Source organism: Quadrisphaera sp. RL12-1S (assembly GCF_014270065.1).
Taxonomy (GTDB): domain Bacteria; phylum Actinomycetota; class Actinomycetes; order Actinomycetales; family Quadrisphaeraceae; genus Quadrisphaera.
In genome coordinates this window covers 57,672-115,342 of the sequence record NZ_JACNME010000004.1, presented here as the reverse complement: position 1 = coordinate 115,342, position 57,671 = coordinate 57,672, and the positions used below count along the sequence as shown (strand labels likewise).

General features: G+C 74.5%; 51 protein-coding genes and 1 pseudogene (2 of these 52 cut by a window edge). 26 read left to right on the top strand and 26 right to left on the bottom strand.

Annotated elements, in window-relative coordinates; genetic code table 11:
- The 3 genes and pseudogenes from H7K62_RS09085 to H7K62_RS09075 form a co-directional block, all read left to right on the top strand.
- On the top strand, positions 1–71 hold the 3' portion of the coding sequence (locus tag H7K62_RS09085; protein WP_186717639.1) for an alpha/beta fold hydrolase. Its footprint begins 790 nt before the window's first position; 71 of the gene's 861 nt are visible here — the last part of the coding sequence; its start codon lies off the left edge, out of view; the stop codon is at positions 69–71.
- Between the two features lie 29 nt (positions 72–100).
- Positions 101–556, top strand: coding sequence for a MarR family winged helix-turn-helix transcriptional regulator (locus H7K62_RS09080; RefSeq protein ID WP_255480005.1), 456 nt, complete (start codon positions 101–103; stop codon positions 554–556).
- A gap of 146 nt (positions 557–702) precedes the next feature.
- Positions 703–1,971: pseudogene (locus H7K62_RS09075) on the top strand (chloride channel protein); the annotation flags it as partial.
- Between the two features lie 66 nt (positions 1,972–2,037).
- Here the strand turns inward: H7K62_RS09075 and H7K62_RS09070 are convergent.
- The gene (locus H7K62_RS09070) at positions 2,038–2,955 is read right to left on the bottom strand and encodes a DMT family transporter (RefSeq protein WP_186717637.1); all 918 of its coding nucleotides are present in this window, start codon (positions 2,953–2,955) and stop codon (positions 2,038–2,040) included.
- 204 nt (positions 2,956–3,159) lie between these two features.
- Between H7K62_RS09070 and H7K62_RS09065 the strand changes: the two genes are divergently transcribed.
- From H7K62_RS09065 to H7K62_RS23745, 3 genes are read left to right on the top strand one after another with little or no spacing between them, the layout of a single operon-like run.
- Positions 3,160–3,822: a hypothetical protein gene (locus tag H7K62_RS09065; protein WP_186717636.1), complete on the top strand. Its 663-nt coding sequence runs from the start codon at positions 3,160–3,162 to the stop codon at positions 3,820–3,822.
- A complete protein-coding gene (locus H7K62_RS09060) occupies positions 3,804–4,640 on the top strand; it encodes a S24/S26 family peptidase (protein WP_186717635.1) in 837 nt (278 codons plus the stop codon). The genes H7K62_RS09065 and H7K62_RS09060 overlap by 19 nt, the downstream gene beginning before the upstream one ends.
- Positions 4,637–5,614 (top strand): LamG-like jellyroll fold domain-containing protein, encoded by a 978-nt coding sequence (locus H7K62_RS23745; protein ID WP_186717634.1) that lies wholly within the window; start codon positions 4,637–4,639, stop codon positions 5,612–5,614. The genes H7K62_RS09060 and H7K62_RS23745 overlap by 4 nt, the downstream gene beginning before the upstream one ends.
- A gap of 16 nt (positions 5,615–5,630) precedes the next feature.
- Here H7K62_RS23745 and H7K62_RS09050 read toward each other — a convergent pair whose 3' ends face one another.
- The 4 genes from H7K62_RS09050 to H7K62_RS09035 form a co-directional block, all read right to left on the bottom strand.
- The gene (locus H7K62_RS09050) at positions 5,631–6,419 is read right to left on the bottom strand and encodes a MerR family transcriptional regulator (RefSeq protein ID WP_222437319.1); all 789 of its coding nucleotides are present in this window, start codon (positions 6,417–6,419) and stop codon (positions 5,631–5,633) included.
- 411 nt (positions 6,420–6,830) lie between these two features.
- On the bottom strand, positions 6,831–7,649 hold the full coding sequence (locus H7K62_RS09045; protein WP_186717633.1) for a hypothetical protein: 819 nt from the start codon (positions 7,647–7,649) through the stop codon (positions 6,831–6,833).
- A 112-nt stretch (positions 7,650–7,761) separates the two neighbouring features.
- Positions 7,762–9,672 (bottom strand): hypothetical protein, encoded by a 1,911-nt coding sequence (locus H7K62_RS09040; protein ID WP_186717632.1) that lies wholly within the window; start codon positions 9,670–9,672, stop codon positions 7,762–7,764.
- 573 nt (positions 9,673–10,245) lie between these two features.
- Complete coding sequence (locus H7K62_RS09035; protein WP_186717631.1) at positions 10,246–15,081, bottom strand: NAD-glutamate dehydrogenase; 4,836 nt, start codon at positions 15,079–15,081, stop codon at positions 10,246–10,248.
- Positions 15,082–15,202: 121 nt separating this feature from the next.
- On the opposite strand from H7K62_RS09035, the gene H7K62_RS09030 reads away from it, so the two are divergent.
- The 4 genes from H7K62_RS09030 to H7K62_RS09015 all read left to right on the top strand — a co-directional run bounded on the left by H7K62_RS09030 (position 15,203) and on the right by H7K62_RS09015 (position 18,534).
- Entirely contained in the window at positions 15,203–16,597 is a 1,395-nt protein-coding gene (locus H7K62_RS09030; protein ID WP_222437318.1) for a TrkH family potassium uptake protein, read from the top strand.
- The gene (locus H7K62_RS09025; protein ID WP_186717630.1) at positions 16,590–17,252 is read left to right on the top strand and encodes a potassium channel family protein; all 663 of its coding nucleotides are present in this window, start codon (positions 16,590–16,592) and stop codon (positions 17,250–17,252) included. Before H7K62_RS09030 ends, H7K62_RS09025 begins: the two co-directional genes overlap by 8 nt.
- A gap of 167 nt (positions 17,253–17,419) precedes the next feature.
- On the top strand, positions 17,420–17,929 hold the full coding sequence (locus H7K62_RS09020) for a hypothetical protein (RefSeq protein ID WP_186717629.1): 510 nt from the start codon (positions 17,420–17,422) through the stop codon (positions 17,927–17,929).
- Between the two features lie 251 nt (positions 17,930–18,180).
- A complete protein-coding gene (locus tag H7K62_RS09015; protein WP_186717628.1) occupies positions 18,181–18,534 on the top strand; it encodes a nuclear transport factor 2 family protein in 354 nt (117 codons plus the stop codon).
- Positions 18,535–18,664: 130 nt separating this feature from the next.
- On the opposite strand, the gene H7K62_RS09010 is transcribed toward H7K62_RS09015, so the two are convergent.
- Complete coding sequence (locus H7K62_RS09010; protein WP_186717627.1) at positions 18,665–19,111, bottom strand: hypothetical protein; 447 nt, start codon at positions 19,109–19,111, stop codon at positions 18,665–18,667.
- Between the two features lie 187 nt (positions 19,112–19,298).
- On the opposite strand from H7K62_RS09010, the gene H7K62_RS09005 reads away from it, so the two are divergent.
- Positions 19,299–19,706, top strand: a complete 408-nt coding sequence (locus H7K62_RS09005) for a hypothetical protein (RefSeq protein ID WP_186717626.1) — start codon at positions 19,299–19,301, stop codon at positions 19,704–19,706.
- Positions 19,707–20,197: 491 nt separating this feature from the next.
- Here the strand turns inward: H7K62_RS09005 and H7K62_RS09000 are convergent, their stop codons facing one another.
- From H7K62_RS09000 to H7K62_RS08985, 4 genes are all read right to left on the bottom strand, one after another.
- Positions 20,198–20,914: a DUF4304 domain-containing protein gene (locus H7K62_RS09000; RefSeq protein ID WP_186717625.1), complete on the bottom strand. Its 717-nt coding sequence runs from the start codon at positions 20,912–20,914 to the stop codon at positions 20,198–20,200.
- A 246-nt stretch (positions 20,915–21,160) separates the two neighbouring features.
- Entirely contained in the window at positions 21,161–21,919 is a 759-nt protein-coding gene (locus tag H7K62_RS08995) for a hypothetical protein (protein WP_186717624.1), read from the bottom strand.
- 98 nt (positions 21,920–22,017) lie between these two features.
- Positions 22,018–22,905: a metallophosphoesterase family protein gene (locus tag H7K62_RS08990; protein ID WP_186717623.1), complete on the bottom strand. Its 888-nt coding sequence runs from the start codon at positions 22,903–22,905 to the stop codon at positions 22,018–22,020.
- 72 nt (positions 22,906–22,977) lie between these two features.
- Complete coding sequence (locus H7K62_RS08985; RefSeq protein WP_186717622.1) at positions 22,978–23,493, bottom strand: hypothetical protein; 516 nt, start codon at positions 23,491–23,493, stop codon at positions 22,978–22,980.
- A 76-nt stretch (positions 23,494–23,569) separates the two neighbouring features.
- On the opposite strand from H7K62_RS08985, the gene H7K62_RS08980 reads away from it, so the two are divergent.
- On the top strand, positions 23,570–24,442 hold the full coding sequence (locus H7K62_RS08980) for an alpha/beta fold hydrolase (RefSeq protein ID WP_186717621.1): 873 nt from the start codon (positions 23,570–23,572) through the stop codon (positions 24,440–24,442).
- A gap of 225 nt (positions 24,443–24,667) precedes the next feature.
- Here the strand turns inward: H7K62_RS08980 and H7K62_RS08975 are convergent, their stop codons facing one another.
- From H7K62_RS08975 to H7K62_RS08950, 6 genes are all read right to left on the bottom strand, one after another.
- Positions 24,668–25,357, bottom strand: coding sequence for a hypothetical protein (locus H7K62_RS08975; RefSeq protein WP_186717620.1), 690 nt, complete (start codon positions 25,355–25,357; stop codon positions 24,668–24,670).
- A 45-nt stretch (positions 25,358–25,402) separates the two neighbouring features.
- Entirely contained in the window at positions 25,403–26,095 is a 693-nt protein-coding gene (locus H7K62_RS08970; RefSeq protein WP_186717619.1) for a hypothetical protein, read from the bottom strand.
- Between the two features lie 285 nt (positions 26,096–26,380).
- Complete coding sequence (locus tag H7K62_RS08965) at positions 26,381–26,650, bottom strand: hypothetical protein (protein ID WP_186717618.1); 270 nt, start codon at positions 26,648–26,650, stop codon at positions 26,381–26,383.
- A 348-nt stretch (positions 26,651–26,998) separates the two neighbouring features.
- The gene (locus H7K62_RS08960; RefSeq protein WP_109775242.1) at positions 26,999–27,418 is read right to left on the bottom strand and encodes a hypothetical protein; all 420 of its coding nucleotides are present in this window, start codon (positions 27,416–27,418) and stop codon (positions 26,999–27,001) included.
- A gap of 272 nt (positions 27,419–27,690) precedes the next feature.
- Complete coding sequence (locus H7K62_RS08955) at positions 27,691–27,999, bottom strand: antibiotic biosynthesis monooxygenase family protein (RefSeq protein ID WP_186717617.1); 309 nt, start codon at positions 27,997–27,999, stop codon at positions 27,691–27,693.
- A gap of 119 nt (positions 28,000–28,118) precedes the next feature.
- On the bottom strand, positions 28,119–29,270 hold the full coding sequence (locus tag H7K62_RS08950; protein WP_186717616.1) for an FAD-dependent oxidoreductase: 1,152 nt from the start codon (positions 29,268–29,270) through the stop codon (positions 28,119–28,121).
- A gap of 110 nt (positions 29,271–29,380) precedes the next feature.
- Here H7K62_RS08950 and H7K62_RS08945 point away from each other — a divergent pair, with 110 nt between their 5' ends.
- Entirely contained in the window at positions 29,381–29,974 is a 594-nt protein-coding gene (locus H7K62_RS08945) for a TetR/AcrR family transcriptional regulator (protein WP_255479997.1), read from the top strand.
- 198 nt (positions 29,975–30,172) lie between these two features.
- On the opposite strand, the gene H7K62_RS08940 is transcribed toward H7K62_RS08945, so the two are convergent.
- Complete coding sequence (locus H7K62_RS08940) at positions 30,173–30,829, bottom strand: LysE family translocator (RefSeq protein ID WP_186717614.1); 657 nt, start codon at positions 30,827–30,829, stop codon at positions 30,173–30,175.
- Positions 30,830–30,898: 69 nt separating this feature from the next.
- Between H7K62_RS08940 and H7K62_RS23740 the strand changes: the two genes are divergently transcribed.
- The 5 genes from H7K62_RS23740 to H7K62_RS08915 all read left to right on the top strand — a co-directional run bounded on the left by H7K62_RS23740 (position 30,899) and on the right by H7K62_RS08915 (position 36,579).
- Positions 30,899–31,429, top strand: coding sequence for a CGNR zinc finger domain-containing protein (locus H7K62_RS23740; RefSeq protein ID WP_186717613.1), 531 nt, complete (start codon positions 30,899–30,901; stop codon positions 31,427–31,429).
- A gap of 359 nt (positions 31,430–31,788) precedes the next feature.
- The gene (locus H7K62_RS08930) at positions 31,789–33,012 is read left to right on the top strand and encodes a thiolase family protein (protein WP_370591686.1); all 1,224 of its coding nucleotides are present in this window, start codon (positions 31,789–31,791) and stop codon (positions 33,010–33,012) included.
- Positions 33,009–35,177 carry a 3-hydroxyacyl-CoA dehydrogenase NAD-binding domain-containing protein gene (locus H7K62_RS08925; protein ID WP_186717612.1) on the top strand — a complete coding sequence of 723 codons (2,169 nt, stop codon included), beginning with the start codon at positions 33,009–33,011 and terminating at the stop codon, positions 35,175–35,177. The genes H7K62_RS08930 and H7K62_RS08925 overlap by 4 nt, the downstream gene beginning before the upstream one ends.
- Before the next feature lie 78 nt (positions 35,178–35,255).
- Positions 35,256–35,678, top strand: a complete 423-nt coding sequence (locus tag H7K62_RS08920) for a nitroreductase/quinone reductase family protein (RefSeq protein WP_186717611.1) — start codon at positions 35,256–35,258, stop codon at positions 35,676–35,678.
- Between the two features lie 16 nt (positions 35,679–35,694).
- The gene (locus tag H7K62_RS08915; protein ID WP_186717610.1) at positions 35,695–36,579 is read left to right on the top strand and encodes a PhzF family phenazine biosynthesis protein; all 885 of its coding nucleotides are present in this window, start codon (positions 35,695–35,697) and stop codon (positions 36,577–36,579) included.
- Here H7K62_RS08915 and H7K62_RS08910 read toward each other — a convergent pair.
- On the bottom strand, positions 36,557–37,603 hold the full coding sequence (locus H7K62_RS08910; RefSeq protein WP_186717609.1) for a GGDEF domain-containing protein: 1,047 nt from the start codon (positions 37,601–37,603) through the stop codon (positions 36,557–36,559). The genes H7K62_RS08915 and H7K62_RS08910 overlap by 23 nt on opposite strands.
- A gap of 108 nt (positions 37,604–37,711) precedes the next feature.
- Between H7K62_RS08910 and H7K62_RS08905 the strand changes: the two genes are divergently transcribed.
- From H7K62_RS08905 to H7K62_RS08895, 3 genes are all read left to right on the top strand, one after another.
- A complete protein-coding gene (locus tag H7K62_RS08905) occupies positions 37,712–38,611 on the top strand; it encodes an ATP-grasp domain-containing protein (protein WP_186717608.1) in 900 nt (299 codons plus the stop codon).
- 74 nt (positions 38,612–38,685) lie between these two features.
- The gene (locus H7K62_RS23735; RefSeq protein WP_186717607.1) at positions 38,686–39,294 is read left to right on the top strand and encodes a TetR/AcrR family transcriptional regulator; all 609 of its coding nucleotides are present in this window, start codon (positions 38,686–38,688) and stop codon (positions 39,292–39,294) included.
- Positions 39,295–39,361: 67 nt separating this feature from the next.
- On the top strand, positions 39,362–40,795 hold the full coding sequence (locus H7K62_RS08895) for a CoA transferase (RefSeq protein WP_186717606.1): 1,434 nt from the start codon (positions 39,362–39,364) through the stop codon (positions 40,793–40,795).
- Positions 40,796–40,831: 36 nt separating this feature from the next.
- On the opposite strand, the gene H7K62_RS08890 is transcribed toward H7K62_RS08895, so the two are convergent.
- The 4 genes from H7K62_RS08890 to H7K62_RS08875 form a co-directional block, all read right to left on the bottom strand.
- The gene (locus H7K62_RS08890) at positions 40,832–41,974 is read right to left on the bottom strand and encodes a winged helix DNA-binding domain-containing protein (RefSeq protein ID WP_186717605.1); all 1,143 of its coding nucleotides are present in this window, start codon (positions 41,972–41,974) and stop codon (positions 40,832–40,834) included.
- On the bottom strand, positions 41,967–43,871 hold the full coding sequence (locus H7K62_RS08885; RefSeq protein ID WP_186717604.1) for an ABC transporter ATP-binding protein: 1,905 nt from the start codon (positions 43,869–43,871) through the stop codon (positions 41,967–41,969). The genes H7K62_RS08890 and H7K62_RS08885 overlap by 8 nt, the downstream gene beginning before the upstream one ends.
- Before the next feature lie 16 nt (positions 43,872–43,887).
- Positions 43,888–45,300 (bottom strand): amino acid permease, encoded by a 1,413-nt coding sequence (locus tag H7K62_RS08880; protein WP_186717603.1) that lies wholly within the window; start codon positions 45,298–45,300, stop codon positions 43,888–43,890.
- Between the two features lie 142 nt (positions 45,301–45,442).
- Positions 45,443–46,960 (bottom strand): amino acid permease, encoded by a 1,518-nt coding sequence (locus H7K62_RS08875; protein ID WP_186717602.1) that lies wholly within the window; start codon positions 46,958–46,960, stop codon positions 45,443–45,445.
- Positions 46,961–47,164: 204 nt separating this feature from the next.
- Here H7K62_RS08875 and H7K62_RS08870 point away from each other — a divergent pair, with 204 nt between their 5' ends.
- Both H7K62_RS08870 and H7K62_RS08865 read left to right on the top strand, forming a co-directional pair.
- On the top strand, positions 47,165–48,088 hold the full coding sequence (locus tag H7K62_RS08870) for a hypothetical protein (RefSeq protein WP_186717601.1): 924 nt from the start codon (positions 47,165–47,167) through the stop codon (positions 48,086–48,088).
- Positions 48,089–48,108: 20 nt separating this feature from the next.
- Positions 48,109–48,609 (top strand): SRPBCC family protein, encoded by a 501-nt coding sequence (locus H7K62_RS08865; RefSeq protein ID WP_186717600.1) that lies wholly within the window; start codon positions 48,109–48,111, stop codon positions 48,607–48,609.
- A 3-nt stretch (positions 48,610–48,612) separates the two neighbouring features.
- Here the strand turns inward: H7K62_RS08865 and H7K62_RS08860 are convergent, their stop codons facing one another.
- From H7K62_RS08860 to H7K62_RS08845, 4 genes are all read right to left on the bottom strand, one after another.
- Positions 48,613–49,689, bottom strand: a complete 1,077-nt coding sequence (locus H7K62_RS08860; RefSeq protein ID WP_186717599.1) for a hypothetical protein — start codon at positions 49,687–49,689, stop codon at positions 48,613–48,615.
- A 19-nt stretch (positions 49,690–49,708) separates the two neighbouring features.
- Complete coding sequence (dxs, locus tag H7K62_RS08855; protein WP_186717598.1) at positions 49,709–51,679, bottom strand: 1-deoxy-D-xylulose-5-phosphate synthase; 1,971 nt, start codon at positions 51,677–51,679, stop codon at positions 49,709–49,711.
- Between the two features lie 162 nt (positions 51,680–51,841).
- Entirely contained in the window at positions 51,842–52,210 is a 369-nt protein-coding gene (locus H7K62_RS08850) for a hypothetical protein (protein ID WP_186717597.1), read from the bottom strand.
- A 69-nt stretch (positions 52,211–52,279) separates the two neighbouring features.
- A complete protein-coding gene (locus H7K62_RS08845; RefSeq protein ID WP_222437315.1) occupies positions 52,280–54,460 on the bottom strand; it encodes a glycogen debranching N-terminal domain-containing protein in 2,181 nt (726 codons plus the stop codon).
- Positions 54,461–54,618: 158 nt separating this feature from the next.
- On the opposite strand from H7K62_RS08845, the gene H7K62_RS08840 reads away from it, so the two are divergent.
- The 3 genes from H7K62_RS08840 to H7K62_RS08830 all read left to right on the top strand — a co-directional run.
- Positions 54,619–55,659, top strand: coding sequence for a LacI family DNA-binding transcriptional regulator (locus H7K62_RS08840; protein WP_186717596.1), 1,041 nt, complete (start codon positions 54,619–54,621; stop codon positions 55,657–55,659).
- 74 nt (positions 55,660–55,733) lie between these two features.
- The gene (locus H7K62_RS08835) at positions 55,734–57,038 is read left to right on the top strand and encodes a sugar ABC transporter substrate-binding protein (RefSeq protein WP_186717595.1); all 1,305 of its coding nucleotides are present in this window, start codon (positions 55,734–55,736) and stop codon (positions 57,036–57,038) included.
- Positions 57,039–57,041: 3 nt separating this feature from the next.
- Positions 57,042–57,671, top strand: the 5' portion of a protein-coding gene (locus tag H7K62_RS08830; protein WP_222437314.1) for a carbohydrate ABC transporter permease. The gene runs 435 nt beyond the window's last position; only the first 630 of its 1,065 coding nucleotides appear in the window; its start codon is at positions 57,042–57,044; its stop codon lies off the right edge, out of view.

Genomic DNA, 57,671 nt, shown 5'->3' with positions numbered 1-57,671 from the left:
TCGACTGGGTGCCGTGGATGGGCGGAGACCCCGAGCGCTTCGCCCGTCAGCTGCGGGCGCTGCTCGCCTGACGGAGGGGCACGCCGATGATGGCTCCGTGATGGACGACGACGGCGTGGAGGACCTCGTGGCCGCCTCGCGCGCGCTGCTCGGTGTGGTGGCGCGCTCGCTGGCCCCGGCGCTCGAGGAGGTCACGGTCCCCCAGTTCCGGCTGCTCGTGCTGGCCAGCGAGCTGGGCCCGGTGCGCTCCAGCGACCTGGCCGAGCGGCTCGCGGTGGGCGGGTCGACGCTGACGCGCTCGGTGGACCGGCTCGTCGCCGGCGGGTGGCTGGAGCGGCGCGCCGGAGCCTCGGACCGGCGGGAGGTGCTGGTGACGGCCACCGAGGCCGGTCAGCGCCTGGTGCGCGAGGTCACCGACCGGCGACGGGCCGAGCTCGCCCGGGTGGTGGCGCGCATGGCACCCCGGGACCGCGCGCTCCTGGCTCGCGGGGCGGCCGCGTTCCGCCGCGCCGCTGACGAACCGCTGCCGGAGGAGCTGTCGCCCTACGGCGGCTGAGAGCTGTCGGGGAGCCCCCTGGACCACCTGATTGCCGAAGGCGTACATTTGCACTCGTGCAAGCATCGCCCTCGGCTCCGTCGTCGTCCCCCACCCCCTCTCGTCGGTTCGGCCTCGGGGCCGGCTTCGACGGTCAGGTGCTGCGCCTGGCCCTGCCCGCCGTGCTCATCGGCGTGGGCGCGGGGCTGGCCGCCGTCGTCTTCCGCTGGCTCATCCACGCGGCCACGTGGGTGTTCAGCGGCCACGAGGACTACTCGGCCGTCGTCGGCCACCCCGCCCACCCGTGGGTCCCGTGGCTCGGAGCGGGCTTCGTCGTCCTCGCGCCCGCCATCGGCGGCCTGCTCTACGGGCCGCTCGTGCAGCGCTTCGCCCCCGAGGCCCGCGGCCACGGCGTCCCGGAGGTCATGCGCGCCATCAGCTCGAACGGGGGCCGCATCCGCGGCAGCGTGGCGGCGGTCAAGGCCCTGGCCAGCGCCATCTGCATCGGCTCGGGCGGGTCGGTGGGCCGCGAGGGGCCGATCATCCAGATCGGCTCCGCCCTGGGCTCCGCGCTCGGGCAGCGGATGCGGCTGCCGGGCTCGCGGCTGTCCACGCTGGTCGCCTGCGGCGCCGCGGGCGGCGTCGCGGCCACCTTCAACGCCCCCCTCGGAGGCATCTTCTTCTCCCTCGAGCTGCTCCTGCAGGACTTCTCCCCCGTCTCCTTCGGCGCGGTGACGATCTCCTCGGTCATCGCCGCGCTCATCGGCCGCGCCGCCTTCGGCGACGCCCCGTTCATCGCCCTGCCGCACCTGGGCGCCATCCGCCCCGAGGACTACCTGCTCGTGCTGCTGCTCGGCGTGTTCGCCGGCGCCGTCGGCATCGGCTTCGCACGGGTGGTCTACCTCGTCGAGGACGCGTGCGACGCCCTGTGGGGCAGGACCCGCGGCCCGGAGTGGGCGCGCCCCGCGGTCGGCGGGCTCGCCCTGGGCCTGCTGCTGCTGGCCGTGCCGCAGATGTACGGCGTGGGCTACCCCGTGCTCGAGAGGTCGGTCTACGGGGGCATCGCGTTGGGCGCCCTGCTGGTGCTGCTCCTGGCCAAGGTGCTCGCCACGTCCCTGACGCTCGGCATCGGCGGGTCGGGCGGGGTGTTCGCCCCGTCGCTGTTCGTCGGGGCGATGGCGGGTGCGGCGTTCGGCGACGCGGCCGCCTGGCTCGACCCGTCCCTGGCCGGGCACACCGCGCTGTTCGCCGTGGTGGGCATGGCCGCGACCTTCGCCGGCTCCACCCGGGCCCCCATCACCGGCGCGGTGATGCTCTTCGAGCTCACCGCGGCGCCCGCGCTCCTGCTGCCGCTGGCGCTGGCCGTGGTGCCGGCCACCGCGGTCTCGCGGATGCTCTCCCACGGCACCGTCTACACGCTGAAGCTCACGCGCCGCGAGGAGCGCGCCGGGGCCGCCCCGGTCACCCCCGTGCGGCTGGAGGAGCCAGCCGGCGTCTGAGGCTCAGGTCGCGGCGACGGCCGGGTCCGCCGCGGCCCGGCGGCGCGGCGGCGCCGTCGCCAGCACCGACCCGGCCAGCACGAGCACGGCCCCCACGGCGGTCCACGCGGTGAGACGCTCTCCCAGCACGAGGGCTCCGGCGACCACCGCGACGAGCGGGTTCACGTACACCACCGTGGTGGTGCGGACCGCGCCGACGGCCGCCACCAGGGCCCCGAACAGCAGGAACGCCCCCGCCGTGCACACCACCCCGAGGACGACGACGGCGAGGACCACCGGCCCCGACGGCAGCTGCGCCGGCAGGCCGGGCCCGAGCAGCACCACCGGCAGGTACACCAGCGCGGAGACCGCCAGCGAGCACGCCATGACGCCGGCGCTGGGGACGTCGCGCAGGCGCGCGCCGAGCACCCACGCGCCGACGGCGTAGCAGACCACCACCACCGCCATCTCCAGCACCGCCACCGGGTCGGCGCCGGTCAGGGAGACGCCCACGAGCGCGGCGACCCCGAGGCTGCCGACGGCCAGGCCCAGCACGCCGCGGCCCCCGAGGGGGCGGCGCGGGGAGTCGTCGAGCCGGGCGCGGCGGGCCAGGGCGGCCACCGCCAGCCCGACCAGAGGGACCGCGGCGATGAGCAGCGCCGTGGTGGAGCTGGGCAGCGACCTCTCGGCGCGGGCCAGCAGCAGCCAGGGCACGAGCACCTCGGCGACCGTGTAGACGAGCAGCGCCGGCCAGTGGCGCAGCGCCGGGCCGACCTCGCCGCGCAGCAGCGCCAGGGGCAGCAGGAGCAGCGCGCCGAGCGCCGTGCGGGCCAGCACCAGCACCGACGGCTCCAGCTCGGTGACGGCGATGGCGATGAAGAGGTACGGCACGCCCCAGGCGATGCCGAGGCCGGCGAAGAGCAGGGCGGAGCGGCGGTTCACGTGCTCATCACAGCGCCATCCTGCGCGCCCGGGCACTCCGCTCCGCGCCGTCGAGCCCCTCCCGCGCGGGAGTCGGCAGGAACTCGACGGCGCGGTGGCGAGGACCCCGCGTCCGCCGGCGCAGCTGAGGGCGCCCTCGAAGAGCAGACATGTCGTGGACGACCAACCGCTCAGCCGCGCCGGGACACGGGCCGATCGAGGGGTGTGCCGAACCACCGCCGCAACACCCCGGACGACCGGCGCTCCAGCCGCCGCGGCACGGTGCTCGCGTGGGCGTCCGCGGCCGTGCTGACCGTCACCGCCGCGACCCTGACGGCCGGCAGCGCCGTCTCCGCCTTCACCGTCGCTGTGCGGAACGACCCCAACTCGGCCACGACGGGGACCCTGGTCCTGGTGGAGTCCTCCGACGGCACCTCCTGCGCCAGCACCGGGGCGGGGACCACCACCGACTCCGGGTCCTCCACCTGCTCGACCATCAACAAGTACGGCGGCGGCCTGCTCGTCCCGGGCGGGTCGAGCACCAAGACCGTCACCCTGACCAACCGGGGGAGCGTCGCGGCGACCGCGGCGACCCTCACCGCCGCGCCCTGCACGAGCGCTCGCGCCAGCGGCGCCACCGCCTCCGGCTCGGGTGACCTGTGCTCCGCACTGCGCGTGGACATCGCCACCACCGGTCCAGGCGGGGCGACCGTGTACACCGGTGCGCTCTCGGGCCTGTCCGGGACCACGGCGCTCGCCCCCGTGCCGGTGGCACCCGGAGCGTCGCTGACGGTCGTGGTGAGCGTGACCTTCCCCTCCACCGGTGCTGACAACACCGTCCAGGGACTGACCGCCTCACAACCCCTGACGTGGACGTTCTCCTCCTGACCGGGTCCGGGCCCCAGCGGCGCAGCGCCCCGCCCCGACACGCCCGGCACGCCCGACCGGTCCCCGGGGCGCTCTCCCGCGGGCGGCGCACCCCGGTGGCCGTGACGGTGTGCCTGCTGCTCACCGCGCTGGCCGTCGCCGCGGTGGTGGGCTCCGGAGCCCGGCTGTGGGTCATCGAGTCACCCTCGATGGGGTCAGCGGCCCCCGTCGGGTCCCTGGTGGTCACGACGCCGGCCCCGCTCGGCGGCCTGGTGCCGGGGGACCTCGTCGCGTTCGTGCCGCCGCAGGACGGCGCAGCCGTCCACGTGCACCGCGTCGCGCGCGGGGCGGACGGGCAGTGGCGCACCCGGGGGGACCTGAACACCGCCGAGGACCCCTGGCCGCTGGAGCGGGCCGCGCTGGTGGGGCGGGTGGCCGTGGTCCTGCCCGCCGCCGGGTTCGCCCTGCGCGCCCTGCCGCTGCTGCTCGCGGCGCTCGCGGCGGGAGCAGCCGCGAGGGGCCTGCCCGCCAGCTGGCGCGGACCGGCGCGCCTGGCCGCCTGCTCGGTCGCGTTCCTGGTCACCACGGTGCTGGTGCACCCCTGGGGCGGGTCGGCGGTGGTCCTCGGCCCAGCCGGTCACGACGTGCGGGTGGTCTCCACCGGGCTGCTGCCGCAGCACGTCACCGCCACGGCGGTCGTGGGCGGCCAGCAGGCCGTCGTCGGCCAGGTCGACCTGCGCTACGGCCAGGTGGCGTCCCTCCGCGTGCCGCGGCGCTGGGAGGGCGCTGTCCTGCAGCTGCGCGCGAGTCCCTCCGTCGCCGCGGCGCTGCGGCCGTGAGCAGCACCGGGCGCGGGCGCGCACCCACCGCCGTGGCGATCCTCCTCACCGTGCTCCTCGCCGTGCTCCTCGCCGTCTCGGCGCCGGGGGCGAGCTCGGCCTTCACCGCGGCGACGGCCTCCCCCGCGACGACGACGACGGCGACCTCGAGCACGTGGTTCCGCTGCCAGGACGCCGCCGTCGACGCGCGGGCGCAGCACCGCGCCCCCCTGCTGTGGTCCCTGCAGGACGGCAGCACGGCCGCGCTGAGCGGTCGTGGTGCCGGCGGCGCGGCGGCCTACGCCGGTGGGGTCTGGGACACCGGCACCACCAGGGGGTCCACCACCGACGGACCGTGCCCCAGAGACGCCCAGACCACCGGCGGGACCGGGCGCGCCGTGGCCCTCGGGACCGGCTCGGGGGGTGCCCAGATGCAGTACGCGACCAGCATCGCCGCCGACGCCGTCCTCAGCGTCCAGCTGTGGTTCCGCACCACGACCCGCCAGGGACTGCTCGTCGAGGTGCGAGACGCCGCCCCGGCCGCCGGGGCCCCGGTGGTGCGCGACAGGGTCGTCTTCCTCGACGGCAGCGGGCGGGTGGTCGCCGGGGTGGCGCCGTCGGGCTCCGCCCGCGTCGTCCTGCGCACCGCGGTCGGGGTGGACTGGGCGGACGGCCGCTGGCACCACGTCGCGCTGGTGCAGTCCCCCGCCGGCCTGCGGCTCTACCTGGACGGCCAGCTGCGCGCGGACGACCCGGCGGGGTCCAGGGGGAGCGCCTACACCCGGGCCGTCCTGCGGGTGGCCCAGGACGACCTGTCGTCCTGGGCGTCCGCCGGAGCCGGGCCCGGACAGCTCGTCGGCGACCTCGCGTGGTTCAGCGCCTACCAGGGCGAGCTGTCAGCGCAGGAGGTCCTGGAGCAGTGCCGGGCGGGCCGCTCCGCCCAGGCGCTGGCCAGCACGGGTGCTGCCCCGGGGGTCGCCGGCTGCCCCGCCTGATCGGCCGGCCGGCCGATCACCCGGCGCACCCCCCGGTGACGCCGTGCCGGGCGGCGTTGGCGTGGGCGGCGTCGCGGACGTACTGGGCCAGCCCGGGGGCGACCGCCTCGTAGGTGGCGGTGAAGCGCGGGTCGTCCACGTAGAGCTGGCTCACCGACCGGTGCATCGCGTGGTCCATGTCGTAGAAGCGCTCGCACACGTGCAGGCGGTGCCGCTCGGCCACGGCGGTGGCGGCGTCGCCGTCGGCGGGCTCCCCCGCGGCCAGCAGCTCGGCGAAGGCGGCGTTGAGGGCGTCGCCCTCGGCCTTCACCTGCTCCCAGTCCGCCTTCGTGTACGCCGCGGTGCGCTGCTGCGACTGCGCCCACTGCTCGGTCCGCCCCCAGCGCTCGTGCGCCTCGACGGCGTAGTCCTCGCTGAACGAGTCGCCGAACAGCTCGCGCTGCTCGGCGGGGGTCAGCTGGATCCCGGTCATCCTCGCCTCCAGTGCTCTCTCGATCGCCGCGAGGAGGTCTGCGTCCTCCCGCAGCCGGGCCGTGACCGCGTCGCGCTGGCGCCGCAGGTGGTCGACGAGCTCCTCGCCGTCGGCCGCCAGCAGCGCACCGACCTCCTCCAGGGAGAACCCGAGGCGGCGGTACACGACCACCGCCTGCAGCCGCTCGACGTCGTCGGCGGAGTACAGGCGGTAGCCCGCGGGGGTGCGCCCCGAGGGGCGCACCAGCCCGACGGCGTCGTAGTGGTGCAGCGTGCGGACGCTGACGCCGGTCAGCTCGGCCACGCGGCCCACGGTGAGGTGCGGTGCGGTCACGAGGACCACCGTGGGCCCTGACGTCACGTGAGGGTCAAGCCCCGCCCACCGCTCGTCCTGGAGACGGGCTGCTCGAGCGGCACCTGGCGGTGACCGCCGTGGTGCAGGTCTGGTGAGCCGGCGAGCGCGGCTGCTGCAGCGGCCGCTGGCGCGGTGTGCAGCGGTGTGCACCGGTGCGGCAGCGCACCGCTGGTGGTCGCTGCGCGCCAGACTGCGGACATGACCCCGGTCCCGGCGGTGTGGGGAACGGCTGGAGCGCCGTGCGATCGACCGTGGCGTGGGCGGCGCTGGTGGTGGTCGTGGGTGCGGGTGTGCTGGGCACCTCCCGGTGGGTGACCGCTCCGCTGGCCCCTGCCGCGCTGGACGGCAGCCGCTGAGGTCCCGGGCGCGGCCGAGTGCGCCGAGCCGCTGTCAGCTGCGCCCCCCGGGGGCGCAACGACGGCGGCTCAGCGCGGTCCACCCGGTGCCGGCGGCGAGCAGGACCGCTGCCGCCGCGAGGGCGAGCACCCCCGGGCTCGGCAGGCCCGGACCGCAGGAGGCCCCGCCGCCACCGCCTGCGGTCCCGCCGCTGCTCGACCCACCGGCGCAGGCGTCCGCCGGGGTGCAGCAGGCGTACGCCGCAGCGGTCTCGGCACGGGAGACGGCGAAGTCCGCCTGCACCTGCGCCAGGCTGCGCGGGCCGAGCGCGGTGTCCCACGACTGGGTCCGCAGCGGGGTCACCACGCCGTCGACCAGCGTGAAGAACTCCCCCTCCGACGGCACCTGCACCAGCGCCACCGCCGTGGTGTCGAGGAACGCCCGGGCTCCGAGCGGGTCGGGGTTGGTCCCCGACGAGCGGACGGCACCACTGTCGTCGAGGTACGTCTGCTGCCACCCCGCGGGCTCGCCGTCGACCTCGTACCCCGCGACCCACGCTTGCTCCGCGCGCACCGGGTCACCGGTGCTGCGCCCCTCCACGAACTCCTGCGTGAACGTGAAGAGCTGGTGGACCGTGCCCGCGCGCACCTGCCCGCTCCCACCTCCGGCGGCCACGACGAGCTGGCGCAGGAGCTCCCCGTCGTAGGCGGCCTGCACCTGCGGTGGGACCGTCCCCACCGCCGTCACACCGGCCGGCGGACGGCCGGCTGCGCTGGCCGGCCCCGCGCCCACCCCCGCGACGACCAGGACGACGACGAGCGCCGCCAGCGCCCGCGCCGCCGCTGCGCGGCCCACCAGCCGTCGACCACCCACCGCGCTGGCCTCCTGTCAGACGCGCCCCGTCATCGGGGCCTCCGCGTGCACGACGCCGCCGTCGTCGTCCTCGTTGCAGCGCAGGAGCAGACGCGCCCTTTGAAGCCGCTCGCTAGAACGGCGGCTCGGCGGGGAAGCCGCGGGTGGGGTCGACCGGCCTGCGCACCGGACCGGTCGCCGGCACCCGCGGTGGTGGTGCCCACGCGCGGTAGCGCGGGATCGGGTCGGTGTACGGCCGGGGGCGGGTGACGTGGTCCAGGCCGAGGGGGGAGCGCCAGTGGGCGTGCCCGGCGGTGCACCGCCAGTGCTGCCAGCGCGCGCTCCACGCCACGCCGGCGGCGGTGCGGGCATCCCCGGCGTGCTTGCGCCGGTGCCAGCGGCGGGACTTGGGGTCCAGGTTGCACGCGCACGTCGGACCGCCCTGGCCGGGCAGCTGCCCCCAGGGAGTGACGTGGTCCAGGTCCGCCTGGTGGGCGGGCAGGAGGTCCCCGGGACCGGTGGAGGTGCCCCACAGCGCGCTGAGGTGGCGGCGCAGCGCCTCGGGTGGGTCGTGAGGGCCGCCGCCGATGGCTCCCAGGGGGCAGGTGGCGGGGTCGACCGGCTCACAGGTCCCCGCCGTGCAGGGATCGGCAGGCTCACCAGCACCACCGACGTCGGGATGGGTGTCGAGATCTGGTGGTGGCAGCTGCTGGATCGGTCGGCCCTTGAAGAACCCGGCCCGCCTCCCACCGGTTGTCGGAGCCGGCGGTGGCTGCTGCGGTGGCTGCTGCGGTGGCTGCTGCGGTGGTGGTCCGCCGTCGCCACCCGGACCACCCGGACCGTCGGGGCCGGGGGTGTCGGGGCCGGGGTCGGTCAGCCAGGAGGCGGGGTAGGTGTGCCCGTCCACGGCGATGAGGTCACCGGTGAAGGGATCGGTCAGCACCCGCCGCAACCGGCACCCACCCCAGCGCAGGCCCGCCCGGACCAGCCACGGCGGCACCCACCCGTACCCCTCGACGTACCCCGGATCCTCGTCCACCCCGACCAGCGCGGGCAAGGAGATGCGGATCTCCACGCTCGTGCCCGCGGCCCACCCCGCGCTGGAGGCGTCCAACGCGCTCGGGCGCACCGCGCTCAGCGCGGTGACGGCGGCGTCGAAGGCGTGCGCGCCCAGGGGCCGCTCATCAGGCTGGTCGGCGTCATCGGCGTAGGGGTCCCCACCCCCGGGGGCGGGCTCACCCCGGCGGGCGGCGTCGCGGGCGGCGGCCAGGTTCGCCCTGGCCGCCGCTCGCACCTTCAGTGCTACCGCGGCCACCGCGGTGACCGGTCCGATCAGGCTCAGCTTGGCCTGCCCGTCGCCCAGCGCGGTGTAGCACACCCGCCGTGCGCTGGTCTTGCGCGCAGCCCGCTCGGTCGCCGCCGCAGGGTCGTGCAGGTGCACCTGGTGGTCGACCTCCTCGCGCAGGCTCGCCAGGGTCAGCTCCACCCCGACCGCCTCGGGGCCGAACAGGTGCTCGTCGATCGTCGCCGCCGCCACCGGGTCCACCTCGGCGAGGCGGTTGGCGGTCGCGGTCAGCCCCGCCATGCTCAGCTGCCCCGCAGCCAGACGGTCCAACGCGTGCGGCATCACCGCCACCACCCGCGCGGCCAGCAGCACCTGCGCGCGGGCGGTGTACTCCGTCCACCCCAGCGCCGGAGCCAGCTCAGCGACCAGGTCCTCCAACCCCTCCGCAGCCACCGCCTGCGCTTGGGCGGCGAACGCCGCACCCACGCCACCGCCACCGTCGTCGAGGAGGGCGGGACCGCGGCGGGCGCGGCGGTACAGCGGCGCCAACGCGGCGAGGTCTTCGATCCGCTCGGCCTGGATCGAGCCGATGAGGGCTTCCTTGGTGCGCATCCGGGTCAGCACCCGCGCGGCGGTGGCCACGTCCTCGCGCTCGGCGCGCACCGCCGCGACCAGCGCCCGACCGGCCTCGTCCTGGCCGGCCAGCCAGCAGCAGAAGGCGAACACGACGGCGTCGGTGGCATCGTCGGGACCAGGCACGGGGCGCAGGTGCTCATCGAGGTGGTCGTAGGCGCAGCGCAGTTCGGTCTCACTCAGCTGCGCAGGGCCGGGTAGGCGACCGGCGGCTTCCACGGCGTCGCGAGCGGGTCGGTGGCGCTCCGGGCGCGGTCCGCGCAGCGGTGGCCGGGTCATCACCCCGGTGACGCGGCGCCGGCGGCGGCGCCTGGGCAGCGGCAGTGGAACCCCAGTGGCGTCGGTGGCATCGGCAGCACCAGCGACATGGGCAGGTGGGGGCGTCTGCTCGGGGCGCCCGTCCACCTGGCTCATGCCGGTGATCTTACCGTACAGGTGTTCGGGTGGGCAAGTCAGGAACAGCCTCTGACCTGGTCCTGAGCGACCCCAGGCGCCTCTCTGCGGCCCGACCGGGGCACCAAGGGGTTCCCCTGCGTCGGCGTCGCCGAAGCCCCGCAGCGCCCGTGCGGACCTGTGGCCGCCATCGCGTGGGCAGCGGGCCGTGCACCTGACCGCGATGCCTGCGCGAGCACCACCTGGAGGGCTCGCCCAGCCCACCAGGTGGTGCGATCACGAGCAGCGCTCTCCCGCCCCGGCGTGCTAGACGGCCGAGCGCTGCAGGGAGCGGGCGTGGGACCGCAGCGACCACAGCGACACCGTCAGCGACGTGAGGTCGTGCGGGGCGTCGTCGTCCTCGGTGCGCACCGCCACGTCGCGGAACCTGTCGCGCATCGCCGCCACCCGGTCGGTGACGCTGCCGGGCGCGGGCTGCTCGCGCAGGAGCGCCTGGGTGAGCTCGCGGTGCACGCTGTAGAGGTCGTCGCGCAGCGAAGCCCGCGCGAGCACCTGCCAGCCGTCCTCGCGCGGCAGCGCGCTGATGCCCAGCAGCAGGGTCTCGATGTCGTAGGCGCGCGAGATCTCGAACCAGGCCCGCGCGACGAGGTCGACGTCGTGCCTCCCGCGGGTGGCGATGTCGATGATCTCCAGCAGCGGGAACAGGGACAGCAGGGCGGCCGTGCGGCGCGCCTCGCCGGAGGGCACGCCCAGGGCCACCAGCTCGGCGGTGTCGCCCTCGACGGTGCGCAGGTCGGCGCCGCCGATGAGGCCGTCCACCGCGGGGGCGAGGCGGGCGACCTGCGGGGCGAAGCGCGCGACCTCCGCGGGCACGTCGACGCCCTCGGGCCGGGTGTGCAGCAGCCAGCGGACGGCCCGGTCGAGCAGCCGCTGGTGCACCGAGCGCAGGCGCACCTGCGCGGCCACGGGCACGCGCCCGTCCAGCTCCTCCACCGCGGCGGCGCGCTCGGGCAGGCCGAACACCCGGGCGGCCACCACGAAGGCCCGCACCACGTCGGCGGCCTCGGCCCCGGTCTCCTCCGCGGCGCGGAACGCGAACGTCAGGCCTCCCAGGCCCACCACGCGGTTGACCAGCACGGTGGTGGCGATCTCGCGGCGCAGCGGGTGGTCGGCGAGGTGGTCGCCGAAGCGCTCGCCGAGCTCGGCGGGGAAGTAGCCGCGCAGGGTCGCCGCGACCCACTCCTCGTCCGGCAGGGAGCTGGCCAGCACGGCCCGACCGAGGGTGATCTTCGCGTGGGCGATGAGCACCGACAGCTCCGGCGCGGTCAGCCCGCCGCCGTCACGGGCCCGGCGGTCCAGCTCGGCCGGGGTGGGCAGCGCCTCCAGCTGCAGGTCCACCACCCCGGTGCGGTCCAGCTCGGCCAGGAACCGGCGGTGGGCCGGGAGCAGGGCGGGCGCCAGGGCGCCCTCCACGCTCAGCGCGACGTTCTGGTCGTAGTTGTCGCGCAGCACCAGGTGGCCGACCTCGTCGGTCATCCGCAGCAGCGTCGCGTCGCGGTCGGCGCCGTCCAGCTGCCCGCGGGCCACCAGCTGGTCCAGGAGGATCTTGATGTTGACCTCGTGGTCGCTGCAGTCGACGCCCGCGGAGTTGTCGATGGCGTCGGTGTTGAGCTTGACGCCCCGGCCCTCGCACCCGAGCTGGGCCGCCTCGATGCGCCCCCGCTGGGTCAAGCCGAGGTTGCCGCCCTCCCCCACCACGCGGGCGCGCAGGTCCCGACCGTCGATGCGGATGGCGTCGTTGGCCTTGTCGCCCGCGTCGGCGTGGCTCTCGGTGGAGGCCTTGACGTAGGTGCCGATGCCGCCGTTCCAGAACAGGTCCACCGGAGCCGCGAGCACCGCCCGCAGCAGGTCCACCGGTGACAGCGCCGTGGTGGAGGGGTCCAGGCCGAGCCGGCGCGCCACCTGCGGGCTGACCGGCACCGACTTGGCGGTGCGGGAGTGGACGCCGCCGCCCGCGGAGATCAGGGAGCGGTCGTAGTCGGCCCAGGACGAGCGCGGCAGCGCGAACAGCCGCGCTCGCTCGGCGTGGGAGACCCCGGGGTCGGGGTCGGGGTCGAGGAAGACGTGCCGGTGGTCGAACGCCGCGACCAGGCGCACCTGCTCGGACAGCAGCATCCCGTTGCCGAACACGTCACCGCTCATGTCCCCCACGCCCACCACCGTGAAGGGCTCGGTCTGGGTGTCGTGCCCGAGCTCGCGGAAGTGGCGGCGCACGCTCTCCCACGCCCCGCGGGCGGTGATGCCCATGGCCTTGTGGTCGTAGCCGACGGACCCGCCGGAGGCGAACGCGTCGCCCAGCCAGAAGCCGCGCGCCAGGGCGATCTCGTTGGCGGTGTCGGAGAAGGTGGCGGTGCCCTTGTCGGCGGCCACCACGAGGTAGTAGTCGTCGCCGTCGTACCTCACGACGTCGGCCGGCGGCACCACCTCCCGGACCAGGCGGCCGTCCTCGCCCTCGGTGGTGCGCAGGTCGTCGGTGACGTCCAGCAGCCCCGAGATGAAGGTGCGGTAGCAGGCGGTGCCCTCCGCCCACCAGCCCTCGCGGTCGCGGGCCGGGTCCGGCAGCTGCTTGGCCACGAAGCCGCCCTTCGCGCCCGTCGGCACGATGACGGCGTTCTTGACCACCTGCGCCTTGACCAGGCCGAGCACCTCGGTGCGGAAGTCCTCGCGGCGGTCCGACCAGCGCAGCCCGCCGCGCGCGACCTCGCCGTAGCGCAGGTGCACGCCCTCCACCCGCGGGGAGTACACCCACACCTCCGCGTGCGGGGCCGGCTCGGGCATCCCTGCCACGAGCCGCGGCGCCAGCTTGAAGGACAGGTGCGCAGGCGGCTGGCCGTCCGGGCTGTGCTGGTCGTGCTGGTAGGCGTTGGTGCGCACCACGGCCCTGACCACCGACAGCAGGGAGCGCAGCACGCGGTCGGCGTCGAGGCTCTCCACCCGGTCCAGCGCAGCGCCGACCTCCTCCTCGAGGGCGTCGACGAGGTCGGCGCGGTCCTCACCGCCGGAGCGCAGGGGCGCGAAGCGCGCCTCGAAGAGGTTCACCACCAGGCGCACCACGCCGGTGGACGCCAGCAGGACGTCCGCGACGCCCTCGGGGCTGTACGCCAGCCCCACCTGGCGCAGGTACTTCGTCCACGCCCGCACCAGGGCGACCTGCCGCCAGGTCAGCCCGGCCGCGAGGACCAGGCGGTCCAGCGAGTCGGTCTCGGCCTGGCCCTGGGCCACCGCGGCGTAGGCGTCGCAGAAGCGGCGCCCCTGCGCCCGGGTGTCGACGCCCGGGCGGGTGCTCCGCTCCGGGAAGCGCAGCCGCAGGTCCTCGATCCACACGCGCCGCCCGTCGGCGTCCTGCAGGCGGTGCGGGACCTCCTCGAGCACCTCCACCCCGAGGTTGGTGAGCACCGGCATCATCGAGGTCAGCGTCTCCGGGCGGGAGCGGTAGAACACCAGGCGCCGGTCGGTGGGCGGTGCGTCGTCGTCGCGGCGCAGCTCCAGGACGGGGCGGCCCTCGGGGCCGTCCAGCACCTCCTGGCAGCGGCGCAGGTCCACGAGGGCGTCGGCGGGCGCCGTGGTGGAGCGGTAGGAGTCGGGTATCCCGTCCGCCCACCGCGCCACGCGCTCCTCGTCACCGGGCTCGGCCTCCTGCGCCGCCTCGACCAGCGCGTCCTGCCAGGACCGCGTGAGGGCCGCCACGGAGCGCTCCAGCGCGGAGCGGTCGAGCTGGTCGGTGCCGACCAGCCGCTGCCCCTCACCGGCGCGGACCACGTAGTGCAGGCGCGCCAGCACAGACTCCGAGACCTGCAGCGTCTGCTCGACCTCCGCCCCGCCGAGGGCCTCCAGCAGGCGCTGCCCGACCCGGTGGCCGACCCCGGTCGTGTAGCGGTCCCGCGGCAGGTAGACCAGGCACGAGACCACCCGGTCCTGGCGCTCGTGGCGCAGGAACAGGCGGGTCCGGCGGCGCTCCTTGAGGTCGAGCACGGCCAGGGAGGTCTCGGTGATCCACGTCGCGTCGGCCTGCAGCAGCTCGTCGCGCGGGAGGGTCTCCAGCACGCTGATGAGGTCGCGCCCGGCGTGGTCCTGAGACCGCACGCCCGCGCGGCGCAGCACCGTGCGCACCTTGTCCGCGACCACCGGCACGTCCAGGAGCGGCTCGTTGCGCGCCGAGGAGGTGAACAGCCCCAGGAACCGGTGCTCGCGCACCACCCGGCCCTGGTCGTCGACCAGGCGGACGGCCACGCAGTCCAGGTGCGAGGGCCGGTGCACGGTGGCGCGGGCGGAGGCCTTCCAGACCACCAGCACCGGCGCGGGACCGCCCCGCTCGCCGGTCTCGGCCTCCAGGCCCCGGCGGGCCGGCCGGAACCTCGAGACGCCCAGCGCACCGGCCTCGCGGCCGTCCAGCACCGTCCGCCCGGTGGGACCGGAGCCGTCCTCGGCCGCCCGCGCGTCGTAGACCCGGTGCCCCAGGAAGGTGAACCGGTCCTGCGCCATCCAGGACAGGAACGCGGCGGCGCGGCGGCGCTCGTCCTCGTCGCCGCCGGCGGCCGGGTCCTCGACCAGCGCGGTGGCCAGCTCCTGGGCCCGCCGCCGCATGGGGTCCCAGTCCTCCACGGCCGCCCGGACGTCCTGCAGGACCCCGCTGACGGCCTCGACGAGGCGGGCACCACCGGGGTCCTCCCCGTCCAGGCTCACCTCGGCCTCGATGTGGCTCTCGGTGATGGTGCCGTCGCCGTCCTCCGCCGTGTCGACACCCCCGGCGGGCCGGGCCTCCACGAGCAGGCCCTGCGCGTCGCGCCGCACGAGGTGGCGCGGGTGGGACAGGCGCCGGATCGAGCGCCCCGAGTGCGCCAGCACCGCCAGCACGCTGTCCACGAGGAAGGGCATGTCGTCGGTGACCACGCGCACCGTCGTCGTCCCCGAGGTCACCGTCGCCCCCGGGTGGTCCTGCGCCCACACGCGGGCCCGCCCGGGCTCGCGCACCGCGTCCAGCACCCCCTCAGGGCGGCCTTCCGGCGCTGCCTGCTGAGACATCTCCACGACCACTGCTCGCTCCTCGTCAGCCCACGCCCGCACGCCGCTGTGCGGGAGCACACCCCCACCCTCCACCGCGCGCCGTGGCCACCGCACACCGCCCACCCCGACCGCCACCCGGTGGGCGGTCGCCCAGGAGGACGACGACGGCGGACGCGGGCCTCTGGCAGGGTGGGCGACCGTGCCCGACAGCACGGCCCAGCCCACCGCCAGCCCGCTGCGGCGCACGCCCCGCGGCGGGACGCCCCACCCCGGGCGGGTCATCGCCGGCGGGTTCGCGGCGGCCATCGCCGTGGGGACCCTGCTGCTGTCGCTCCCCGTGGCGCACACCGACGGCGGCGCGGACGTGCTCGTCGCGGTCTTCACCGCCACCTCCGCGGTGTCCGTGACGGGCCTGTCCATCGTCGACACCGGCACCGCGTGGACCACCTGCGGCCACCTCGTGATCATGCTGCTGGTGCAGCTGGGAGGCCTCGGCATCACCACCGCGGCCACGCTGCTGGCGCTGCTGCTCTCGCGCCGCCTGGGCCTGCGCGCGCGGCTGGTGGCGCAGGCGGAGTCGCGCTCGCTCAGCGCCGGTGACGTCCGGGGCGTCATCCGCACGGTCTTCGCGTTCAGCCTCGTCTCGGAGGCGGTCTTCGCCGTCCTGCTGTTCGGCAAGTGGGCCCTGCTGGACGGCGAGCCGGTGCTGCGCACCGCGTGGCGCGCGGTGTTCTACGCGGTCATGGCCTTCAACAACGCGGGCTTCTCCCTGGCCAGCGACAGCCTCGAGCGCTACGCCGAAGACCCGGTGACCCTGCTGCTCATCTGCGCCGCGACCCTGCTGGGCGGCCTCGGCTTCCCCGTGGTCTTCGAGCTGGCCCGCGGCGGCCTGCGCGACGGCGGCTGGCGCCACCCCCGCTCGTGGTCGGTGCTCACCCGCATCACCGTGACGGTGACGTTCTGGCTGCTCGCCGTGGGGACGGCGCTCATGGCCGTCTTCGAGGTCCCCAACCCCGGCACCCTCGGCGGGCTCGGCCCGGTCGACCAGGCGGTCGGTGCCTTCACCCTGGCCGTCATGGCCGGCTCAGCCGGGTTCAACGCCGTGCCCATCGGCGCCATGACCCCCGAGGGGATGCTCGTCACCGACGTCCTCATGTTCATCGGCGGCGGCTCGGCCAGCACCGCCGGCGGCATCAAGGTCACCACCTTCGGGCTGCTCGCCGCCGTGCTCTGGGCGGAGCTGCGGGGAGACGAGGACGTCGAGGTCGGCCGGCGCCGCGTGCCCGCCACCACCCAGCGGCAGGCGCTCGCGGTGGCCCTGCTCGGCATGGGCCTCGTGGCCGTCGGCACGCTGGCGCTGCACACCACCACCGACCAGCCCACCGACATCGTGCTGTTCGAGGCGGTCTCGGCGTTCGGCACCGTCGGGCTGTCCACGGGGGTGACCGCCGACCTGCCGCCGGCGGCGCACGTGGTCATCGTGGTGCTCATGTACATCGGGCGCATCGGCCCGCTGACCCTGGCCTCGGCGCTCGCCCTGCGCGAGCGCGCGAAGCTCCACCACCTCCCCGAGGAGCGGATGATCGTTGGCTAGACGAGCAGACCCCGTCGCCGTGCTGGGCCTGGGCCGCTTCGGCACGGCCCTGGCCCTGGAGCTGCACCGCGGGGGCACCGAGGTGATCGGGGTGGACGCCCGCGCCGACGTCGTCCAGTCGCTGTCCGGGGTGCTCCCCCAGGTCATCACCGCGGACACCACCGTGCCGGAGGCGCTGCGCGAGATCGGCATCCAGGACTTCCCGCGCGCCGTGGTGGGCATCGGCACGCACCTGGAGGCGAGCATCCTCACCACCGCCGTCCTGGTGGACCTGGAGGTGCCGACCATCTGGGCCAAGGCGCTGTCCGACCAGCACGCCACCATCCTGCGGCGGGTGGGGGCCCACCACGTGGTGCTGCCCGAGCAGCAGATGGGCGAGCGCGTCGCGCACCTGGTCTCCGGGCGCATGGAGGACTGGGTGGAGCTGGGTCCGCAGTGGGTGCTGGCCAAGACCCGGCCGCCGCGGGACCTGGTGGGCGTGCCGCTCGGTGAGTCCAAGCTGCGCTCGCGCCACCGCGTGACCGTGGTGTCGGTGAAGCCGGAGGGCTCGGGCCAGTACACGCACGCCGGCTACGACACCGTGCTCAGCTACGGCTCGGTCATCGTCATCGCCGGCAAGCCGTCTGACGTGGAGCGCTTCGTCGAGCTGGACTGACCGCCGGGCCCTGCGCCGGGACACCGGCGGCGAGGTGCGGCGCGGGGAGCGGCGAGTCGGGGCGCTCTGCCGCCTCCCTTCCAGCGTGTTGTGGGGCATGATCAGCTGCTCTGGGACTGCCCGTCGCCCGTCGAGGGTCGACGCTGACCGGATCGGTGGAGAAGACCGTGACGAAGCACGTGAAGGCGCCCGGCCGATGGCTCCTCCTCGCCGCGGTGGTCATCGGCACCAGCCTCGGCAGCGGGCAGGTCGGTGAGGGTCCGCTGCACCTCGGCGGAGGGGGCAGCGGGGTGCTGTGCTCACCGCTTCGCGAGGGAGGGTCGATCCTCCTCGGCGAAGTCGTCCAGGTGCCGCAGGGGCCGATCACCGTGGAGGCGCTGGGCCTCGTCCACCCCGAGGGCCTGAGGGTGGTCGATGCCGTGGTCTTCCCCATCGACGGCCTGGGGATCGGCAGCTCCGTCGGCCCGCCGGTCGACATCCCGTCGTGGAGAGGGCGCGTGCCTGCCGCCGGGGCTCAGCTGGCGGCGGGCACGACCTACGACGTGGTCGTGGAGGTGTCTCGACTGAGCGACGCGGATGCTTCGGCACAGGCGATGTCCATGACCTACAGCGCCAGGGGCGTGGAGCACTCCACGGTGGGGACCACTCGCTACGAGCTGAAGGACGCGTGCTCCTGATGTGCCCCGGAGCCTCCGGTCGGCCAGCTCCTCGTAGAGCGTGACGGGGTCGGCAGAACGGCGACGGCTCGGGTCGCCCGGCCTCGCTCGACGGCAGTCCACCGAACGCCGCGGTGCTCGTCGGGCCCGCCGGTAGGTGGCCTCCACTCCGTCTCTGAACGGATCCCCCTGCGACGGGCTGGCTGGGCAGAGGCGTTCACCGTCAACAAACAGCCCTTGGCGCCGCGTCAGACCGACTGCAGTCTGGTGCTGTGGACCTCACAACGGCTGAACAGGCGCTGCAGACCGCCCAGCGCAACGGTGACGTCGATGCCCTGGACGGGCTGCTGCACCCGCGCCTCGTGGCGGCGGGCCCCGACGGCGGAGTCTTCACCAAGGCTGACGACCTCGAGAGCCATCGCAGCGGCGCACTGCGCGTGCGGAGCCTGGTCCAGGAGACCCTCGACGTCGACGAAGGCCCCACGACGGGCCGCACGCGCATGACGGCCCTCGTGGAAGCTGAGCAGGGGGGATCCGTGATCAGCGCACGGCTGGTCTACAACCGCCTCTGGGTGCGTGACGGGGAGACCTGGCGGGTGCTGGCCGCCACGTTCGGTCCCGCGTAGGGCCAGCGCGCACCTGCCCTGTCGACGACCTCCGCCCGCACGCTGCGGCTCTCGTCATGCGCCGATGGCAACGTTCGCTGGTCGTCGCAGAGGGGATCGCCGCCCGGACCGGTCGGCCCTGCGGATCCCGTCACCGCTGCTGCGTCGGCAGCAGTGCAGGTGCCGTCCCATGCAGCCGTCGATCGAGCCACCTCGGCCACCGCAGGCGGCGTCGGTCCCACTCCCACATCGCCCTCGCGTTGACGAAGCTCGCTGGGTCCGCGGTGGTGACCCGAGATGGTGAACGTGCGTGGGCCGCCTGCAGCAGTTCCCGAAGACGGACGAGGTCACGCTGTCCGGTCGCAGTCAGAACGGGCACCTCGTGGTGCCGCTCCCCGGTGAGTCCCACGCTGTAGACCTCGCCGTCCAGGCCGTAGACGCCGAGGTACTCCTCGCCGCGGACGTCGATGGCTTCCATGTCGCGAGCGGCCTCAGCGGCGGTGGCGTAGTAGTCGACCTCTCCGTCTCGGTCGATGACGAGCACGACAGTCCTTGCGTCGAGCACATGGGCACAGCGTCGGCGCTGGTCTGCGGCCATGGCAGTGATGGTGCCGCAAGTCCGCTGAGGTAGGCCGCCCCGGAGCGGCAGCCGCACGCTTGGTGACCGCCATCCGGACGTCCCGGCGCACCTCGACAGGACGCCGCCCGGCCCGTCCGTCGCAGAGAAGGACGCTCGGGGTGGTCATTCGGCTGGATCGAGCACGATCTTGAGCTTGGGTGGGGCAGTGGTGCTCTCCCCGTTGCCCATCACCAAGGTGGCCTGCGCGCTGCTGGCGCCGGCGGCTGCGCTGGTAGCGGGCGCACTCGTCGTCGACCCGCCGGTCCCCGTGCTCAGCCAGGCTGCGGCCCTACCCCTGGCGGTGCTGGCAGTCGTGGTGCTCGTGCGTTCACCACGTCTGCAGGTCCGTTGCGACTCACGCGGCGTCACCGTCCACGGGATCTTGTGGTCGCGGACGATCCCGCGTCATGCCGTCGTGGCCGTCACCGACTGGCCAGCGGTCACGTGGCGCGATGCGGATGGTCGGCGGCGTTGGACACCCATCACCTTCCTTCCCATCAGCGGGCGTGTGGCTGGCTTCGTGCTGCGACACAACCAGAACGAGATCGCTCGCCTGCGCACGTGGACGCACTGAGATCAGCGGCAGGCTGACCACCGCCTTCCGGGGCGCCTGCGGAGTCGGAGTGCATGATCTCCGTGCGCTGCGAGTCCATGTGGCGGCTCATCTGTCCGGGTGCTGTCGGGGCAGCTGCACCTGCACCAGAGGTCAGCGGGGGCGGAGACCGTGGTGGTGCTGGGTCCGCAGGTCGTACACGTCGTGCCCCGGGGTGTGGAGCACCGCCCGGTCTCTGTGGAAGGGGCGGTGATCGTGATGGTGGAGCCGTCGGCGACGTTGTCGACGGGTGACTACGCCGGACCGGTCACAGACCACGTCACGTCCACGCGTGGGTTGCCCTTGACCTGAAGGGCCGGCGGCCCGGTAGCCGACCGTGTACCGGACGCCGTAGGCCTTTCGGCTCGCTCCACCGGCCGACGGCGCAGTTCGTCGCAGATGGGATCACTCACCGGCCAGCGGAAGCAGCAGCACTCATCAGTGCTCGCCGACGCGACGCGCCGCCGTCGGGCTCAGACCGCATCCCGCAACGGCATCATCAGGCCCGTCGAGTCCGCGAACTCCGCAAGGAACTCCAGGTGGCCGTCGTCCTCGGCTCCCGGGGCCAGTTCTGCGCGGCAGTGCGCCACCCACGCTTCAAAGTGCTGCTGGGCTGACTGCCGGTTCCCGGCGCCCAGGTGCATCCGCACGGCCAGCAAACGGTCCGGGCCAGCGCCGGCATCACCGCAGATGTCGCGGGAGTCCACGGGCGCGGCCTCGAGCTGCTCGAGGATGGACTGCCGCGTGCTGAAGCGCTGCAGCCACGGCAAGGCGTCGCTGTGCAGCAGCTGCACCTGCAGCTCTGCCATGGACTGCGGGTCGTGCAGGGGGAACATCCAGTTCAAGGCCGGGTCATCGCTGACGAGCCCCTCGCGGATGTCGCAGTCGTAGTCGTTCACCCACTCCTTCACGGCCTGGCCGGTGACGGCCGTTGGGTCGTGATCGCTGCGGCGGCCGTGTTGGAGCTGCCAAGACTCGGCGATGTAGACCCCGAGCGAGACGTCGAACAGGCCCCGCAGGTTCATGTGCACCCCAGGGACCTCCTCGACGCCGGGCGGGTCAGCAGGGCCGAGCTGGTACTTGATGACGTGGACGAGGCCGCGCTCGACGGTGCGGTTGAAGGTGTGTCGGCGCTTGCGGAACCCCGCGGCGGTGAGCACCGGGTGGACGTGGGCCACGACCTCGCGCATCGCGTCGGCTTGCGGTGTCCCCACTCCCCCAGCATGCCTCCCGCTCACGCCGGCGTCACTGGATGTGCGGCCGACCGCGCGACACTGAGGCCCTCGTCGGTCCAGTCCTGGCAGGCCGAGGACGGCACACGGCTGGTGCTCTTGACCGGGCCAGTGGTCCGTCCACGTCTGGTTTGAGGATCACTTGGCGGCATACGGTGCCAGCGGCAGTCCCGATCGCCGTCCGGTCAGCCGCCGGCGTGCTTGTCACCGGTGACGGACCCACACGCCCGGCTCGTCAAGGCGCCCTGCGTCCTCATCGACCTCGATGCGCAGAGTTGAGAGTGCCCCAGCAACGACGTAGTCGCCGCTGGCGAGAAGGTCCAGTCCGCTCCAGGTCTGCCACTGCTCGACCGAGCCGAGGAAGCACTGAGAAGCCGCCGTGGTCGACAGCTTCTTGGCGCCCATCCGCTCGTGAGCCCTCAGCCAGGGGCCGAAGGCGTCCCCGTCCGGTCGGCGCCACCGCGCGTAGACCTCGATCGGGATCAGCGGGTAGCGGTGCTTGCCGGTCAGGCGCAGCGGCGCGACCACCCTGCGCAGCCCCTGCTCGGCCGCGGTCTGGATGAGGTGGGCCAGCAGATGGGCCGCTGTGCCGGCGAGGGCGCAGGAGGGGTGGACCTGAGCAGCGCAGATCACCAGCGTGTCGGCCACCGCCCCGCGGGTGCGGTCATCCAGGGACCGGACGAGAGCGTCGCTGTACCCGGCCGGCAGTCGCTCGGTGTCGCCGTCCCAGACGATGGGGACGCCCCAGGCGGCGCCGGCGAGCTGCTCGTCGTGGTCGTACCCGGCGGGGCGGGTGAGGGCCACCTGCAGGTCGGGGAAGGTGGCGTGGACGTCGGGCAGGGCTGCGGCGGCGATGGGGTCTGCGTCGATGTAGGGGGGCCAGGTGCCGGCGAAGAGGTCTTCCCACTGCTGGGGTGTGCGGGGTCGGTCGGTGACGAGCTCGGCGGTGAGGTCCTCGGTCACGGCGCAGGTCTACAGGGATGGGTAGGCGACGGCGAGTCGCTGGCGTCTCGTTGACCATCCTCGACCGGGCACCCTCCTGGTGCGGAGGGCGGCGGCGGTCATCCCCCGTCGAGGACGTCCAGCCGAGACCGAGTGGCCCAGTGCCCGTAGGTGGCAGCTGCCAGAGGCGCGAAGACGTCCAGCACCTCCCGGCGCCCCCCTGGGCGCAGGGAGGCGATGAACTCCTCAGCCACCGCCTCGAGGGCCGCGTCTTCAAGAACTGCTCCAGGGGCAGGAGCCAACGCGCGTGCCGCTGCGGCAGCGGCCTCGACGTCGTAGTCGGTGCGCCGCCACTCGACGCCGGGCCCCAGCAGCATCCACGAGGCACTGGGGTGGTCGAACGGCTTGCCCACGCTGCCGGCGTTGACCCAGCGCACCGCGCCCGCGACCCGTTCGGTGGGCAGGTGGGTGTGCCCGCTGACCGCGAGCAACGGGTAGAAGTCCTCGACGCCACCCTGCCCACTGGACGCGAATGGCCGCGGCAGCAGCGCTTGCAACGCCTCCGCTGCGACGTCGTCGTCGGTGGTCTCCAGGACGATCTCCTCATCGCTGCGGGCAGTGGCGTGGAAGAGCTCCACCTCACCGAGCCCGGCGACGGTCAGCCTGGTCCGCAGAGGAGCCGACCCGATCAGGTCTCGCTCCTGCCGCCGGATCTGCGAGGCGGCCCACGTGACCATCGTCCGCGCGGGAGGCGGGACGTCATCGGTCCAGCCGGGGCGCTGGTCGTAGGCGTCAGCGACCATGCGGTCCCCGTTGCCACGGACCGAAACCACCGGAAATCCCGCTGCGAACAGCTCCTCGACGGTCTCCACCGGCCAGGGACCGGCCACCAGGTCCCCGAGGTTGACGATCACGTCGGCTCCAGCCCGTCGCACGTCCTGCAGGACTGCGCGCAGCGCGAAGGGGTTGGCGTGAACATCGGACAAGACGGCTGCACGCACCACCATCTGCGAACACTACGAGCGATCACCGGTGGGCAGCCTCAGTTGTTCATCCGGGCGTCGCGGACGCCCGTCCGGTCACTCCGTCGACGACGTGAGCGCGGACTGCCACCGCGACTGGCCGGGGACGTAGTCGTACTTCCCGGGATTGGCGGCGTACACCGCCAGGCGGGACCCTGCGGAACTGCGCACCAGCGGCGCGAAGGGCAAGTTCCCCTGGCGTTGCACCAGTTCCGCTCGACTCTCGATGAAGATCAGCTGGTGGTCGTCACGGTCGACGATGCCGCCCTCGTCAACGGTGTAGGCGGCGACGTGGGCTCCTTGGTGCTGCAGGGCAGGCAGGTAGTCCCCGAACCACGCCCGCAGCCCAGCCTCGGAGTCGCAGCCACACAGCAGGGGGTCGCCAACGTCGCGATGACGGGCGAAGAGTCCCATGTCGCGGGGTTCGGGCAGGGTGGCGCTGTGCTCGTGGTCCATGAAGCGCACGAGCTCCTCGGCTTCGGCTGTCAGCCAGTGCGAGGTGTAGGGACCCAGCCACGTGAAGCGGTACCCGGGCACCTGAGGCATCTCCAGCCGCCACGCAGTGATCAGCACACGAGGACTGTAGGCGCGGGCCGGTAGTCAGCGTCTGAGCGCTGACCGAGACCATCGCTCTGCGAGCATGCGGATCATGCCGGTGGTGAGGATCGACAAGGCCGACATCGCTTTCGAGGAGGCAGGTGAGGGCGCTGCCATCGTCTTCTCACACGCCGGCATCGCCTACCGGCGAATGTGGGACGGGCCCTTCACCGCACTAGCGGCCGACCACCGCGTCATCCGCTACGACTGGCGTGGGTACGGAGACTCCGATCCAGCGCGGGGCGACTACGCACACCACGAGGATCTGCTGGGGCTCCTGGACGCCCTCGGCGTCCAGGACGGCGTGCTGGTGGGCTGCTCGATGGGCGGAGGCTATGCCTTGCAGGCCGCGCTGGAGGCCCCTGAGCGCGTCGCTGGCCTGGTGCTGATCAGCTCCGGGGTACTCGGGCATGCCTGGCCCCATGAGTGGCAGCAGCAGGTGCGCGAAGAGCTCCTGGCCGCCGTCCCGGAAACGCGGCTGCGGGCCTACGCCGCTGGCACGGCCACGCAGATCCTCTCCGAGGACATCCATGCCATGGCTGAGGTGCAGGCGCGGATCATGGTGGCCGGCCCGCGGCGCACCGCAGCCGACGTGGACGCCGTCGTGTGGGACCAGGCGTTGGTCATGCTCGAGAGGATCTTCGAGCGCGAGTGGAGCGAACATCCAGTCCCCGAGCGCGTCCCTGCGCTGCTCGCATCCGACAGGCTGGTCGAGATCTCCGCTCCAACGCTGGTCATCAACGGCCTGGAGGACGTACCCGCCATCCAAGCGGTCTCGGACCTGCTCTCCGAGGGGATCCCCGGCGCGCAGCGCCTCGACCTCGCCGATACCGGTCACCTGCCGCCGCTGGAGCGACCCCAGCAGGTCACGCGGGCGATACAAGACTTCTTGGCTGAGCCGGCCAACGTGCCGGCGAGTCCGTAGCCACCACTCATCGGGCACCTCAAGGACTCCTCGGCGACGGGCAGCTCACCGTGCTGCTCGTCGCAGAGACGACCACTGACCACCCGCCTCATGGCTCATCGCGACTCCCTGGCGCTCGGGGCTGGCATCCGTCGCAGTGGGGATCCCTCTCCGGTCAGGGCGCTGTCGTGATGGTCAGCCCGGCGTACATCGCAGTACCGAGGCCTGCAAGGCGCCCAGCAGAGTTCAGGCGTCTTCCACACCGTCAGCCACGCGCTTGCGCCAACGCTCTCGCTGGCCGGCGCTGGCCTTCAGGGCGGCCACGACCGCGGGCTCATCGTCCAGGGCCAGCGCCTGGACGACGTCGGCGGGGAGGTCGTCTTGAGCGGCGAGGTACCACCGCTGCATGCGGGTGCCTGATTGGGCCGCCCGGCGTGCCCGCTCGTGGTCGGATGGCTGACGGTCGCTGGGGGCGTCCTGACGCGCCACCGCCAGCTGCAGGCAGCAGGGGATCTCGATCTTCTTGCCGGGGAAGTCGACGGTCTTGGTCGGCGAGAAGTACAGGTCCACGCTGACCGCTGACCCCCGCCAGCTGCGCACACCGAGCTCATCTGCCCCACCGCCCACCAGCCCTTCGACGCCACCTGCGGTCAGGTGGGAGGCAACCTGGTCAGCCGCAGCCGCGACCACAGCATCTGAGCCGGTCGCGAAGATCGACACGTCGGCCGGGTCGATCGTCGAGCCGAGCCTCCAGGCCGGGTCGGGCTCGTAGGTCCACCAGCCGCCGTGGGTGTCGCGGCGCCACCCGGCGCGCTCGATGCCACTAGCCAACGAATCGCCGTCCTTGAGCAGTCCCCGATGGGCCGCCTCCTCGACGAGCTGCATCACACCGGTGGGCGGGGCGGGGTTGGTCAGAGGATGGGGGCTCTCGGGCACAGCGACCTCGTTCCTGTTCAGCGAGCAGGGGTGGTGGCCCCCCCGCTAGGGCCGGGTGCTCAACCACTTGCGCCGGTCGGCTCCAGCGCGGACGGCGCGAACCACGGTGGGGTCCTCGTCGCTCTCCAGCAGGGCGACCACGTCATTGGGCAGCGGCGCCTGAGCGGCTACGTGCCAGCGCTCCACCGAGGAGCCGTTCCGGGCCAGGTGGCGGGCTCGCTCGGGGTCTTCCTCGGTGTCGGTGACGTCGGGGCGCGACAGCCTCAGCCAGAGCGTGCCCGTGGGGGTCACCCCAGGGGCGAAGCTGCACTGCGAGGACCACGACGGCAGGAAGCTCACCACCACCGCCAGGTCCGGGCGCTCCCACAGCGCCTCGACCTGGTCGGTGTCCGGCACCGGGCCACGGGAGTCAGGGACGCCCAGGAGCGTGACGAGCCGGTCGGTGATCGCCTCTGCGGTGGTGGCGAGGGCGTCGTCGTCCTGGCCGCCGGCCTGGAGGTCCACCGACGTCGGGGTCAGCTGCGAGATGACGCCTGAGGCCGGTCCGGGCGGTGGGTCCCACTGCCCGCCGCGGCGCCCGCGGGTGTAGCGGCGTTCGATCAGCGCCGTCTCGATGGAGGTGGCGCTGGCAAGGAGTCCGTCATCGACGGCGGCTCGGCCTAGGTCGACGCAGTCCTCGACGTGCTGAGACCAGTCGGAGCCCGGTGTCCCAGAGGCAGGGTCGTCAGCGGAGGCCACCACGACGATGATCGTCGGGGTGTCGCCGTGGTGGGGTCAAGGGCCTCCAGTGCACCGGGCGGTCTGCGGTGGCGGCTGCGCCGACGGCCCCGAGGACCGTCCGTGACCAACCGATTGCCATGTGCGGGCCGGACCGACGAATAACCGCGATCGTGTGTCGTTCGCCGACCTCTACCCGGACGCCCTCACCCCTACCGCGAGATGTGATGGCTGGCGGCGCGGCCCGTCTCAGCCGGGATCCTGAACCGGTCATCGGCACGCTGACCACCCTGCCCGCCCCAAGGCCTAGTCCGGTGCGACCTCCATGAGCAGGTTTTCCGCCATCGCGCGACGTGCTAGCCCGAGCAGCTGCTCGAGCATTTCTCCCGTCTGGCTTCCAGGTTCAATCTGCAGCAGAGCCCGCTGCACCTCAGCCGCGATCCACTCAATTTCGTCAGGCGTTTGGCACCAGGGCCGGCCAGCTGGATCCCAGCGGGACAGCATCGGCAACTCACTCGCGACGGGGTGGAAGGCCAGGAAGTGCGTCAGCTCTTCCTCATCGTCGAGGGAGTCCACTGGCGGGGCGTAGGTCCTGCTTCGGATTTCAGACCTCGTCCGCCGATTGTTGGGCTTCTTGTGGTGGCGACGGGGGTCTCGTGGGGAGTCTTTGACAAGCCAGACGGTCATTCCCATGGCGTGGGCCTCCGCCGGTAGTCGCTGCGGCTGGACGGCGACCGCATGGTTCACCCCGGCTCAACAGCTCGGTTCAGGCGATCTTGTCGACGACGCTTCGCCGTGTCCACCTTCGGTGAGTGGCTTCACCCTGCGGTCGTGCCTCGCGGAGGGACCGCCACCCGGACGCCCCGGCGGCCCGGAGCCGTCCCAACTCGCGGCGCCTTCGCCCGTTCCTCGTGGAGGGCAGGGTTAGGGCAAAGGCAGCCAGGGCCGTAGCGGTGCGAGTTCTTGGAGATGCCGCTCGTCCCATATGACTGTCGACAGGGCGGCGTGCCACCTTTCAGCGAGGTCCGAACGTCGACACCGCTCGGCGACGACGGAACTCACCTCGGGGCGTTCATGGAGCAGCTCCTCGAGGGGGCCAGCGCCGACGTAGATGGGGTCTGCGTCGTCGGCTGAGAGCAGGTCCTCCAGCAGGTCGACGACATCGGCGGCGCTCCACCTCTGAGATGCCTCGTCGACGGCTTCGACAGCCCAAAAGTCGGCATCCTCGTCGGCGGTGTTGTCCGCCGACGAAGCAGGCTGGGACCCGGGGGCGTCTGTACGGGCGGTGAGGCGCCGGTTGTTCCGCCAGTAGGCCTCGACCAAGCGGGTCCGCTCGACGTCCATGCCCGGACGCTAGCCAACCTGTCCGAGCCGTCTCACCGAGGACCGCTGACCGCCCGCCTTGGCGCACAGCGCGGCGCCCCGGCGCTCGGGACCGTCGTCCGTCGCAGATCGGATCGCTACCCGTGCGCACTCGGGCCCCTTCAAGTCCATGCGATCGGCGCCGAGCCCGTCAGGCAGGGACTCCGTCAGCACAGGCGCTTCATGACGCCTGCCCTCGGCGTTGGGGACATCGAGGGCAGCTTTTGCAGCCGTTCAGGTGGCCGTAGAACTGGCTAGCGCGAGATCACGCGGTACAGCGCGGGATAGGGGGTGATGTGGTGACGCGAGGCTGCTGCGGGGGTGGAGACCGGGGCGACGCGGCGGTCGCCGGTTGCAGCGCGCCACGCTTCCTCGCTGTCCCAGTAGGCGATGTTGACCAGTTGGAACGTCGCCGTGGAGTCGATGGCGCGATGCAGGACCGTGCCGCCGAACCCGGGAGCGCTTCGAAGGTCGTGGGTGTTCTCCTCCCAGCGCTCGACGAAGGCGTCGACCGCGTCGGTGGGAATGGAGAAGGGGTTGATGAGGATGAGGGGGTCGTTCACGGAGGTCTGTCCTTTCGGGAACTGCGTCGAGCTGCAGGGATGGGTCACCGGTCGGGGCCGGCTCAGCATCCGGGGGCGTGAGTGGGGTCGTCGGGGTCGGTGATGAGACGGCCACGCCCTCAGGCGGTCTGCTCAACGGGGTTGACGGCACCTTCGGGCGGGCCGTCGTCGGTGAGCAGGAAGTCCCCCTTGCCGTCCAGGGCGATGGCGAGCTCGGTGGAGCGGGGAAGCATCCCGGCTTCGTAGGCGCGCACAGCGTCGTCGATGGTCTGCTCGCGGACGAGGGCCAGCGCCAGCTCGCAGGCGTCGAGCATGGCGAGGTTGACTCCGACGCCGACCGGTGGGACCAGGTGGGCGGCATCGCCGATCAGCGTCACCGATGCGCAGTGCTCCCACGCGTGGGGAGCGGGCAGCACGAACAAGGGGCGGTCGACGTACTCGCCGTCGTTGTCGGTGACGAACCTCAGCACGTCGTCTGACCAGCCGGCGTACTCCTGGAGCAGGTGAGCGCGGATGCCCGCCGTGTCTGATGCGGTCAGGCCGTGCTTGGTCATCCAGTCCAGGGGTCGTCGGCGCACGAGGTACACGCGCATGTGGCCGCCGCTGTTGCGCTGGGCCCACATGGCGCCGTCGGCGTCGTTGACGACGGCGCTGCCCTGGCCGACGAAGGCGGCCAGGGCAGCGTGCTCGGTCTCCATGTCGTCGAACCACGCTTCGAGGAAGTTGACGCCGGAGTAGATGGCCTTGGCCTGCGAGACGGCGGCGCGGACCTTGGAGTGGGCGCCGTCAGCACCGATGACCAGATCGGCCTCGGTGCTGCTGCCGTCTCGGAACTCGATCGTTCGCGGTCCGCTGGAGGGGCCGGTGATCGAGGCGACCCCGCGTCCCCACTGCACCGTGCCCGGTGAGAGTGAACGCAGCAGGAGGGAGCGCAGCTGCCCTCGGTCGATCTCCGGGGCGCTGGTCTCACTCTCCGCGGGAACGTGCTGGCCCAGGAGGCGGCCATCGGTGCTGAGCTGACGCATCTCCTGCCCCTCCAGACGCGCATGCTGGAAGAACTCCGTCAGCAGGCCGGCCTCGCGCAGCGCGAGCTGGCCGTCGTCTTCGTGCAGGTCCAGGGACCCGCCCTGGTTGCGGGCGTGCTCGTCGGCGTCGCGGTCGTAGACCGTCACGGTGATGCCGTTGCGCTGCAGGATGCGCGCGCACGTCAGCCCACCAGGGCCTGCTCCGATGATCGCGATCCGCTTGCCGCTCAGGCTCGCTGCTGTCATGTCCCGCTCCGTCTCCGTTGGTGCTGCCGACTGGGAGAAGTAGAGCAGAACGGTTCTGACTTTGCAACGAGTACGATCTCAGACCTGTCCTGTAAGGTGTTCGTGTGGCGATGACGGCTTCGACGAAGGCTGACGCTTCCGGGCCGGGACGGCGGGAGCGCAAGAAGGCTCAGACGCGGGCGACGATCGCGACAGCAGCGCTGGAGCTCTTCCTGGCGCGCGGCTTCGACGACGTCGGCATCCGTGAGGTCGCCGAGCGGGCCGATGTCGCGGTCGCGACCGTCTTCGCCCACTTCGAGAGCAAGGAGGCCCTCGTCTTCGATGAGGACGACGACGTCATCGCCTCGCTCCTGGCTGCGGTCACCGATCGCGCGGAGGGCACGAGCCCGCTGAGCGCTTTGCGGGAGTGGTTCTTGGGCAGGGACGACGTCCAGCAGCGCAGGCAGTCCGCCGAGTTCGCCCAGTTCCGGGCGCTGGTCGACTCCACCCCGGCGTTGCACAGCTACTGGCAGAGCTCGTGGCGGCGTCACCAGCCAGCACTTGCTGCAGCCCTCGTGGAGTCGACCTCGATGGAGGGGCAGGAGGCAGAGCTCCTCGCCACGTTCGTCATCGAGGGGTTCTTGCTGGCCTCCGATCATCAGGACACCGCAGAGCGACTCGAGGTGATGTTCCGCGCGCTTCGATGCGGGGTGAGGGACAGCTGAGCAGATGCCTGCGCGACCTTCCCCGACGATGCCGCGGCAGGTCGCAGCAGGGGACCGCTGACCGCCCGCCCCGGTGCACCTCGCGGCTTCGTGACGCCCGGAGCCCCGGTCCGTCGCAGATGGGATCCTCGTCCGGACGCTGGACGCGGACCGTGCGACGCCAACCCGAGGCCACGCGGGCCGACGGCGGTGCACATCTCATGCGGCCGCCCGCGGGGCGGAGGTCAGCAGCGTCTTGACCGCGAAGTACGTCAGCAGCGCTGCGGTGCTCAGCCGATGGGCCAGCATCCACCGAGGACGACGCCGCAGGGTGGCAGCCAGGCGCGCAGCGCCCAGCACGATCAGAGCGTTGACGCTCAGGGCGACCACGATCTGCACCGCCCCCAGCTGCAGCAGCTGCTGGTGAGCAGACCCCTGGCCGGGGTGCACGAACTGCGGCAGCAGCGCCGCGTACATCAGCGCGATCTTCGGGTTGAGCAGGTTGGTCACCAGACCCATCACCACCAACCGCGCGGCGGTGTGCTGGCGGGCAGGACAGCCCTGGCCGCCCGGGACGGTCGCGAGGCCCCCGCCGGAGCGCACCGCCTGGAGCGCCAGCCAACCCAGGTACACCGCGCCAGCGGTCTTGACCACTTCGAAGGCCACCGGCACCGCCTGGAAGAGCCCGGCCAAGCCGGCGACGGTGGCCACCAGGTAGGCCGCGAACCCCAGCCCGACTCCGAGCAGCCCCCACGCCCCGGCGCGGCGGCCCTGGGCCAGGGTCCGCGAGAGCAGGAACACCATGTTGGGTCCCGGGCTGAGCACCACGCCCAAGGCGACGAGTGCGACCCCGGCGGCCGCGGCGGTGCTGATCACGTCGTCATCCGGGAAGGGCAGCAGGAGCCGGTGGTGCGGGTCATGTGATCACGTTGCTGTAATGCCCTTGTGCATCTCAACCCTTACGGGCAGTACGCGGTGCTGCTGGCGGCCTCCCTGGCCAATGACTGGCCCTCTACCCGTGAGGAGCTGGTCGCTCGCACCCGCGAGCACGGCATGACAATGCCCTTCCCGCCCGCGCCGGGTGATCTTGAGGCGACCCGAGCGGTGCTGGACCGGTGGCTGGCGGTCGTGGACGCGGAGGACGACGACGAGCGCGCCCGGCTGCTGAACGCCCAGATGGCGGCGGTGACGGCTTACCCGCGCCTGACCGACCACCACGGGGAGGGGTGGCACCTGCACTACCGCGACCCCGACCAGCCGCTGCCTGCGGTGCTCGCGGCGGTGATCAGCGTGGGGACCGCGTTGCACCTGACGACCCGAGGGATGGGACGGCTCGGGCGCTGCGCTGCGGGGCCGGCGGTGGGAGATGGGTGCGTCAACGTCGTCGTCGACGTGAGCCGGAACGGGCGGCAGCGGTACTGCTCGGTGCGGTGCGCCAACCGCTCAGCGGTCAGGCGACACCGAGCACGGATGTGATCAGCTGCGGGCTTCAGCTGGCGATGTGTCGCAAGACGACCGCTCACCGGACGGTCGTCGGGCCACCGCGGCCGACGTCGTCACGCCTAGTGCTCGAGTCTCAGTCGCCCTGTTCGGTGATCCGTCTCACACGGGCGCGGCGAACGAACCTCGACGGACCGCTCCCTCGACGTCCCCCGCCCACCGCGACAGCGCCGTGGGCGGCCCGGCTGCCAGCTGGCAGCCCCGCCCAGCACGAGGCGTCTACCTCACGCCCCTAACACCTGCCACTCAGACCGGGGTCGTTGGCCAGAACCCGGTACCGCAGGTACCGTGTACTTCTCGTACCGCACAGGTGGTCCATCGACGAGGAGGTCGGCGTGCTCTCAGGGCGCGACGTGGTGTTCGTGGACGGTGTGCGCACACCGTTCGGCAGGGCCGGCGAGAAGGGGATGTACGCGCAGACCCGCGCCGACGACATGGTCGTCCGGCTGCTGCGCGAGGTCCTGCGCCGCAACCCCTCGCTCCCGCCGGAGCGCATCGACGAGGTGGCCATCGCGGCCACCACCCAGGAGGGCGACCAGGGCCTCACCCTCGGCCGCAGCGCCGGCATGCTCGCCGGCCTGCCGCAGTCGGTGCCCGGGTTCGCCATCGACAGGATGTGCGCCGGCGCCATGACGGCGGTGACGACGACGGCGTCGGGCATCGCGGCCGGCGCCTACGACGCGGTGCTGGCCGGCGGCGTCGAGCACATGGGCCGCCACCCGCTCGGCGCGAACTTCGCCCCGAACCCGCGCTTCGTCGCGGACCGGATCGTCGACGGCGACGCCCTGGTCATGGGCCGCACCGCGGAGAACATCCACGACCGGTACCCGCAGCTGACCCGCGAGCGCGCCGACGCGTTCGCCGCGGGCAGCCAGGCCAAGCTCGCCGCCGCCTACGAGCGCGGCGACGTCCAGCCCGACCTCGTGCCGATGGCCACCCGCCACGCCCAGAAGGGGTGGGGCCTGGCGACGGCGGACGAGCCGCCGCGCCCAGGCACCACCGTGGAGCAGCTGGCCGGGCTGAAGACCCCGTTCCGCCCGCACGGCCGCGTGACCGCCGGCAACGCCGCGGGCCTCAACGACGGCGCCACGATGTGCCTGCTCGCCTCCGGCGAGACCGCGGCCGAGCTGGGCCTGTCAGTGGCGATGCGGATGGCCGGCTTCGCCTTCGCCGGGGTGGACCCGGCGGTCATGGGCATCGGGCCCGTGCCCGCCACGGAGAAGCTGCTGGCCAAGACCGGCCTGACCATCGACGACATCGGCCTGTTCGAGCTCAACGAGGCCTTCGCCGTGCAGGTGCTGGCCTTCACCGACCACTTCGGCATCGCCGACGACGACGAGCGCGTCAACCCGTGGGGCGGCGCCATAGCCGTCGGCCACCCGCTGGCCAGCTCCGGCGTGCGGCTCATGACCCAGCTGGCCCGGCAGTTCGCCCAGCGCCCCGACGTCCGCTACGGCCTCACCGCGATGTGCGTGGGCCTGGGCCAGGGCGGCGCGGTGCTGTGGGAGAACCCCCACTTCGACGGATCGGCCGACGGAGCGAAGGAGCAGGCGGCATGAGCGCGCAGACCGTGCGTCCCGAGGACCTCGTCGACCCCAGCGGGTCCGAGCGCGTCACCTTCTTCCCGTGGCAGGAGGTGCCGCTCGCGGCCCTCCGCCCGGGCCTGGAGGGCTCGCTCGCGCTCATCACGATGGACAACTCCCCGGACGACCCCGAGGATCACCGCCGCCCGACCACGCTCGGCCCCGCGGGCCTGCTGCAGCTGCGGGACACCCTCGACGCCGTCGAGGCCCGGGTGCGCGAGGGTGCGGTGAAGGCGGTGGCGATCACCGGCAAGCCGTTCGTCTTCGCCGTCGGCGCCGACCTCAAGGACGTCGCCCGCATCAGCTCCCCCGGCGAGGCCCGCGCCGTCGCCAAGCACGGTCACGACCAGCTGCGCCGCCTGGGCGAGCTCGGCGTGCCGTCGTTCGCGTTCGTCGGCGGCCCCGCCATGGGCGGCGGCCTGGAGGTGGCGCTGCACTGCACGTACCGCACGGCGTCGTCCGTGGCGCGCGGGCTGGCGCTGCCCGAGGTCGCCCTCGGCTTGGTGCCGGGCTGGGGCGGCACGCACCTGCTGCCCGCGCTCATCGGCATCGAGAAGGCCGTGCAGGTGGTCATCGCCAACCCCGCCTCGCACAAGACCCTCACCGCGCAGCAGGCCCTGGAGCTGGGCGTCGTGGACGTGGTCCTCGACTCCCCCGACTTCCTCGAGGAGTCCCTGCGGTGGGCGGCGCGCGTGGTGGACGGCGACGTCGTCGTCGACCGTGCCGAGGTCAGCCGCGACCAGCGGCTCTGGGACGGCGTGCTCGCCGCCACCCGAGCCGCCGTGGACGCCAAGCTCCACGGGGCGGCTCCGGCGCCGTACCGGGCGCTGGACCTGCTGGCCCGCGCTCGCACCGACGTGGGCGAGCAGGGACGGGAGGCGGCGTTCGCCGCCGAGGACGACGCCCTCGCCGAGCTGATCATGACCGATGAGTTCCGCTCCGGCGTCTACTCCTTCGACCTCGTGCAGCGCCGGGCGAAGAAGCCCGCGGGGGCGCCCAACCCGAAGCTCGCGCGGCCGGTCGGCAAGGTCGGCGTGGTGGGCGCCGGCCTCATGGCCAGCCAGCTGGCGCTGGTGTTCGCGCGGCAGCTCAAGGTGCCCGTCGTCCTCACCGACCTCGACGAGGCCCGCGTGGCCAAGGGCGTGGCGTGGGTGCACGGCGAGATCGCCAAGCTCCGCGAGAAGGGGCGCCTGTCCGACGGCGCGGCGCAGCGGCTCACGGCGAACGTCACCGGCACTACCGACACGGCGGCGGCGTTCGGTGACGCCGACCTCGTCATCGAGGCGGTGTTCGAGGAGCTGGCCGTCAAGCAGGACGTGTTCCGGGCCGTGGAGCAGGTGGTCGGGGAGGACTGCGTGCTCATGACCAACACGTCCTCGCTGTCGGTGACGGCGATGGCCCGAGCGCTGGAGCACCCGGAGCGCTTGGTCGGGTTCCACTTCTTCAACCCCGTGGCCGTCATGCCGCTGGTGGAGGTCGTGCGGACCACCGGCGAGACGCCGACGGACGACGTCACCCTCGCCACCGCCTTCGCGGTGGGCAAGGGGCTGCGCAAGAGCTGCGTGCTCGTGCAGGACGCCCCGGCGTTCGTGGTGAACCGGCTGCTCACGCGGTTCATGAGCGAGGCCAGCGTCGTCGTCGACGAGGGCACACCGGTGGAGGTGGCCGAGGCGGCGCTGGACTCCCTGGGCCTGCCGATGAGCAACTTCGAGCTGCTGGGCCTCGTGGGTCCGGCGGTGGCGCTGCACGTGGCCGAGTCGCTGCACGCGGCGTTCCCGGAGCGCTTCCCCGTCTCGGCCAACCTGGGGCGGATCGTCGAGGCCGGGCTGCCCGGCGTCTACGAGAAGGGCACGCGCACGCTGACCCCGGCCGCCCAGGAGCTGCTGGTGCTCGGGGACAGCCCCTCCACGCAGGAGCAGGTGCGCGACCGCGTGCTGGAGGCCCTCGCGGACGAGGCGCGCCGGATGCTCGACGAGGGCGTGGTCTCCGACCCGCGCGACATCGACCTGTGCCTGCAGCTGGGCGCGGGCTGGCCGGCGCACCTGGGCGGCATCCTGCCGCTGCTGGACCGCGCCGGGGTGTCCGAGCGCGTCACGGGACAGCGGTTCCTCCCCCGCGGCGTCGCCTCCGTCCCCGCGTGAGGCTCGGGGCTGCCCGGAACACCCGTTCCGGGCAGCCCCCTCCCGCACTCCCGGCCTGGCGAGGGGCATGCTGGCGCCGTGGCTGAGGACTTCAACACGCGCGTCATCCGGGAGTTCCGCGAGAACGAGGGTCGCGTCGGCCCGCCCTTCGAGGGGGCGCCGATGATCCTCGTGCACCACCGGGGCCGGCGCTCCGGCTCCGAGCACGTCGCCCCGCTGGTGTTCCAGCAGGTGGGCGGGGCCTTCGCGGTGTTCGCCTCCAAGGCCGGCGCCCCGACCCACCCCGAGTGGTACGCCAACCTCCTGGCCTCCCCCGACACCACCGCCGAGGTCGGCGCCGAGCACGGCGGCCGCGAGGTGGCCGTGCACGCGCGCGAGCTGCACGGCGAGGAGCGCGACGCCGTGTGGGAGGAGCAGAAGCGCCGCTCCCCCGGCTTCGCCGAGTACGAGGTCAAGGCCGCCCCGCGGGTCATCCCCGTGGTGCTGCTCGAGCCCCGCTGACCCGGCTGACCCACCCGTGACCAGGCGCTTCACGCAGGTCGACGTCTTCACCCGCGAGCTGACCCGCGGCAACGCGGTCGCCGTCGTCCACGACGCGGACGGGCTCGACGACGACGCCCTGCGCGCGTTCGCCCGCTGGACCCAGCTGTCCGAGACGACGTTCCTGCTGCCCCCCACGCCGCAGGGCGCGGCGGACGGCGCCGACTACCGGCTGCGGATCTTCACCCCGGGCCGGGAGCTGCCGTTCGCCGGACACCCGACGCTGGGGTCCGCCCGTGCGTGGCTGGAGGCCGGCGGTGTCCCCCAGCGCGACGGCGTGGTGGTGCAGGAGTGCGGGGCGGGGCTGGTCACGGTCCGCCGCTCGCTCGACGACGACGACCGGGAGGTGCTCGCCTTCGAGGCGCCGCCCCTGGTGCGCAGAGGCCCCGTCGACCCGGCCGACCTCGTGGCGGCCGCGTCGTCCGTGGGCCTGCGCGCCGGTGACGTGCTGGACGCGGCCTGGGTGGACAACGGGCCCGGCTGGGTGGCCCTGCTGCTGGAGGACGCGCACGCCGTGCTCGCCGCCAGCACCCGTGGTGCGGGCCAGGACGGTCCCTCCGACATCGGCCTGGTCGGGGCCCACCCCGGCGGGACCGGCCCGGACGGGGCGGCCGTGGAGGTGCGCGCCTTCGCCAGGGAGGACGGCGCCTGGTGGGAGGACCCCGTCACCGGCAGCCTCAACGCCGGGGTGGGCCAGTGGCTCACCTCCGGGGAGGCGACGGTCCGCCTGCCCGACAGGTACACCGCCTCCCAGGGGACGGCGCTGGGCCGGCGCGGCCGGGTGCACGTGGCCCGCGAGGGCGAGCGGGTGTGGGTCGGCGGCGCGACGGTGGTGGGGGTCAGCGGCTCCGTGACCCTGTGACGGGGACGGGGACGGGGACGGGGACGGGGACTGTCGCGGCGCCGGCGTCACCGTCGTCGTCGCTCCAGAGCGCAGCCCGGTCCCTGCCGGCGCGCTTGGCGCGGTAGAGCGCGGCGTCCGCGGCGCGGTACAGCCCCTCGACCTCGCTGGCGTGCTGCGGGAAGTGGGCCGCCCCCGCGCTGACGGTCAGGCCGATCTCGCGCCCGTCGGGCAGGACCAGCGGGGTGGACCGCACGAGCACCACCAGCTCGCGGGCCACCTGGGCCGCGGTGGCGGCCGAACAGCCGGGCAGCAGGGCCGCCAGCTCGTCGCCGCCCAGGCGGCAGACCACCGCACCCGGGCCGCACGCCTGCCGCAGGAGGTGCCCCACGTGGGTGATGGCCGCGTCACCGACCGGGTGGCCCCAGGTGTCGTTGACGGTCTTGAACCTGTCGAGGTCGATGATGACCAGGGCGTTGCCGCGCGCGGCGGCCGACCCGCCCAGGGCCGAGCGGACGGCGTCGTCCAGCACGCGGCGGGTGACCAGCCCGGTGAGCGGGTCGACCGCGGCCTGCTGCTCGAGCTCGGACACCAGGGCCTCGGTGCGCACCTGGCCGCGCGAGACCAGCCAGGTCACCAGCACCACGAAGGCGGCCACGTTGACGCCGTCCACCAGAGCCCGCTCCGGCGGCAGCAGCGAGACCACCACCACCGCCAGGCCGGTCACGCTCGCGGCGGCGGTGGTCCAGGCCCCCCGGACGGGGAGCTGGGCGGCGGCCAGCAGCGGTGGCACGAGCAGGAAGACCAGGCCGGTGGCGGTGGCGTCACGGGTGACGAGGTCCGCCACCACGATGAACACCACCGAGGACAGGAGCACCGCGGCCCACCAACGCCCTCCGGGCGTCCAGCCGCGCAGGCAGGCGAGGGCCCCCGCGCCGCAGCCCAGCCCGGCGGCCCCCACCACCACGAGGCCGGCGACGTGGTCGGCGACGGGCACGGCCGTGAGGAGCATGAGCACGGCGCAGGCGAAGAGGGCAGCACTCATCCACCGAGCGGCCTCAGCGGGCCGACGCGGGGTGAAGGCGTGCACCCTCCGGTCCTCGGCAGCGGGGTGGTCGTCCTTGAGGGCTCCGGCTGTGTGACGCTCGTCTCCATGATCCTCCCCTCCTCCCCCGCGGTCGCGCTGGTCACCTGCTCCGAGGTGCCCGATCTCGACGACGAGGGACAGCTCCTGCTGTCCGCCCTGCGCGCCCGCGGCGCCGACGCGCAGCCCGTGGTCTGGGACGACGACGCGCGCTGGGACCGCGTCGACCTCGCGGTGGTGAGGTCCACCTGGGACTACGCCCCGCGCCGGGCGGAGTTCCTCGCCTGGGCGGCGCGCACGGCGTCCGCCACCGCTCTGCTCAACCCGCTGCCGCTGCTGGAGTGGTCCACCGACAAGCACTACCTCCTCGACCTGGAGGCGGCCGGGCTGCCGGTGGTCCCCAGCGCGTTCGTCGAGGTGGGCGCCGCGGCCGAGCACCCCTTCCTCGGGGTCGAGCACGTGGTGAAGCCCGCGGTCTCCGCCGGCTCCCGCGACACGCTGCGGCTCGGCGCCCACGAGGCGGACCGCTCGCGCGCCCACGTGCGGGCCGTGCAGGCCGGTGGGCGCTCGGTGCTCGTGCAGCCGTACCTGGCCGCCGTGGACGAGGTCGGGGAGACGGCGCTGGTCTTCCTCGACGGCCGCCTCAGCCACGCGATGCGCAAGGGCGCGCTGCTGCCGGCGGGCGGCGGGCTGGTGGAGGGGCTGTTCGCGCAGGAGGAGATGGCGCCGCGGGAGCCGTCAGCGGCCGAGGCCGAGCTCGGGCGGGCGGTGGTGGCCGAGGCGACCCGGCGCGCCCGGGCCGCGGGGGCACCGGCCCCGCTGTACGCCCGGGTGGACCTGCTGCTGGACGACGACGGCCTCCCGCGCGTGCTGGAGCTGGAGCTGGTGGAGCCCTCGCTCTTCCTCGACCACGCGCCCGGCGCGGCCGAACGCCTCGCGGACGCGGTGCTGGCCCGGCTCAGCCGCTGACCGGGACGCCCGTTCCGGCGCCGGGAAGGCCAGAACGCCTGTTCCGGAACGCGCGTCCCGCTAGCGTCGTCGTCGTGACCTCGGCGACGGGACCGGCTGCTGAGCTGGCGGCGCGGCGGGCCGCGCTCGTGGCGGCCCTGTGGCGCGTGGCGGTCCGCGACGGGCTCGACGCGGTGAGCGCCAGGTCCGTCGCCGCCGAGGCGGGGAGCTCCCTCGGGGCGGTGACCCGCGTCTTCGCCACGCAGGACGAGCTGCACGCCGCGGCGCTGCGGCGCGCGGTGGTGGTGGTCCGCCAGCGGGTGGCCGAGGCGCCCGTCACCGGGGACGCCGTCGGTGACGCGCTGGCCCAGCTGGCGCAGGTGGTGCCCCTCAGCGACGCCGACCGGCCCGAGGTCGCGGTCTGCTACGCCTACCTCGCCCGCAGCGCCACGGCCACCGCCTCGCCCGCGCTGCGCCGCGCGGCGGACGCCGTCGACGCGGGGCTGCGCGGGCTGTGCCACCGCGTGGTGAGCGCCCTGTCCCCGGCGGGTCTCGCGTTCGCCGAGCGGACCCGCCGCGCCGCCGAGCTCCACGCCCTCGTGGACGGGCTGGCCTTCGGGCTGGTCACCTGGCCGCACCGCCGCTCCGCGGGCGCGGCGCAGGCGCTGCTGCGGGGGCGGCTGGACCAGCTGACCCGGGCCTGACGCGCGCCCGACCAGCGCCGACGCGCGCGGGGTGGCCCCGCGGGTGGGCACCGACCACCATGGCGGTGTGGCCGGAGGTCTCCTGCACCAGCTCTGGAGGGACCTGCGCGGCGACCCCGCCGACCTCCGCACCGTCCGCGTCGGCGGCACCACGGGCCTGGTGAGCCCGCTGCCGGTGGAGGCGCTGGCGGTGGCCGCGGCCACCGTGCACCGGCTGGCCGCCGTCGGACCGTCGGGCGCGGCGCTGGAGGCGGGCGCAGCTCCCCCGGGAGACGGGCAGCTGGCGGTCGACGCCCGCCACGTCGCCGCTGACTTCGCCAGCGAGGCGCTGCTGCGCCTGGACGGCGTCCCGGCCGCCGGTGGGTTCGCCCCGCTGTCGCGCTTCTTCCCCACCGCGGACAGCTGGGTGCGCGTCCACGCCAACTACCCGCACCACCGGGCGTCGTTGCTGGCCGCGCTGGGCGTGGACGGGGCGGCGCAGACCTCGGACGGGAAGGCCGAGGCCGCGGTGCGCGCGGCGCTGCTGGAGCGGCAGTCGCTCGAGGTGGAGGAGCTGGTGGTGGCCCGGGGCGGTGTGGTGGCCGCCGTGCGCACCCCGCACGAGTGGGCGGCCTCCCCCCAGGGGGCGGCGCTGGCGGACGCGCCGCTGGTGGACCTGCGGCGCGTGGTGCTCCCCGGCGGTTCCCGGACCGCGTCCGCGTCCGCGTCTCCGTCCCCGTCCGTGCGGCGGGCGCCGGGGATCAGGGGCGCTCGCGTGCTGGACCTCACGAGGGTCATCGCCGGTCCCACAGGCACCCGGGCGCTGGCGGCGTGGGGGGCCGACGTGCTCCGGCTCGACCCGCCGCACCTGCCGGAGGCGCGCGCGTCACTGCTGGAGACCGGCTCCGGCAAGCGCTGGGCGGAGCTGGACGTCACCTCCGGTGACGGTCGGCGGCGCCTGGAGGAGCTGCTCAGCGGCGCGGACGTGCTTGTGCACGGGTACCGGCCGGGGGCGCTGGACCGGGTGGGCCTGGGCGAGGAGGACCTGGCCGAGCGGCACCCGCACCTCGTGGTGGCGTCCCTGTCGGCGTGGGGTCGGCGCGGGCCCTGGGCGCAGCGCCGCGGCTTCGACTCGGTGGTCCAGGCCGCCACCGGCATCGCCGTGATGACCGGCGGGGCCGACGGCTCCCCCGGCGCCCTGCCCGTGCAGGCCCTGGACCACGCCGCGGGGCACCTGCTCGCGGCCGCCGTGATGCGCGGCCTGGCGCTGCGCCGGGCCGCCTCCGCCTCCGGCGCCGCCGCGTCCTGGCACGCGCACGTGTCGCTGGCGGGGCTGGCCCGCTGGCTGCTGTCCCAGCAGGTGTCCTCCCAGCTCCCGCCCAGCGAGGGCCTGCGCCCCTCCGACCTGGAGCGCTACCTCGTGGAGCTGCCCTCTCCGGCCGGCTCCGTGACGGTGGTCCGGCCGCTGGGCGCGCCCGTGTGGCAGGCCGGCCTCACCCCGTCGGACCCGGTCTGGGCCTGACCCTGCGGCCTCGTCCTGGCGCTGCGGCGGTGCTGCTCAGCGACCGGGCAGGGCCGCGGGCAGAGCGGCGAACGCCTCCTGGCAGGCCGCCCCGACGGCGGGCGGCAGCGGCGCACCGAACGGCGTGACCACCAGCCGGTCCCGCCGGCTGCCCGCGCGCGCCCACGTGCCCGCGGCGCGGCCGTCGACCACCACCACCGGCTTGAACATCCCGTTGCCCCCGGGCACCACGAGCGCCTCGTCCTCCCGCGCCAGCGTGGCGGTGCGGTCGGCGTACCCGAGCACCAGCTCGTCGAACGCCGCGGTGAGCAGCACGCCGCGGGTGGCGTCGCGGACCGCGTCGAGGTCACCCACGAGGTCGGCCAGCTCGGGGCCGCCGAGCAGCGTGCGGCCCTCGCAGGTCACGGCCACCAGGCGCCCGGCGGCGTGCACCGCGGCGACGGCCCGGCCCGCCGCCCCGGCGGTCTGGTGGGTCCACCGCACGAGGTCGGCGACGGAGGCGGGTCCGTGGCCCGCGAGGTAGCGGGCGGCGAGGTCGGCGAGCAGCGCCTCCTCGGGCTCGTCCTCGCGGCGGGCGCCGTCGGGCAGCCAGGCGTCGGCCAGCACCACCAGCTGGTCGGTGCCCCGCAGGGGCCCCAGCACCAGCTCCCCGCAGGTGGCCAGGTGGTTGAGGAGGCGGTAGGTGGTGGACGTGCCCGGCTCGAACCCAGCGGCGGTCCACGCGCGGCCCAGCTCCTCGCGGCTGGCGGGACCGGCGGCGAGCAGCTCGCGCGCCACGGCCAGGGCGCGCTCGAAGGCCGCCTCGTCCAGGCCCGCGTCGCGCATGCGCTTGGCCGCCGCCTGGACGGCGCGCGGCCCGAGCAGGCGCGTCACCCAGCCGGCGTCGGCCGCGGTGAGCAGGTGCAGGGTGCCGCGCATCGGCCAGGTGCGCACGAGGCGGCCGTCGTCGAGGGCGGCGCGCACGGCCGCGGCGTCGCGGACCGGGGTGCGGCTGGCGACGGCGACGTGCGCGGCGGGCAGGTCCTGCGCCTGCACCGCCAGGAGGTGCGCCACCGCGGCCGCCGGGTCCGCCGGCACCTCCAGCGAGGGGTGGGCCACGAGCCGCTGGGACACCAGGCGCAGCCGCGCGACGTCGTCGGCGGTGAGGTCCGCCACGGCGGTGGGGGTGGCGTCAGGCACGGCTGGGCTCCCCCTGGCGGCGCAGGTCGTCGTCGTCGCCAGCGGCGAACTGGGTGGCGTGCAGCTCGGCGTACCGGCCGCCCAGCGCGAGCAGCTCGGGGTGCGTGCCCCGCTCGACGACGCGGCCGTGCTCCACCACGAGGATGAGGTCCGCCGAGCGCACCGTGGAGAGCCGGTGGGCGATGACCAGGGCGGTCCGGCCCGCGAGCGCCTCGGACAGCGCCGCCTGCACGGCGGCCTCGGAGGTGGAGTCGAGGTGGGCGGTGGCCTCGTCGAGGACGACGACGCGGGGCGAGGCCAGCAGCAGGCGGGCGATGGTCAGGCGCTGGCGCTCGCCGCCGGAGAGGCGGTAGCCGCGCTCGCCGACCACGGTGTCCAGGCCGTCGGGCAGCTCCTCGACCACGGTGCGCAGGCGGGCGCGGTCCAGGGCGTCCCAGAGCTGGGCGTCGGTGGCCCCGGGGGCGGCGAGCTGGAGGTTGGTGCGCAGGGACTCGTGGAAGAGGTGCCCGTCCTGGGTGACCACGCCGACGGCCGAGCGCAGGTCGGCGAAGGAGAGGTCGCGCACGTCCACCCCGCCCAGGCGGACGGCCCCGGTGTCGACGTCGTACAGGCGCGGCAGCAGCGACGCGGTGGTGGACTTCCCCGCCCCGGACGAGCCGACGAGCGCTACCACCTGGCCGGGCTCGGCGCGGAAGGAGACGCCGTGGAGCACCTGCGTGCCGCCGCGGGGGTCGAGCACGGCGACGTCCTCCAGGGACGCCAGCGAGACCTGCTCGGCGGAGGGGTAGGAGAAGCAGACCCGGTCGAGCTCCACCGCGAGCGGCCCGTCGGGCAGGGGCACCGGGTCGGGCCGTTCGCGCACCAGCGGTTCGAGGTCGAGCACCTCGAAGACCCGCTCGAAGCTGACCAGGGCCTGCATGACGTCGAGGCGGGCGCTCGCCAGGGCCGTCAGGGGCGCGTAGAGGCGGGTGAGCAGCAGCGCCAGGCTCACCACGGTGCCCGCCTCCAGGGTGCCGCGCAGCGCGAGGAAGCCCCCCAGCCCGTAGACGAGCGCGAGGGCCAGGGCGGAGACCAGCACGAGGGCGGTGACGAAGGAGAAGGAGACGACGGCGGTGCGCACGCCGATGTCGCGGACGCGCTCGGCGCGCGCGGCGTACTCGGCGGACTCGCGGGCCGGGTCTCCCATGAGCTTGACCAGGGTGGCGCCGGCGGCGGAGAACCGCTCGGTGGTCTGGTCGGTCATGGCGGCGTTGTGCCCGGCGGCCTCGCGCTGCAGGCCCGCCAGGCGCCGCCCCACCCGGCGGGCGGGGATGAGGAACAGCGGCAGGAGCACCAGCGCGAGCACGGTGATCGGCCAGCTCAGCGCCAGCATGACGCCGAGGGTGAGCAGGAGGGTCACCGTGTTGGAGACGACGCCGACGAGGGTGTCGCTGAAGGCGCGCTGGGCGCCGAGCACGTCGGAGTTGAGCCGGCTCACCAGGGCCCCGGTGCGGGTGCGGGTGAAGAAGGCGACCGGCTGGCGCTGCACGTGGTCGTAGACGGTGGTGCGCAGGTCCAGGATGACCGACTCCCCCAGCGTGGAGGACAGCCAGCGGCTGAGCATGCTGGTGCCCGCCTCGAGGACGGCGATGACGGCGATGAGCACCGCCAGGCCCACCACCACCGAGGACGCCTCGCGCTCGGTGATGGCCTGCACCACCCGCCCCGCCAGCAGGGGCGTGGCCACCGTCAGCGCGGCCTGCACCACCCCGACCAGCAGGAACCAGCCGATCCGCGCCCGGTGCGGCCGGGCGAACTCCAGGACGCGCCGCAGGGTGGCGCGGGAGAAGGGCCGCTGGTCCTGCTGGCCGTAGGCGGTCTTGTACAGGACGCCCCAGGCGGTGCCCTCGATGCTCACGCCGTCATGATGCCGCTCACCTCTGACGCTCCCGGGCGGCGCGGCGCCGGCCCGCGGTGGCGGCGAACAGCAGGAGGAACACCGCCCAGCTGCCGAGGCTGAGGAACAGCTGCGTGCGCGTGTCCGCGTTGAAGCCCATCGCCACGAGGATGGCCACGATGGCGGCGATCGCGACGATCGTCAGCACTGGGAACAGCCACATCCTCACCACCAGCCACTCCGGGTCGGTGCGCCGGCGCAGCACCAGCTGGCTCACGGCGATGAGCAGGTAGACGAAGAGGATCACCGCGCCGGAGGAGTTCAGCAGGAACAGGAAGACGCCCTCGGGGTCGATGGCCGCCGCGACGACGCACAGGAAGCCGACCACCGTGGACGTGAGGATGGCCGCCCGCGGCACGCCGCTGGGGCCGAGGCGCACCAGCGCCTTCGGCGCCTCGTGGCGGTCGGCCAGCACGAAGAGCATCCGCGAGGCGGTGTAGAGGCCGGAGTTCAGGCAGCTCAGCACGGCGGTGAGCACCACGAGGTTCATCACCAGCGGCGCGTACGGGATGCCCATCTGGCCCAGCGCAGCGGCGTACGGGGAGGCCCGCAGCTCCTCGGAGTCCCACGGGACGATGCACACCAGCAGGAAGATCGACCCCACGAAGAAGATCGCCACGCGCACCACCACGCTGCGGGTGGCCCGGGCGACGGCCTTGACCGGGTCCTTCGACTCCGCGGCCGCGATCGTCGCGATCTCCGCCCCCACCATCGAGAAGACGACGACGACGATCGAGCTGAAGACCGCCCCGACCCCGTGGGGGAAGAAGCCCGTGGGTCCCTGCGCGCCGGTGGTGAGGCCGGAGAAGTCCGTCGACGCCCCGGGCCACGCGCCGAGGACGAACAGGCCTCCCAGCAGGAGGAACAGCACGATCGCCGCCACCTTGATGCCGGCGAACCAGTACTCGAACTCCCCGAACGAGCGCACCGAGACCAGGTTGGTCACGGTCATGAGCACCATGAGCACGAGCGAGATGAGCCAGAGGGGCAGGGCGGGGGCGTACAGCTGGATGATCCGCGCTCCCGCCACGGCCTCGAAGCCGACGACGATGACCCAGAAGTACCAGTAGAGCCACGCCGTGGAGAAGCCCGCCCAGTTCCCCAGCGCGGAGCGGGCGTAGTCGCTGAACGAGCCCGTGCCGGGGTTGGCCGTGGCCATCTCCCCCAGCATCCGCATCACGAGGATCACCAGCACGCCGGTGAGGGCGTAGGTGAGGAACGCCCCCGGCCCGGTGGTGCGGATCACCTCGCCGGAGCCCACGAACAGGCCCGCCCCGATGACGCCGCCGATGGCGATCATCGTGAGGTGCCGCTGGCTCAGGCCCTTCTGCAGGCCCGGACCCGAGGGACCCCCTGCGGCCGCTGACTGGTCGTCGGTGCGTGTCGACATCGTCACGTCCTTCCTCGAGCGGTCTGACCGAGCCCCACAGCAGGAGCGTGACCCGGCGCGGTGGGGCCGCCCCCCGGCGCCAGCGCCCCGGGTGCCCAGGGTGCTCCTGTCGGGCGCCGAGCGCCCGGGGGGCGAGGCGCCGTCATGACCGGCTCGTCCCGCTCGACCCGCTCGACCGGGCGGGGAAGGTGGCCAGGACGCTGTGCCGACGGGAGTAGGCGAAGTAGAAGACGTAGCCGACCGCCATCCACACCAGGAACCTCAGCCACGTCTCGAGCGTGAGGTTGAGCATGAGGTAGAGGCAGGCGACCACCGACAGCGCCGCCACCACCCCCACCGCGGGCACGCGGAAGGAGCGCTGCAGGTCGGGGCGGGTGCGGCGCAGCACGACCACGCCCACCGAGACGAGGACGAAGGCGAACAGCGTGCCGATGTTCACCAGCAGGCTCAGCTCGGACAGCGGGACGAGGGCTGCGAGCAGGGCGATGACCGTCCCCGTGATGACCGTGATGCGCACCGGGGTGCCGGTGCGCGGGTCGGTGCGGGCCAGCGACCGCGGCAGCAGCCCGTCGCGGGCCATCGCGAAGGCGACGCGGGTCTGGCCGATGATGAGGATCATCGTGACGGCGACGAGGCCGAGGCAGGCGCCGACCGCCACCACCGAGCCCATCCAGCCGACTCCGATGGCGGTGAAGGCGGTCGCCAGCGGCGCGCCGTCGGCGGGGTCGATCTCGGTGTAGGGCCGCACGCCCGTGATGACCAGCGACACCGCGACGTACAGCACGGTCACCACGGCGAGGGAGCCGAGGATGCCGATGGGCACGTCCCGCTGGGGCCGGCGGGTCTCCTCGGCGGTGGTGGCCACCACGTCGAAGCCGATGAAGGCGAAGAACACCAGGGCTGCGGCCGCGACCACACCGCCCACCCCGAACACCGACGGCTCCAGGCCGAACAGCGTCTGCACGAGCGGCGTCAGCAGCACGCCCTCCTCACCCCCGCCGGAGGTGGCGGCGCCCTGCGCCGGCGGGACGAACGGCGACCAGTTGGCCGTGGAGACGTAGGAGGCCCCGACCACGACGACCAGCAGCACCACGCCCACCTTGACGGCGGTGAGCACCTGGTTGAGGCGGCTGGAGAGCCTGATGCCGGTGGCGATGACCGCCGTGAGCGCCAGCACGAGCAGCGCGGCGGGCAGGTCGACCAGACCGTCCTCGCGGCTGGAGACGGCCGCGGGCAGCGTGATGCCGACCTGCCCGAGCACCACCTGCAGGTAGGCGGAGAACGACGTCGAGACCGCGGCCGCGCCCACCACGAACTCCAGGACCAGGTCCCACCCGATGGTCCAGGCCACCAGCTCTCCGAGGGTGGCGAAGGAGAACGTGTAGGCGCTGCCGGCCACCGGGACGGTGCTGGCGAACTCGGCGTAGCAGACCGCCGCCAGCGCGCAGGCCACGGCGGCGATGACGAACGACAGCGCCACGGCCGGTCCGGCGCTCGAGGCAGCGGCCTGGCCGGTGAGCACGAAGATGCCGGCCCCGACGCTCACGCCCACGCCGAACACGACGAGGTCGAGCGCCCCGAGGCCCTTCTTGAGGGCGTGCTCCGGCTCCTCGGTGTCGGCGATCGACGCCTCGACGGACTTGGTGCGCCACAGACTCACGGCCCGCGATCCTGGTCCCCCTGGCGCTGGCCCGCCAACCGGGAGACACGGGGCCCCCGACAGCACCCCGGCAGCACCCCGGCAGGGTCACGGCGGGTCGCCGAGGGTGACCCGGCGCTCGGGCAGCCCCCCGTGCGCGCGCACAGCCCCCCGGACGGCCCTCTCGCCGGGGGCGGCCCGGGCGGCGGTGGCTACGGTCGCCAGGTGCTCCCCGACCCCGCAGCGACCGCCGACGGCGGCCCGGCGCCCGTGGCCCCCGGTGACGCGGCGGCGGCTCAGCAGCTGCGCCTGCGCCAGGCGCTGCTGGAGGTGTGCGTGCTCGACGACGTCGACCTGCTGCCCACCGCGGACGGTCTGCGCCTGACCGGTCCCCGCGGACCGCGCGACCTCTCGGCACGCGCCGGCGCCGTGGTGCTCGGCGACCGCGCCCCCAACGACCCTGACACCCGTCCGCGCCTGCGCAGCTGGCTGCGGGCCCACGCCGCCGTGGACCGCCGGGCGCTGCACGGCTGCCTGCGCCCGCTGGCGCTGCCCCGTGGCGCGGCGCTGCACCCCGGGCCGGCCTGGGTGCGGGCGAGCGTCCTCGGCGGCGCTCTCGACGTGGGTCTGGGGCTGGTGGGCGCCGTCCCGGGTGAGGCGGACCCGGTGCCGCTGTGGCCGGACCTGCTGGAGCGCCTCGACGTCGAGGCTGCCGCCGCGGGTGAGCGACCCTTCGACGCGGACGGCGCCTGGCGCTCCGCCGCGGCCCACCTGGAGGCGGCCGGCCGCGCGGCGGCGCAGCACGTGGAGCGCGAGCTGCGCGGCCGGGTGGTCGAGCACGAGGCCCGGCAGGACCCGGACCGCGGCCCCGCGCAGGCCGTGACGGTGGTGGAGCCCACCGACGGCTGCGACGCGCTGACGCTGCTGGCGTCGGCGCCGCTGCGGCGGTGGCTGGCCGAGGCGGACGGCACCGGGCTGCGCGTGGTGGCGGTCCCCTCGCGGGACCGCGGCTGGACCGACCTCGCCCGCATCGACGCCGACTTCGTCACCGCCGCCTGGGCGGCCACGGACCCCGACCGCCGGGGGCTGTCGCGACCGGCGCTGGTGACGCGCGACGAGGTGGCGCTGGCCCCGCGCTGGGTCCGCTAGGGCGGGTCTAGCGTGCTCGGGTGACCTCGCGCCCCACGTCCGCACCGGCCCGCACCCACTCCGCGTCCACGGTGGTCGCGGCGACCCCGGCGGCCGTGTACGCGCTGGTCAGCGACGTCACGCGGACCGGCGAGCACAGCGACGTCGTCGTCGGGTGCTGGTGGGACGCGCCGCCCGGCCCGCAGGGGCCGCAGCCGGGTGACCGCTTCACCGGCCGCAACCAGACCCCCGAGCGCACATGGGAGACCCGCTGCACCGTCGAGGAGGCGGTGCCGGGCCGGCGCTTCAGCTGGCTGGTCGGCGAGGGTCTCGTGCGGTGGACCTACGAGCTGGAGCCCGTCGAAGGCGGCACGCGGCTCACCGAGCGGTGGGAGTTCCTGGAGGACGGCATCCGCGTCTTCGGCGAGCGCTACGGCGAGCGGGCCGGCGCGGAGGTCGAGCAGCGCACGCAGGCGGCGCACCGGGGGATGCCCCGGACGCTGGAGGCGCTGCGCACGGCCCTCGAGCAGCAGGCCGGCTGACCGTCACCGCGGGCTGCGGCGCCGCCGGGCCAGCAGCACGCCGCCGAGCAGGACGAGGAGGCCGGTCGCGGCGAGCACCGGGGCGAACAGCACGGTGTCGCCGAACACGTCGAGGGCGACGTACGACAGCGCCCCCACGAGGTAGAGCCCGCCGAGCGCCAGGTGCACCCTCCGGTCCAGCGCCACCCCGGCGGCGATGGCCGCGGCGCCGAGCACGAGGAAGGCCACCGCCGTCGGCGTCCCGCCGATCTCGAGGAGCGCCACCGCCAGGCCAGCGGCCAGCAGCGCGCCGAGGTGGGGCCAGAAGGCCTCGCGCCGCAGAGACCTCCGGTCGAGCGCCACCCCCGCCGCGGCCAGGCCGACGGCCAGCAGCCACGCGGCCACCTGGCGCCCCAGGTCGCTCCCGCTGCCGCTGCTCAGCGCGTCGCCGAGGTCGAGCACCAGCGAGCCGAGCGCCGCCACCAGGGGCGCCAGCAGGAAGCTCGTGCGGTGGCGAGCCCACGCCGCCACCGCGGCCACCAGCGCCGACACCTCCATCACCATCCAGGCCGAGCCGCCCCAGTCCGCGAAGGCGTCGTAGTCGGCGTAGGGCGGCGCGCCCAGGGCTCCGGTGGCGGCGTGGGCGGCGAAGACGACCAGCGGCACCGTGCAGACGGCCACCGCGGCCACCACCCCGGCGGCCGCCGTCCCGGTCCCGCTGCGCCCGGTCCCGCTGCGCCGGGCCCGGTGGCGGAGCAGCTCGGCCAGCACCACGAACACCACGAGGTAGCCGCTGACGATCCCCAGGCCGGCCCCCGGGCCGTACTGGGCCCAGCCGGACCCGGCGAACACCGACATCGCCAGCAGCGCGATGACGCCGCCGGTGTACACGGCCACCTCGGCCGCGCGGGAGCGCTGACCGGGCGGGGGCTCGTCGGTGCACCGGAACCGGTGCGCCGGGGGCTCGCCTGCCACGGGCGGGGCGTCGGAACGCTCCACCAGCGCCGCCCAGAGCGCGTCGGCGGCCTGCGGCACACCGGCCCGCTCGGCGGCGCGCTCCAGCTCCGGGCGGGTGACCGTCAGCGCCGTCTCGTCGTCCACCCCGACAGGGTGGCGCGGGTCAGCTCCGCTCGGCCAAGGGCGCGCCGGGCCGCTCGCCCGCCGGCTCGGCCGGGGGCAGCCCGGCCACCCGCTCGGCCACCCCGCGGGCGATGTCCTGGGCGGTGAGGCCCGCGGCGGCCAGCACCTGGGCGCGGCTGCCGTGCTCCCAGAACCGCACGGGCACCCCGACGACGCTCACCGGGACCTCCACGCCGGCGTCGGCCAGGGCCTGCGTGGTGCAGGCGCCGACGCCGCCGGTGCGCACCCCGTCCTCGACGGTGAGCACGAGGCGGTGGCCGCGGGCCAGGTCGACGACGGCCTCGTGCACGGGCAGCACCCAGCGCGGGTCGACGACGGTCGCGCTGATGCCGTGCGCGGCGAGCCGCTCCGCCACCTCCAGGGCCAGCGGGGCGAACGCGCCGACCGCGACCACCAGCACGTCGCGCTGGGCGGGCTCCCCGTCGGAGCCGGTGCCGCTGGAGCCCGTGCGGGCCAGCACGTCCACGCCGTGGGCGCCGCCCACGCGCTCCAGCGCCGGGACGGACTCGGGGGCGGCTCCCTTGGAGAACCGCAGCACCGTGGGGGCGTCGTCGACGTCGAGCGCCTCGGCGAGCTCCTCGCGCAGCGTCGCGGCGTCGCGCGGGGCCGCCAGGCGCAGTCCCGGCACCACGGCGAGCAGGCTCATGTCCCAGATGCCGTGGTGGCTGGGGCCGTCGTCCCCGGTGATGCCGGCGCGGTCCAGCACGAACGTCACGCCCGCGCGGTGGAGGGCGACGTCGAGCAGCACCTGGTCGAAGGCGCGGTTGAGGAAGGTCGAGTAGACCGCCACCACCGGGTGCAGGCCCGTGTACGCCAGACCGGCGGCGGCCGTGGTGGCGTGCTGCTCGGCGATGCCCACGTCGATGACGCGGTCGGGGTGCTCGGCGGCGAAGCGGTGCAGGCCCACCGGGATGAGCATCGCGGCGGTGATGCCGACGACGTCGGCGCGGCGGCGGCCGACCTCGACCATCTCCTCGGCGAAGACCTTGGTCCAGGTCGGTGCCGCGCCGGCGGGCGCCAGGGACTGGCCGGTGTCGGGGTCGATGACGCCGACGGCGTGGAACCTGTCGGCCTCGTCGGTCTCCGCGGCGGAGAAGCCGTTGCCCTTGCGGGTCATGGCGTGCACGATCACCGGGCCGCCGAAGGCCTTGGCCCGGCCGAGCGCGTGCTCGAGCGCCTCGACGTCGTGCCCGTCGACCGGGCCGATGTACTTCATGCCGAGGTCCTCGAAGAGGCCCTGCGGGGCCACGAAGTCCTTGAGGCCCTTCTTCATCCCGTGGAGGGTGTCGTAGGCCATCCGGCCCGGCGCCCCGCCGCGGGCGAGGGTGGCCTTGCCCCACTCGAGGAAGCGCTCGTAGCCGCGCGTGGTGCGCAGGGTGGCGAGGTGGTGGGCCATGCCGCCGATGGTCGGCGCGTAGGAGCGGCCGTTGTCGTTGACGACGACCACCAGGCGGCGGTCGGCGTCCGCGGCGATGTTGTTCAGCGCCTCCCACGCCATGCCGCCGGTGAGCGCGCCGTCGCCGATGACGGCGACGACGTGCCGGTCGGCCTGGCCCTGCAGGGCGAAGCCCTGCGCGATCCCGTGCGCCCAGCTCAGCGAGGTGGAGGCGTGGGAGTTCTCCACGACGTCGTGGGCGGACTCCTCCCGGCTCGGGTAGCCCGCCAGGCCGCCGCGCTTGCGCAGGCCGGAGAAGTCCTGGCGGCCGGTGAGCAGCTTGTGGACGTACGACTGGTGGCCGGTGTCGAAGACGACGGCGTCGCGCGGGGAGTCGAACGTGCGGTGGATCGCCAGCGTCAGCTCGACCACGCCGAGGTTGGGCCCGAGGTGCCCCCCGGTGCGGCTGACCTCGCGCACGAGGAAGGTCCGGACCTCGTCCGCCAGCTCGCGCACCTCGGCGACGGACAGGCGGCGCAGGTCGCGCGGACTCGTGATCTGCGGCAGCAGGCCCACCGGCTGCCCTCCCCTCGTGCTGCGCCGCCGCGCGGGGTGCGGGGCGGTGCGAGAGCCGAGTCTAGGCAGCGGCGCTGATCGCACCCGCCGAGCGCGCCAGGTCCCGCACACCACCTGCACACCTGCCGGACCGGTGTGCCGGACGTCACCCGGTGGGGGGCCTCACAGCCGGGGCGGGCGCCGCACCCCGCGCAGCGCCTCCGCCACGAGGGCGACGCCTCGGGAGGCGGCGGCCAGGCGGGCCTGCTCGGAGTCGAGGGCGTCCAGGGCCCGCTCCACCACGTCGACGCCCACGGCGCCGGCGAGGTCGGTGCGCAGCGTGGCCACGGCCCGCCGCTGGCCCTGGGCCTGCGCCGCGACGTGGTGGCCCGCCAGCACCGCCAGCACGAGCGGGTGGCGGACCAGCACGTCGTGCGCGCGGTAGTCGGGCGGGCAGAGGTCCAGCAGCCAGGCGCTGGCGGTGCGGACGAACCCGTCGGTGTCCGGCGGGTGGACCTCGCGCGGCCAGCCGGGGGGCACGTGCGCGCTCACGGGTGCATCACGGGCTCGATCACGGGGAGCAGTGCACCAGCGCCCACCGACACCCCGTCAGGCACCCCGTCAGGCGGAGACGGCCAGTCCCTCGGCGCCCTCACCGGAGAGGCTCACCGAGCCGCCGTCCACAGCGACGCGCAGCGGAGACCCCGCCACCCGCAGGCCCGCCACCTGGAGCGCCCCGAAGGGCGAGCCCGGCACGGGCGCGACCGCCAGGTGGCCGCCGGGCACGTCGGGCCGCACGCCCAGCACCGCCGCCAGCACGGCCACGGCGGACGCCGCCGACCACGCCTGCGGCCGGCACGAGGCGGGGTACGGCACCGGCGCGGGCACGCCGCCGGGACCGGAGCGCGCCTCGCCGCCGTGCAGCTCGGGCACCCGGTAGCCGAACGCCTCGGCGGCCTCGAGCAGGCCCGTGGACAGCACCGACACCGCCTCGGCGTGCCCGTCGCGGGCAGCGCCGGTGATGGCGATCGCGGTGTCGTGGGTCCACACCGAGCCGCCGTGGTAGCTCAGCGGGGAGTACCCGGCCATCAGCGAGCTCATCGTCCGCAGGCCACGGCCCTCGGCCAGGTCGGGCTGCACCAGCCGGCGCGCGACCAGCGCCGACTCGGCGGCGCTCAGCAGGCCGGTGCCCAGCAGGTGCCCGGGGTTGGACGTGACGGAGTCGACCGGCGCACCGGTGGCGTCCAGCGCGATGGCCACGTGGCGGCCCAGCTCCCCCTCCACCCAGAACCGCTCCCGGAACCGGGTGGCCAGGTCGGCGGCCCACGCGCGCCAGCGGTCCCCGCCGCTGCGCCGGAAGGCGTCGAGCAGCGCGGCAGCGCCGAGCGCCGCCTCGTGGGCGTACCCCTGCACCTCGCACAGCGCTATCGGTCCCGCCGCCAGGCGGCCGTCGGACCACTGCACGGCGTCGCCGGAGTCCTTCCAGCCCTGGTTGGCGAGCCCGGTGCCCGCCCCCGCGCCCGCGTAGCGCAGGAAGCCGTCGCCGCGGTCCGCGGCGCGCGCCATCCACTCCAGCGCCCGCTCCAGGTGGCCCAGCAGCGGCTCGACGTCGGCGGCGGGCAGGCCCCAGCGCCAGGCGTCGTGCAGCAGGCACACCCACAGCGCGGTGGCGTCGACGGTGCCGTAGTAGACCGGCGGCAGGAACGCGGTGCCACCGGCCTGCTCGGCCTCGCTGGCGGCCCGGCGCACCTCGTGGAGGATCTTCCCGGGCTCCTCGCCGGTCTCGGCGTCGTCCCGGACCCCCTGCCGCGCCGCGAGCACGCGCAGCGTGGAGGCGGCCAGGTCGGTGCCCAGCGGCAGCAGCATCCGCGCCGCCCAGAGGGAGTCGCGCCCGAAGAGCGTGAAGTACCAGGGGGCGCCCGCGGCCAGGAAGACGTCGTCCCCCATCGGGCCGGCGGCACCGCCGGTGGTCCGCATGCGCAGGGCCTCGAGGTCCTCCAGGGACCGGGCGACCCACCGCGCCAGGCGCTGGTCGCCGCTGCTCACGGCCAGCTGGTCGGCCCAGCCGGCACGGGGGGCGGGCCCCACCACGGCGCCCTCGTCGCGCGCCTCGACCCGCCAGGCGGCGCTCCACCGCTGTCCCGGCGCCAGGTCCACGCGCCAGGTCAGCGCGGCCAGGGCTCCGCGGACGACGACGACGGCGCCGGGGGCGACCACGCGCGCGCTCACGCCGTCGCGCTGCCAGGACAGCCCGCCGTCGTCGTCGGCCCGGGGGGCCACCGCGGGCGCCGAGCGCCCGCCCTTGACCACGTCCATCGCCACGAGGTCCGCGGCGAGGTGGACCGTCACCTCGGTGCTCACGGGGGTGCGGGCGGAGCTGACCAGCACCAGCTCCTCGGCGAGGCCGTCGGGGGTGACCCGGCGGCGCTGCTCCAGGCGCACGGTGGGGTCGGGGGCGTCGTCACCGAGGTGGCGGGCCACGGAGACCACCAGCTGGCCGTCCGCGCCGTCCGGGGCGGCCAGCACGGACGTCGGCGCGGCCCCGCCGACGGTCGCCACCAGCGCGGACAGCACCCGCACGTCCCCGCACCACAGGCCCTGGGTCCCGTCCGAGGTCCCGAGATCGCCGACAGCGCCGACGGCGCCGCCGGGGCCGCACCACAGCTGCACCGGCGGCGCCAGCGCGGCCACGAGGTCGTGCAGCCACGGCTGCAACAGGCGCTCGGTGGAGGGGGTCGGCGCGGGGGCGGGGGCGGTCGCGGCGGGCTTCGCCTCGAGCAGGTGGGAGGGGCCGGAGCTCACCGTCGGACTCCTTCGAGCAGGCGGGTGGGGGATCTTCGAGTTGACATCCCCGGAGGTCGACACGACAGTACTCACGACCGGTTTGAACGTTCAAACGGAACGGCGAAGGCGCCCTCGCTGCGGCGCCGACGCCTGTTGACGCAGCCAGGAGGTGGCCCGTGACCAGCGCAGACGACCGCGTGACGCTCGTCAGCGTGGCGCGCGCCGCGGGGGTCTCCCGCCAGACCGTCAGCAACGCCCTCCACGCCCCCGGCAGGGTCGCGCCGGAGACGCTCGAACGCGTCCTCGCGGCGGTCGGGGAGCTCGGCTACCGCCCCTCGCTCGCGGCGCGGCAGCTGCGCACCAACCGCTCCCGCACCCTGGGCCTGCGCCTGGAGCACTGGGGCGGCGGCATCAGCGGCTCGGTGCTCGACAGGTTCCTCCACGCCCTCGTCGACGAGGCCCAGGGCCGCGGGTACCGGGTGGTGCTGTTCACCGCCGACGACGACGCCGGCGAGGTCGCCCGCTACGACGAGCTGCTCTCCAGCGGCCAGATCGACGGGTTCGTGCTCACCAGCACCCACCACGGCGACGCCCGGACCGCCTGGCTGCTCGAGCGCGGCGTGCCGTTCGCCACCTTCGGTCGGCCCTGGCCCGCGCCGGGGTCCGGGCAGCCGGTCCCCACCGACCACTGCTGGGTGGACGTCGACGGCGCCGCCGGCACCCGGGCGGCCACCGAGCACCTCATCGCCGCCGGCCACACCGCGCCGGCCTACCTCGGCTGGCCGGACGGCTCCGGCACCGGCGAGGACCGTCGCCGCGGCTGGGCGCGGGCCCTCGCCGAGGCGGGAGGCTCCCCCGCCGGCGCCCTGGAGCTGCAGGTCCCGGACTCCACCGCGGCCGCCTTCGCCGCGGTCACGGACGCCCTGACCAGCGCCTCCGCGCCGGCGCCGACCGCCCTGGTGTGCGCCAGCGACTCCCTCGCCCTGGGCGCCCGGGGAGCGGCCACCAGGCTCGGCCGCTCCCTGGAGGTGGTCGGCTTCGACGACACCCCGGTGGCCGACGCGATCGGCGTCTCCAGCGTGGCGCAGCCGCTCGGAGAGGCCGCCACCCTCGCCGTCGACCTGCTCCTGGCCCAGGTGGAGGCCGGCCCCGAGGGACCGCCTCCCCCGCGCCAGCACCTGCTCGCACCCCGCCTGGTGCTGCGCAGCGCCCCCTGACCGCACCGACCGCACTCCCCCCGCACCGACCGCACTCCCCGAGCGACGCCGAAGAAGACGACGAAGGAGAACCCATGTCCCACAGCACGCCCACCGGCCCCTCCCGCTCCGAGCGCTCCGGTCGGCGCGCCCGCCGGTCGCTCGCGAGCGCCGCGGTGCTCGCCGCCGGCGTCCTGGTGCTGTCCGCCTGCGGCGGCAGCGGCTTCAGCGACACCGGCTCGCAGGGCTCCTCCGGCGGCGCGAGCAGCGGCGGCGGCCAGCTGCAGGTGCTCATCGGCTCCTCCGGCCAGGCCGAGACCACCGCGGTGACCGACGCCGTGGCCGCGTGGAGCAAGGAGTCGGGCACGCCGGCGCGCGTCTCCGCGGCCTCCGACCTCGCGCAGGAGCTCAGCCAGGGCTTCGCGGCCAAGACCCCGCCGGACGTCTTCTACGTCTCCTCGGACCTGTTCAACTCCTACGCCGCCAGCGGCGCCCTGGAGCCCTACGGGGACCAGCTGAGCAACGCCGGCGACTTCTACCCGGTGCTCAAGCAGGCCTTCACCCGCGACGGGAAGCTCTACTGCGCCCCGAAGGACTTCTCCACCCTCGCGCTGGTCATCAACACCGACCTGTGGTCGAAGGCCGGCCTCACCGACGCCGACATCCCCACCACCTGGGACCAGCTGAAGACGGTGTCGCAGAAGCTCACCGGCAACGGGGTCGTCGGCCTGTCGACGTCGGCGGAGTACTCCCGGCTCGGGGCCTTCATGGCCGAGGCCGGCGGCGGCCTGGTCAAGGACGGCAAGGCCGTCGCCGACAGCCAGCAGAACGTCGAGGCGCTGCAGTACGTGCAGTCGCTGGAGTCCGACGGCTCCTTCAAGTTCGCCAAGGACCTCGGCGCCGGCTGGGGCGGGGAGGCGTTCGGCACGGGCAAGGCCGCCATGACCATCGAGGGCAACTGGCTCGTCGGGTCCATGGCCAGCGACTACCCGAACGTCAAGTACAAGGTGGTCGAGCTGCCCGCCGGCCCGGCCGGCAAGGGCACGCTGACCTTCACCAACTGCTGGGGCGTGGCCGCCGACTCCAAGAACAAGGAGGCCGCGGTCAAGCTCGTCGAGGACCTCACCTCCTCCGACCAGCAGCTGTCGTTCGCCAAGTCGTTCGGCGTCATGCCCTCGCTGCAGAGCGCGGCGCAGCCGTTCCAGCAGGAGTTCCCGGCGCAGGCGGCCTTCCTCGCGGGCGCGTCCTACGCCACCGCGGTGCCGAACCAGGAGGGCGTCTCCGACGTCATCACCGACCTGAACTCCCAGCTCGAGGGCCTGGGCACGGGTGACCCGAAGGCCATCCTGCAGCGCACCCAGACCAACCTCGAGGCCGCCCTCAAGAGCTCGGGGAGCTGACCCGTGGCCGCCCTCACCACGCAGAGCGCGGCCACCACACCGACCCCCTCGCGGCGGCGCCCCGGACTGGCGCGCCGCCGCGAGGCCGGGGCGGGGTGGCTGTTCACGGCCCCGGCGCTCGTGCTCGTGCTCCTGTTCATCGCCCTGCCCGTCGTCATGGCGCTGTGGGTGTCCATCACCGACTGGCGCGGGCGCGGCAGCCCCTTCGAGGCCGGCGTCCCCGTCGTCGGCCTGGACAACTACACGGACCTGCTCGCCGGCGGCGGCCTGCCCACGCAGGACCTCGGCACCGCGCTGCGGAACAACTTCTGGTACGTCCTGCTCGTGGTCCCCACCCAGACGGTGGTGGCGCTGCTGCTGGCCAGCGCGGTGAACAACCGGCTGCTGCGGGGCCGCGGGTTCTTCCGCACCGCGTTCTACTTCCCGTCCGTCACCAGCTCGGTGGCCATCACCGTGGTGTTCCTGTTCCTGTTCAGCGCCTCGGGCGCGGTGAACCAGGTGCTGTCGTGGCTGGGCATCAACGGGCCCAACTGGTTCGCCGACCCCGACGGCGTCCTCCACCTCCTGCTGGGGGTGGTCGGGATCGACTCCGCCCCGGGGCTCCTGGCCGACCACGGCCTGCTGGGCATCTCG

What these genes read in the sequence shown, in the direction of transcription:
- H7K62_RS08960 (WP_109775242.1), bottom strand. Translation starts at nt 27,418, where the DNA reads ATGGACGTCGAGCGGACCCGCTTGGTCGAGGCCTACTGGCGGAACAAC.
- H7K62_RS09080 (WP_255480005.1), top strand. Translation starts at nt 101, where the DNA reads ATGGACGACGACGGCGTGGAGGACCTCGTGGCCGCCTCGCGCGCGCTG.
- H7K62_RS09010 (WP_186717627.1), bottom strand. Translation starts at nt 19,111, where the DNA reads ATGGCCGCAGACCAGCGCCGACGCTGTGCCCATGTGCTCGACGCAAGG.
- H7K62_RS08910 (WP_186717609.1), bottom strand. Translation starts at nt 37,603, where the DNA reads ATGAGTGCTGCCCTCTTCGCCTGCGCCGTGCTCATGCTCCTCACGGCC.
- H7K62_RS09000 (WP_186717625.1), bottom strand. Translation starts at nt 20,914, where the DNA reads ATGCGCGAGGTCGTGGCCCACGTCCACCCGGTGCTCACCGCCGCGGGG.
- H7K62_RS08990 (WP_186717623.1), bottom strand. Translation starts at nt 22,905, where the DNA reads ATGGTGGTGCGTGCAGCCGTCTTGTCCGATGTTCACGCCAACCCCTTC.
- H7K62_RS08905 (WP_186717608.1), top strand. Translation starts at nt 37,712, where the DNA reads ATGATCCTCCCCTCCTCCCCCGCGGTCGCGCTGGTCACCTGCTCCGAG.
- H7K62_RS08835 (WP_186717595.1), top strand. Translation starts at nt 55,734, where the DNA reads ATGTCCCACAGCACGCCCACCGGCCCCTCCCGCTCCGAGCGCTCCGGT.
- H7K62_RS08880 (WP_186717603.1), bottom strand. Translation starts at nt 45,300, where the DNA reads ATGTCGACACGCACCGACGACCAGTCAGCGGCCGCAGGGGGTCCCTCG.
- H7K62_RS08945 (WP_255479997.1), top strand. Translation starts at nt 29,381, where the DNA reads ATGACGGCTTCGACGAAGGCTGACGCTTCCGGGCCGGGACGGCGGGAG.
- H7K62_RS08950 (WP_186717616.1), bottom strand. Translation starts at nt 29,270, where the DNA reads ATGACAGCAGCGAGCCTGAGCGGCAAGCGGATCGCGATCATCGGAGCA.
- H7K62_RS08925 (WP_186717612.1), top strand. Translation starts at nt 33,009, where the DNA reads ATGAGCGCGCAGACCGTGCGTCCCGAGGACCTCGTCGACCCCAGCGGG.
- H7K62_RS08980 (WP_186717621.1), top strand. Translation starts at nt 23,570, where the DNA reads ATGCCGGTGGTGAGGATCGACAAGGCCGACATCGCTTTCGAGGAGGCA.